Annotated in this window: 55 protein-coding genes (2 of these 55 cut by a window edge); 37 read left to right on the top strand and 18 right to left on the bottom strand. The window is 71.4% G+C overall.

Features of this window, described 5'->3' with window-relative positions:
• The 17 genes from ACPYN5_RS08040 to csrA form a co-directional block, all read left to right on the top strand.
• Window positions 1-822: the 3' portion of a FliI/YscN family ATPase gene (locus ACPYN5_RS08040; protein WP_424448459.1), read on the top strand. The gene continues 483 nt to the left of window position 1, outside the view; only the last 822 of its 1305 coding nucleotides appear in the window; its start codon lies beyond the left edge, outside the window; its stop codon occupies window positions 820-822.
• Entirely contained in the window at window positions 819-1331 is a 513-nt protein-coding gene (locus tag ACPYN5_RS08035) for a flagellar export protein FliJ (protein ID WP_424448458.1), read from the top strand. Before ACPYN5_RS08040 ends, ACPYN5_RS08035 begins: the two co-directional genes overlap by 4 nt.
• Window positions 1328-3211: a flagellar hook-length control protein FliK gene (locus ACPYN5_RS08030; RefSeq protein ID WP_424448457.1), complete on the top strand. Its 1884-nt coding sequence runs from the start codon at window positions 1328-1330 to the stop codon at window positions 3209-3211. The genes ACPYN5_RS08035 and ACPYN5_RS08030 overlap by 4 nt, the downstream gene beginning before the upstream one ends.
• 14 nt (window positions 3212-3225) lie before the next feature.
• A complete protein-coding gene (locus tag ACPYN5_RS08025) occupies window positions 3226-3681 on the top strand; it encodes a flagellar hook assembly protein FlgD (protein ID WP_424448456.1) in 456 nt (151 codons plus the stop codon).
• Window positions 3682-3747: 66 nt separating this feature from the next.
• Window positions 3748-4905, top strand: coding sequence for a flagellar hook protein FlgE (locus ACPYN5_RS08020; protein ID WP_424448455.1), 1158 nt, complete (start codon window positions 3748-3750; stop codon window positions 4903-4905).
• A 209-nt stretch (window positions 4906-5114) separates the two neighbouring features.
• Window positions 5115-5405 carry a flagellar FlbD family protein gene (locus ACPYN5_RS08015; protein WP_424448454.1) on the top strand — a complete coding sequence of 97 codons (291 nt, stop codon included), beginning with the start codon at window positions 5115-5117 and terminating at the stop codon, window positions 5403-5405.
• Window positions 5405-6208 (top strand): motility protein A, encoded by an 804-nt coding sequence (locus ACPYN5_RS08010; protein ID WP_424448453.1) that lies wholly within the window; start codon window positions 5405-5407, stop codon window positions 6206-6208. The genes ACPYN5_RS08015 and ACPYN5_RS08010 overlap by 1 nt, the downstream gene beginning before the upstream one ends.
• A 23-nt stretch (window positions 6209-6231) precedes the next feature.
• The gene (locus ACPYN5_RS08005; RefSeq protein WP_424448452.1) at window positions 6232-7014 is read left to right on the top strand and encodes an OmpA/MotB family protein; all 783 of its coding nucleotides are present in this window, start codon (window positions 6232-6234) and stop codon (window positions 7012-7014) included.
• A gap of 32 nt (window positions 7015-7046) precedes the next feature.
• Complete coding sequence (locus ACPYN5_RS08000; protein ID WP_424448451.1) at window positions 7047-7976, top strand: flagellar motor switch protein FliM; 930 nt, start codon at window positions 7047-7049, stop codon at window positions 7974-7976.
• Window positions 7973-8623: a flagellar motor switch protein FliN gene (gene fliN, locus ACPYN5_RS07995; RefSeq protein ID WP_424448450.1), complete on the top strand. Its 651-nt coding sequence runs from the start codon at window positions 7973-7975 to the stop codon at window positions 8621-8623. The genes ACPYN5_RS08000 and fliN overlap by 4 nt, the downstream gene beginning before the upstream one ends.
• A gap of 49 nt (window positions 8624-8672) precedes the next feature.
• Complete coding sequence (locus ACPYN5_RS07990) at window positions 8673-9140, top strand: flagellar biosynthetic protein FliO (protein ID WP_424448449.1); 468 nt, start codon at window positions 8673-8675, stop codon at window positions 9138-9140.
• Window positions 9137-9871 carry a flagellar type III secretion system pore protein FliP gene (fliP, locus tag ACPYN5_RS07985; RefSeq protein WP_424448448.1) on the top strand — a complete coding sequence of 245 codons (735 nt, stop codon included), beginning with the start codon at window positions 9137-9139 and terminating at the stop codon, window positions 9869-9871. The genes ACPYN5_RS07990 and fliP overlap by 4 nt, the downstream gene beginning before the upstream one ends.
• 13 nt (window positions 9872-9884) lie before the next feature.
• A complete protein-coding gene (gene fliQ, locus ACPYN5_RS07980) occupies window positions 9885-10160 on the top strand; it encodes a flagellar biosynthesis protein FliQ (protein ID WP_424448447.1) in 276 nt (91 codons plus the stop codon).
• Between the two features lies 1 nt (window position 10161).
• On the top strand, window positions 10162-10923 hold the full coding sequence (locus ACPYN5_RS07975; protein ID WP_424448446.1) for a flagellar biosynthetic protein FliR: 762 nt from the start codon (window positions 10162-10164) through the stop codon (window positions 10921-10923).
• Window positions 10924-10936: 13 nt separating this feature from the next.
• Window positions 10937-12028, top strand: a complete 1092-nt coding sequence (locus ACPYN5_RS07970) for an EscU/YscU/HrcU family type III secretion system export apparatus switch protein (protein ID WP_424448445.1) — start codon at window positions 10937-10939, stop codon at window positions 12026-12028.
• Window positions 12025-14076, top strand: coding sequence for a flagellar biosynthesis protein FlhA (locus ACPYN5_RS07965; RefSeq protein WP_424448444.1), 2052 nt, complete (start codon window positions 12025-12027; stop codon window positions 14074-14076). Before ACPYN5_RS07970 ends, ACPYN5_RS07965 begins: the two co-directional genes overlap by 4 nt.
• A 54-nt stretch (window positions 14077-14130) precedes the next feature.
• Window positions 14131-14385 carry a carbon storage regulator CsrA gene (csrA, locus tag ACPYN5_RS07960; RefSeq protein ID WP_424448443.1) on the top strand — a complete coding sequence of 85 codons (255 nt, stop codon included), beginning with the start codon at window positions 14131-14133 and terminating at the stop codon, window positions 14383-14385.
• 19 nt (window positions 14386-14404) lie between these two features.
• Here the strand turns inward: csrA and ACPYN5_RS07955 are convergent, their stop codons facing one another.
• The gene (locus tag ACPYN5_RS07955; protein WP_424448442.1) at window positions 14405-15487 is read right to left on the bottom strand and encodes a metal ABC transporter solute-binding protein, Zn/Mn family; all 1083 of its coding nucleotides are present in this window, start codon (window positions 15485-15487) and stop codon (window positions 14405-14407) included.
• A gap of 232 nt (window positions 15488-15719) precedes the next feature.
• Between ACPYN5_RS07955 and ACPYN5_RS07950 the strand changes: the two genes are divergently transcribed.
• Complete coding sequence (locus ACPYN5_RS07950; RefSeq protein ID WP_424448441.1) at window positions 15720-16283, top strand: manganese efflux pump MntP; 564 nt, start codon at window positions 15720-15722, stop codon at window positions 16281-16283.
• Between the two features lie 159 nt (window positions 16284-16442).
• Here the strand turns inward: ACPYN5_RS07950 and ACPYN5_RS07945 are convergent, their stop codons facing one another.
• The 4 genes from ACPYN5_RS07945 to ACPYN5_RS07930 form a co-directional block, all read right to left on the bottom strand.
• Window positions 16443-16694, bottom strand: coding sequence for a DUF4287 domain-containing protein (locus ACPYN5_RS07945; RefSeq protein ID WP_424448440.1), 252 nt, complete (start codon window positions 16692-16694; stop codon window positions 16443-16445).
• 114 nt (window positions 16695-16808) lie between these two features.
• Window positions 16809-18155: a dihydrolipoamide acetyltransferase family protein gene (locus tag ACPYN5_RS07940; protein WP_424448439.1), complete on the bottom strand. Its 1347-nt coding sequence runs from the start codon at window positions 18153-18155 to the stop codon at window positions 16809-16811.
• A gap of 111 nt (window positions 18156-18266) precedes the next feature.
• Window positions 18267-19247: an alpha-ketoacid dehydrogenase subunit beta gene (locus tag ACPYN5_RS07935; RefSeq protein WP_424448438.1), complete on the bottom strand. Its 981-nt coding sequence runs from the start codon at window positions 19245-19247 to the stop codon at window positions 18267-18269.
• A complete protein-coding gene (locus tag ACPYN5_RS07930) occupies window positions 19244-20380 on the bottom strand; it encodes a thiamine pyrophosphate-dependent dehydrogenase E1 component subunit alpha (protein ID WP_424448437.1) in 1137 nt (378 codons plus the stop codon). Before ACPYN5_RS07930 ends, ACPYN5_RS07935 begins: the two co-directional genes overlap by 4 nt.
• Before the next feature lie 295 nt (window positions 20381-20675).
• Between ACPYN5_RS07930 and ACPYN5_RS07925 the strand changes: the two genes are divergently transcribed.
• From ACPYN5_RS07925 to ACPYN5_RS07910, 4 genes are all read left to right on the top strand, one after another.
• Window positions 20676-21353: a response regulator transcription factor gene (locus ACPYN5_RS07925; protein ID WP_424448436.1), complete on the top strand. Its 678-nt coding sequence runs from the start codon at window positions 20676-20678 to the stop codon at window positions 21351-21353.
• 2 nt (window positions 21354-21355) lie between these two features.
• Window positions 21356-22732 (top strand): sensor histidine kinase, encoded by a 1377-nt coding sequence (locus ACPYN5_RS07920; protein WP_424448435.1) that lies wholly within the window; start codon window positions 21356-21358, stop codon window positions 22730-22732.
• 153 nt (window positions 22733-22885) lie between these two features.
• A complete protein-coding gene (locus ACPYN5_RS07915) occupies window positions 22886-23722 on the top strand; it encodes a hypothetical protein (protein ID WP_424448434.1) in 837 nt (278 codons plus the stop codon).
• Between the two features lie 171 nt (window positions 23723-23893).
• A complete protein-coding gene (locus ACPYN5_RS07910) occupies window positions 23894-24340 on the top strand; it encodes an SRPBCC family protein (protein WP_424448433.1) in 447 nt (148 codons plus the stop codon).
• Window positions 24341-24590: 250 nt separating this feature from the next.
• Here the strand turns inward: ACPYN5_RS07910 and ACPYN5_RS07905 are convergent, their stop codons facing one another.
• Window positions 24591-26186 carry an alpha-amylase family glycosyl hydrolase gene (locus ACPYN5_RS07905; protein ID WP_424448432.1) on the bottom strand — a complete coding sequence of 532 codons (1596 nt, stop codon included), beginning with the start codon at window positions 26184-26186 and terminating at the stop codon, window positions 24591-24593.
• A gap of 178 nt (window positions 26187-26364) precedes the next feature.
• On the opposite strand from ACPYN5_RS07905, the gene ACPYN5_RS07900 reads away from it, so the two are divergent.
• The 7 genes from ACPYN5_RS07900 to ACPYN5_RS07870 all read left to right on the top strand — a co-directional run bounded on the left by ACPYN5_RS07900 (window position 26365) and on the right by ACPYN5_RS07870 (window position 35025).
• Complete coding sequence (locus tag ACPYN5_RS07900) at window positions 26365-27375, top strand: LacI family DNA-binding transcriptional regulator (protein WP_424448431.1); 1011 nt, start codon at window positions 26365-26367, stop codon at window positions 27373-27375.
• Window positions 27376-27426: 51 nt separating this feature from the next.
• Window positions 27427-29118 carry an ABC transporter substrate-binding protein gene (locus ACPYN5_RS07895; RefSeq protein ID WP_424448430.1) on the top strand — a complete coding sequence of 564 codons (1692 nt, stop codon included), beginning with the start codon at window positions 27427-27429 and terminating at the stop codon, window positions 29116-29118.
• 3 nt (window positions 29119-29121) lie between these two features.
• On the top strand, window positions 29122-30108 hold the full coding sequence (locus ACPYN5_RS07890) for an ABC transporter permease (RefSeq protein ID WP_424448429.1): 987 nt from the start codon (window positions 29122-29124) through the stop codon (window positions 30106-30108).
• Between the two features lie 17 nt (window positions 30109-30125).
• Entirely contained in the window at window positions 30126-31154 is a 1029-nt protein-coding gene (locus ACPYN5_RS07885) for an ABC transporter permease (RefSeq protein ID WP_424448428.1), read from the top strand.
• Entirely contained in the window at window positions 31151-32857 is a 1707-nt protein-coding gene (locus ACPYN5_RS07880) for an ABC transporter ATP-binding protein (protein ID WP_424448427.1), read from the top strand. Before ACPYN5_RS07885 ends, ACPYN5_RS07880 begins: the two co-directional genes overlap by 4 nt.
• Complete coding sequence (locus ACPYN5_RS07875) at window positions 32854-34341, top strand: glucoamylase family protein (protein ID WP_424448426.1); 1488 nt, start codon at window positions 32854-32856, stop codon at window positions 34339-34341. The genes ACPYN5_RS07880 and ACPYN5_RS07875 overlap by 4 nt, the downstream gene beginning before the upstream one ends.
• A gap of 189 nt (window positions 34342-34530) precedes the next feature.
• Window positions 34531-35025 (top strand): DUF1990 family protein, encoded by a 495-nt coding sequence (locus ACPYN5_RS07870; RefSeq protein WP_424448425.1) that lies wholly within the window; start codon window positions 34531-34533, stop codon window positions 35023-35025.
• A 139-nt stretch (window positions 35026-35164) separates the two neighbouring features.
• Here the strand turns inward: ACPYN5_RS07870 and ACPYN5_RS07865 are convergent, their stop codons facing one another.
• Window positions 35165-36229, bottom strand: a complete 1065-nt coding sequence (locus ACPYN5_RS07865) for a histidinol-phosphate transaminase (RefSeq protein WP_424448424.1) — start codon at window positions 36227-36229, stop codon at window positions 35165-35167.
• A gap of 73 nt (window positions 36230-36302) precedes the next feature.
• On the opposite strand from ACPYN5_RS07865, the gene ACPYN5_RS07860 reads away from it, so the two are divergent.
• Window positions 36303-36719: a phage holin family protein gene (locus tag ACPYN5_RS07860; protein WP_424448423.1), complete on the top strand. Its 417-nt coding sequence runs from the start codon at window positions 36303-36305 to the stop codon at window positions 36717-36719.
• 91 nt (window positions 36720-36810) lie between these two features.
• Here the strand turns inward: ACPYN5_RS07860 and ACPYN5_RS07855 are convergent, their stop codons facing one another.
• Together ACPYN5_RS07855 and ACPYN5_RS07850 are read right to left on the bottom strand one after the other, a co-directional pair.
• Window positions 36811-38121, bottom strand: a complete 1311-nt coding sequence (locus ACPYN5_RS07855; RefSeq protein WP_424448422.1) for an alpha/beta hydrolase family protein — start codon at window positions 38119-38121, stop codon at window positions 36811-36813.
• Between the two features lie 16 nt (window positions 38122-38137).
• Window positions 38138-38440, bottom strand: a complete 303-nt coding sequence (locus tag ACPYN5_RS07850) for a hypothetical protein (RefSeq protein ID WP_424448421.1) — start codon at window positions 38438-38440, stop codon at window positions 38138-38140.
• A gap of 144 nt (window positions 38441-38584) precedes the next feature.
• Between ACPYN5_RS07850 and ACPYN5_RS07845 the strand changes: the two genes are divergently transcribed.
• Together ACPYN5_RS07845 and purB are read left to right on the top strand one after the other, a co-directional pair.
• Window positions 38585-39061, top strand: coding sequence for a low molecular weight protein-tyrosine-phosphatase (locus tag ACPYN5_RS07845; RefSeq protein WP_424448692.1), 477 nt, complete (start codon window positions 38585-38587; stop codon window positions 39059-39061).
• 27 nt (window positions 39062-39088) lie between these two features.
• The gene (gene purB, locus ACPYN5_RS07840) at window positions 39089-40471 is read left to right on the top strand and encodes an adenylosuccinate lyase (protein WP_424448420.1); all 1383 of its coding nucleotides are present in this window, start codon (window positions 39089-39091) and stop codon (window positions 40469-40471) included.
• Window positions 40472-40612: 141 nt separating this feature from the next.
• On the opposite strand, the gene ACPYN5_RS07835 is transcribed toward purB, so the two are convergent.
• Together ACPYN5_RS07835 and ACPYN5_RS07830 are read right to left on the bottom strand one after the other, a co-directional pair.
• Window positions 40613-40951: an amino acid transporter gene (locus ACPYN5_RS07835; protein WP_424448419.1), complete on the bottom strand. Its 339-nt coding sequence runs from the start codon at window positions 40949-40951 to the stop codon at window positions 40613-40615.
• A complete protein-coding gene (locus ACPYN5_RS07830; RefSeq protein ID WP_424448418.1) occupies window positions 40948-41598 on the bottom strand; it encodes an acyl-CoA synthetase in 651 nt (216 codons plus the stop codon). Before ACPYN5_RS07830 ends, ACPYN5_RS07835 begins: the two co-directional genes overlap by 4 nt.
• 122 nt (window positions 41599-41720) lie before the next feature.
• On the opposite strand from ACPYN5_RS07830, the gene ACPYN5_RS07825 reads away from it, so the two are divergent.
• Complete coding sequence (locus ACPYN5_RS07825; RefSeq protein WP_424448417.1) at window positions 41721-42644, top strand: NADP-dependent oxidoreductase; 924 nt, start codon at window positions 41721-41723, stop codon at window positions 42642-42644.
• A gap of 40 nt (window positions 42645-42684) precedes the next feature.
• Entirely contained in the window at window positions 42685-43149 is a 465-nt protein-coding gene (locus ACPYN5_RS07820; RefSeq protein WP_424448416.1) for a TFIIB-type zinc finger domain-containing protein, read from the top strand.
• A gap of 39 nt (window positions 43150-43188) precedes the next feature.
• On the opposite strand, the gene ACPYN5_RS07815 is transcribed toward ACPYN5_RS07820, so the two are convergent.
• The 3 genes from ACPYN5_RS07815 to ACPYN5_RS07805 are packed head-to-tail and all read right to left on the bottom strand — an operon-like array spanning window position 43189 to window position 46004.
• Window positions 43189-43995, bottom strand: a complete 807-nt coding sequence (locus tag ACPYN5_RS07815) for an alpha/beta fold hydrolase (protein ID WP_424448415.1) — start codon at window positions 43993-43995, stop codon at window positions 43189-43191.
• Between the two features lie 29 nt (window positions 43996-44024).
• The gene (locus ACPYN5_RS07810) at window positions 44025-44357 is read right to left on the bottom strand and encodes a DUF3140 domain-containing protein (protein WP_424448414.1); all 333 of its coding nucleotides are present in this window, start codon (window positions 44355-44357) and stop codon (window positions 44025-44027) included.
• Window positions 44358-44417: 60 nt separating this feature from the next.
• Complete coding sequence (locus ACPYN5_RS07805) at window positions 44418-46004, bottom strand: AMP-binding protein (protein ID WP_424448413.1); 1587 nt, start codon at window positions 46002-46004, stop codon at window positions 44418-44420.
• A 445-nt stretch (window positions 46005-46449) separates the two neighbouring features.
• Between ACPYN5_RS07805 and ACPYN5_RS07800 the strand changes: the two genes are divergently transcribed.
• Together ACPYN5_RS07800 and ACPYN5_RS07795 are read left to right on the top strand one after the other, a co-directional pair.
• Window positions 46450-47628 (top strand): HNH endonuclease signature motif containing protein, encoded by a 1179-nt coding sequence (locus ACPYN5_RS07800; protein WP_424448412.1) that lies wholly within the window; start codon window positions 46450-46452, stop codon window positions 47626-47628.
• A gap of 163 nt (window positions 47629-47791) precedes the next feature.
• The gene (locus ACPYN5_RS07795; protein WP_424448411.1) at window positions 47792-48778 is read left to right on the top strand and encodes an intradiol ring-cleavage dioxygenase; all 987 of its coding nucleotides are present in this window, start codon (window positions 47792-47794) and stop codon (window positions 48776-48778) included.
• On the opposite strand, the gene ACPYN5_RS07790 is transcribed toward ACPYN5_RS07795, so the two are convergent.
• Window positions 48761-49783 carry a bile acid:sodium symporter gene (locus ACPYN5_RS07790; RefSeq protein WP_424448410.1) on the bottom strand — a complete coding sequence of 341 codons (1023 nt, stop codon included), beginning with the start codon at window positions 49781-49783 and terminating at the stop codon, window positions 48761-48763. The two genes, ACPYN5_RS07795 and ACPYN5_RS07790, sit on opposite strands and share 18 nt — an antisense overlap.
• An 84-nt stretch (window positions 49784-49867) precedes the next feature.
• On the opposite strand from ACPYN5_RS07790, the gene ACPYN5_RS07785 reads away from it, so the two are divergent.
• Window positions 49868-50890 carry a zinc-dependent alcohol dehydrogenase family protein gene (locus ACPYN5_RS07785; RefSeq protein ID WP_424448409.1) on the top strand — a complete coding sequence of 341 codons (1023 nt, stop codon included), beginning with the start codon at window positions 49868-49870 and terminating at the stop codon, window positions 50888-50890.
• Between the two features lie 151 nt (window positions 50891-51041).
• On the opposite strand, the gene ACPYN5_RS07780 is transcribed toward ACPYN5_RS07785, so the two are convergent.
• The 3 genes from ACPYN5_RS07780 to ACPYN5_RS07770 form a co-directional block, all read right to left on the bottom strand.
• Window positions 51042-53093: an alginate lyase family protein gene (locus ACPYN5_RS07780; protein WP_424448408.1), complete on the bottom strand. Its 2052-nt coding sequence runs from the start codon at window positions 53091-53093 to the stop codon at window positions 51042-51044.
• Window positions 53094-53114: 21 nt separating this feature from the next.
• The gene (locus ACPYN5_RS07775; RefSeq protein WP_424448407.1) at window positions 53115-55370 is read right to left on the bottom strand and encodes an FAD-dependent oxidoreductase; all 2256 of its coding nucleotides are present in this window, start codon (window positions 55368-55370) and stop codon (window positions 53115-53117) included.
• A gap of 118 nt (window positions 55371-55488) precedes the next feature.
• Window positions 55489-55986: the final stretch of a sugar ABC transporter substrate-binding protein gene (locus ACPYN5_RS07770; RefSeq protein WP_424448406.1), read on the bottom strand. Its footprint extends 792 nt past the window's final position; only the last 498 of its 1290 coding nucleotides appear in the window; its start codon lies off the right edge, out of view; its stop codon occupies window positions 55489-55491.

The raw sequence follows: 55986 nt of genomic DNA, 5'->3' as shown, positions 1-55986 counted from the left end.
GTCGGCAAGTCGTCGCTGCTGTCGATGATCGCCCGGGGCTCGTCGGCGACGGCCAACGTCATCGCCCTCGTCGGGGAGCGCGGACGCGAGGTGCGCGAGTTCCTCGAAGACGACCTCGGCCCCGAGGGCCTCGCCCGCTCGGTGGTGGTCGTCTCGACCTCCGACCAGCCCGCGATGGCCCGCCTCCGCGCGGCATCGACGGCCACGCGCATCGCGGAGTCGTTCCGCGACGACGGCCAGCACGTCGTGCTGATGATGGACTCCCTGACGCGCGTCGCGATGGCGCAGCGCGAGATCGGCCTCGCCGCCGGCGAGCCGCCGGCCACGCGCGGATACCCGCCCTCGACGTTCCCCGTGCTGGCGCGGCTCCTCGAACGAGCCGGCACCGACCGGCAGGGCTCGATCACCGGCATCTACACGGTGCTCGTCGAGGGCGACGACCACAACGAGCCCGTCGCCGACACGGTGCGTTCGATCCTCGACGGGCACCTCGTGCTCGACCGGACCCTCGCGGTGACCGGCCACCACCCCGCGATCGACGTGCTCGGGTCGGTGTCACGGCTGGCCGGCAAGGTTGCGACCGCCGAGCAGCGGAGGCTCGCCACGACGCTGCGATCCGTGCTCGCCGCCCGTCAGGATGCTCAGGACCTCATCGGCGTCGGCGCCTACCAGTCCGGGGCGAACCCGCGCGTGGATGCCGCCGTCGCCTCGGAACGCGCGATCGACGCCTTCCTCCGACAGGACCTCGACGACCGCTCCCCGGCTGCCGAGTCGTGGCGTCGTCTCGGCGAGCTCGTCGCCTCGTTCGGGAACGTCTCGTGAAGCGCGGCTTTCCCCTCGCGGGGCTGCTGCGCATCCGCGGCATCCAGCAGCGGACCGCCGCAGCGCACCTCTCGCGCGCGGCCATGGAGCAGCAGCGCACGGAGACACGGGACCGGCAGGTGCGGGCGGCGCTGACAGCCTCCGCCGACACCCCGGGAGACGTCCGCACCCTCGCCGCGCTCGCCGCCAGCCGCGTCGCCGCCCGGAGCCTGCTGACCGACCTCGACTCATTGCGGCGGGCACAGCGCGACGAGGTCGACGCGGCGCGGGCTCGCCTGACCGAGGCCCGACGGGCGGAGCAGGGGATCGAGCGCCTCGGCGAGGCGTTCCACGAGCGGGAGCGGGCACGGCGGGATGCCGCTGAGCAGGCGGTCCTCGATGAGATCGCGCTGCGCTCCGCGTCGCCGGACCCTCTCGCTGCGCCGAAGGCTCCTCTCCCTGCGCCGAGCCCCCCTCTCGCTGCGCCGAGCCCCCCGAGCGGACCCCGTTCCCCCGAGGGTGCGTCATGAGCCTGTGGGGTGTGCAACCCGCGCCGGGGAACGTGATCATCCGCCGGGGACTCGACGTCGCGACGAGTGACGCCGGCGGCGGTTCGACGACCGCGTCGGAGGTCTTCGCGCTCGTGTACTCGGGACAGTCCGCGGCCGACGCGCGGGCGACCCGCGGGACGACGGCGGATGCGGCGGGGCAGGACGCGGCGGGGACAGGCGCGGTGGGGACAGGAGATTCTGCCCCGCGGACCACGGAGCCCGCGTTCGACGCCGAATCCCGCGGCGGCGTGCCGGACGCGGCGGACGGCGACTCCGGTCCGCTCACGTCGGGCGACCTCGCGTCCGTGGCCGGCAGCGACGCCGGGTCCGTCGATCCGGCCATCGCGGCATCGCGTGTTCCAGCCCCGATCGCTTCCGCCGCCCCGACCGCACCGGTCGGCTGGGCGCCGGGCGTCGCCTCGCCGACGGAGGCCCGCGCGGCGTTCCGGACGCCCACGACCGATGCGAGCGCCGGGCTCGGGCGAGAGGTCGACGTCACGCCCCTCGCGGCATCCGCGGCGACCGGGACCGATGAGGCCGCCGGGTTTGGGCGAACGGTGAACGTCTCGCCCCTCGCGGAATCCGCGTATCGCCCCATGGCTCTCGGCGACCCGGACGCGGCCACCGGCACGGGCGCTTCGGCGGTCGGAGCGCGCCCGGAGAGCGCCGCGGCATCGGCGGCCGGAGCCGCCGCGGCCCTCGCACGAGCAGCGACACCGGCGCCGACTCCGACTCCGACTCCGGCTCCGGCTCCGACTCCGACCGCAGCCCCGGCCTCCGCACCGATGGCGGCACCCGCATCTGCCGGGCCATCGGTACCCGCGGCGGCGTTCGCGACGGCGATTGCGACGGCGACGGCGACGGCGACGGCGACGGCGACGGCAGCATCCATTCACGAGGCGGCTCCGGCGCCGTATGCAACCCGGCCGCACTCGTCCGCGACATCCGGGCCGTCGCCCGCCAGCGCGCCGACGGCACCGGCACCGGCACCGGCACCGCCAGCAGCCGCGGCAGCTGCGCCATCTCCCCCAGCGACGCCGGCCGCGTCAGCCGCGCCATCCGCGGACCCCGCGCCGCTGCCGACCGGAACGCAGGCACAGCACGAGGCACTGCCGACGCGGCAGGATGCGGCGCCGACGGCACAGGCGGCATCCGCAGCTCAGGCGGCATCCGCAGCTCACGCGGCTTCGGCGGCACAGGCGGCATCGGCGGCCCAGGCCGTCGCGGGCTCCGCCGCGTCCGTGACCGCGACTCCGCCCGCTGCTGCCTCGGCCCCGGCCTCATCCCCACCCGCGCCCACACCCACGCCACCGCCGGCGCACCCCGCGCTCGCACCGCAGCTGCGGTCCCCGGTCCTCTCGCTCGCGGGCGCCGACCCCGGCCGCCACACGATGGTCCTCCGGGTATCGCCCGAGTCCCTCGGCCCGATCACCGTCACCGCGCACATCTCCGGGTCGGCCATCACCGTCGAACTCGCCTCCGGCAGTGCTGCAGGCCACGATGCGATCCGGGCCGTGCTCGGCGACCTGCGGCGTGAGCTGGCGGTGCTCGCGCCGTTCTCCTCCGTCAGCCTGGCCTCCAGCGGAGACCCGGCGGTCCCGGCATCCCCCGCGCACGGACCGGGTGCCGGGGGCCAGCATGCCGGGGGCCAGCACGCCGCCGCGGGCGGGCCCGGCGGGTCGGGCGGTCAGGCATCCGGAGGGATGCCGCAGACGCCTGACGACTCGCGCGGCAGCGGGCACCCCCGCGGCGTGACGCCAGAAGCCGACGCGGCGACGCGCGCCGACGGCGACATCCCCCTCACCGAACCGCGCCGCGCCGCCCTCCCGGGCACCGGACGCATCGACCTCTACGCCTGAACCGGAGAATCGCCATGAGCAGCATCGCCCCCGTCGGCCTCGTGGGTGCCACGCCCCCCGCGTCCGCCCCGCCCGCCGCGCCGAAGCAGACGCTCGACGCCGAGGTGTTCCTACAGCTGCTCGTCGCGCAGATGAAGAACCAGGACCCGAGCTCGCCCCTCGACACGAACGAGATGATGGCGCAGACGACGCAGCTGGCGATGATGGAGCAGCTCGTCGCGCTCACGACGACCTCGTCCGAGCACTTCGCGCTCACGATGCGCCAGACCGCGGCCTCCCTCGTCGGCCAGCAGGCTTCGTACGTCGATGCCGACGGCACGACCCGCAGCGGTCGCGTGACGCAGGTGTCGTTCGAGAAGGGCGTGCCACTCGTCACGATCGGCGGCACGGCCGTTCCCCTCGACGTCGTCTCGGGCATCTCGGTGTCGGACGCCGCCACGGTGCCGCCGCCCCCGGCATCCGCATCCTGACCCCGTCACCGCCCCGCATAACGCTCCGCACCCCCGCATCCCAGACCCCACACCGAAGGACACCCCATGCTCCGCTCGCTCTACGCCGGAATCTCCGGCCTCCGCTCGCACCAGACCATGCTCGATGTCACGGGCAACAACATCGCCAACGTCAACACCGTCGGATTCAAGGCCGGCTCGGTGCAGTTCCAGGACACCCTGTCGCAGATCGTGCAGAACTCACGCGCCGCCCAGGCGGATGCCGGGGGCACGAACGCGGCCCAGGTCGGTCTCGGCACGCAGGTCGCCGCCGTCCGCACGAACTTCACGCAGGGGTCGCAGCAGGCGACCGGCGTGCCCACCGACCTCATGATCGCCGGAGAGGGCTTCTTCGTCGTGCGAAACGGCGCCGAGACGCTCTACACGCGCAACGGCTCGTTCGGGTTCGACGCGGCGGGACGCCTCACCACCAAGGACGGCGCCCTCGTCCAGGGCTGGAGCGCCGTCGACGGCGTCGCGCAGACCGGCGGGCCGGTCGGGAACATCGCACTCCCGGTGGGTGCGACCTCGCCCGGACGCGCGACGACGACCGCGAGCGTGACCGGAAACCTGCCCTCGGGCACTCCCGCGGGAGAGAGGCTCGTCCGCGACGTCACCGTCTACGACGCTCAGGGCGAGGCGCGCCAGCTCGCGCTGACCTTCACCCGTACCGCGGGCGGCTGGGACGTCACCGACGGCACCGCGACGACCGCGCTCGCCTTCACCGACGGACGCCTGACCGCGCCCGCCGGCATCACCTCGGGCGGCGTCGCCGTCGACCTCTCGGCGATCACCGGCTACGCCGATCTCAGCACCGTCAAGATCGGCGGCCAGGACGGCCGCGCGCCGGGCAGCCTCGTCTCCTACACCCTCTCGGCCGACGGCAGCCTCGTCGGCGCCTTCAGCAACGGCGCGACCTCGGTGCTCGCCCAGATCGCCCTGGCGTCGTTCGACAACCCCGAAGGACTCGAGAAGGCCGGCTCGTCGCAGTACCGCGCGGGGGCGAACTCGGGTGCGGCCGCCGTCGGCGTCGCAGGAACCGACGAACGCGGCGGGCTCGTCAGCGGCGCCCTCGAGATGTCGAACGTCGACCTCTCGCAGGAGTTCACCAACCTCATCGTCGCCCAGCGCGGCTTCCAGGCCAACGCCCGCATCATCACCACGAGCGACGAGGTGCTGCAGGAGCTGACCAACCTCAAGCGCTGACCGCGGCACGGCACAACTCCTCCAGACCGCGGCGAAGTCGGCCGGAAAGGCCGGATCCCCCGCCGGCCACGACCGTTCTGGAGGAGTTGTGCGCGCGACCGCGCCCGTCGCCCGCTAACCGACGGCCTTCGGCTGCCGACAGTCCCCGGGGAGCCGCCGCACCCGCGACGACCCGCTCCCGCATCCTGCGGACCGACGAGAAGGGCGACATGATCGTTCTGACACGACTGAACCGCCACCGGTTCGCCGTGAACCCCGACCTCGTCGAACGCATCCAGGCGAGCCCCGACACGACGCTCACCCTCGTCGACGGGGCGACATTCGTCGTGGCCGAGACGATGGATGCCGTCATCCAGAGCATCGTCGAGTTCCGCGCCCGCGTGCTGGCGACGGCACTCGATCACGTCGGGTCATCCGGGCCCGCGTCGGCGACCGGGACCGCAACCGCGTCCGCCGCTACGACCGCCGCTACGACCGCCACGATGGAAGGCGAGCGCTGATGGATCCCTCCCTGCTCATCGGCATCCTGCTCGCCTTCGGCGGCCTGTGGGCGATGATCCAGCTCGAGGGCGCGAGCATCAACGCCCTGCTGCTGCCCGCGCCGATGGTGCTCGTCTTCGGCGCGACGATCGCGATCGGGATCGCGGGCGGCACCCTGCGCGACGCGGCGGGCGCCGTGCGCGCGCTGCCCCGGGCCTTCATCGGCATCAAAGGATCGACCGAGGCCCTCATCGACACCGTGGTCGGCTACGCCGAGAAGGCCCGCGCCGAAGGACTGCTGGCGCTCGAGAGCGCCGTCGCCGACGAGAAGGACCCGCTGCTGCGCCACGCCCTGCAGAGCATCGCCGACGGCACGGATGCGGAAGACCTCCGCGTCGTGCTCGAGGACCGCGTCGCGACGGTCGCGGCCGAGCGGCGCACGGCCTCGCGCTTCTACTCGGCGCTGGGCGGGTACGCGCCGACGGTCGGCATCGTCGGAACGGTCGTCTCGCTCACCCACGTGCTCGAGTACCTCGACAAGCCCGACCAGCTCGGCCCCCTCATCGCCGCTGCCTTCGTCGCGACCCTCTGGGGCCTGCTGTCGGCGAACTTCATCTGGCTGCCGATCGGCACGCGGCTGCAGCGCCTCGCCGAGATCGAGATCGACCGCATGACGCTCGTGACCGAGGGCATGCTCGCCGTCCAGGCGGGCAACCCCCCGATGCTGGTCGCCGAGCGGCTTCGCGCCCTCGCCCCCGAGACCAAGCCCGGTCGCGGTCGCGCGAAGGCGTCGGCCGGCGAGCCCGCGGACGCGGGAGTATGAGCGCCCCGCGGCGCAGGCGCGTCATGGAGTCCTCGCACGAGGGCCCCGATGAGCGCTGGATGGCGTCGTACCTCGACATGATCACCGTGATGATGTGCATGTTCATCGTCATGTTCGCGATGTCCAACGTCGACCAGGAGAAGTTCGAGCAGCTCCGCGCCTCGCTCGCGACCGGGTTCGGGTCGGAGATCTCCGAGACGCGCGACGTGTCGGAAGGGGTGGTCGTGCCGCCCGAGCTCGTCGAGGAGGAGGGCGAGGGCTTCGTCGCGACCCCTGTCGGTCCGACTCCGGCCGAGGCGGAGTACAGCTCGCTCGACGACCTGCGTGCACGTCTCGAGGGCGCTCTCGCCGAACAGGGCCTGGGCGACGCCGCGACCTTCACGATCGACGACCGGGGTCTCACGATCGGGCTCGTCAGCGCCGAGACGTTCTTCGACACCAACAGCACCGACCTGAGCGATCGCGCCCGCGCCGTGCTGGACGCCGCCGGAGGGGTGCTCGCCGCAGACACGCACCTCATCTCGGTCGAGGGTCACGCCGACGCCCGACCCGCCGTCGCGCCGTTCGCCGACAACTGGGAGCTCTCGACCGCGCGGGCCAACGGCGTGCTCGGCTACCTCGTCGACGCGCGCGGCGTGGCCCGTGAGCGCATCAGCTCCGTGGGATTCGGTTCGTCGCGCCCTCTCGCCGAGGGATCGAGCGCCGAAGCCCTCGCGCAGAACCGGCGCGTCGACCTCGTCGTGCTTTCGGATGCCGACGCCGAGGTGCGCGGCGAACTCCCCGCGCTCGCCGCCGCCGACGGCTAACCAGGAGCGATCCGCGGCCGATAGTCCGTGGCGTGCAGACCGTGCCGACCGCCCCGAGCGCGCGATCCGAGGATGCCGCGACCGCGGCCCCGGAACGCTACGACTTCGGCCGACCCGCGGCGCTGTCCCGTGAGCACACGCGCGCACTGGCGGGGGCCTTCGACGCCTTCGCGCGCCAGTGGGCGATGCAGCTCGCCGCGAAGGCCCGCGTACGCGCGCACATCGCCCTCGAACGGGTGAGCCTCGAGACCTACGACGAGTACGTCGCGACGATCCCCCCGACGACGACCCTCGTGCTGTGCTCCGACGCGAGCTCGGACGACCGCGCGGTCATCGAGTTCCCGCTGCCGTCGGCGCTGTCGTGGATCGTGAAGATGCTCGGCGGCGGCGGCTCGCAGCGCCCGGAGCCCCGCGCCCTCACTGCGATCGAGCAGGCCCTCATCCGCTCCCTCATGGACGAGACGCTCGCGCACCTGCGCACCGCGCTCGGCGCCCTCCTCCCGCGCGAGCTCAGCGTCGGGGCGGTGCAGTACAACGCCGCCTTCGCGCAGGTAGTCGGCGGTCAGGACCTGGTGGTCGTCGCGCGTTTCTCGCTGCGCCTGGCCGACCGCACCGAAAGCGCCACGATCGCCCTCCCCGCCACGACGCTTCTCGAGCGCCTGTCCGACAGCGCCTCGGCGCCGCGCGCCACGAACGACCCGGGCCTCGTCCGGCAGCACGTCGAGCAGACGCCCGTCGAGGTCACGCTGCGGCTCGCCCCCCGGGCCGTCCTTCCCGCCGAGGTCCTCGACCTCGCCGTCGGCGACGTCATCACCCTCGCCCACGGCGCCGACCGTCCGCTCGACCTCACGGTCGACGAGCACGTCATCGCCTCGGCGACCGTGGGCTCGCACGGGGCGCGTCTCGCGTGCGTCGTGACGGCATCCGATCTCTCCCCCGCTCTGTCCGAGGAGTCGACATGACCAGCACCACCACCCATGAGGCAGCGGCCGCGGCTGCGTTCGCCGACCGCCTGCCCACCGCCTCGCGCATCACGGCGCGGCCCGGGACCAGCGCGGGCGAGACCGGCGACGCGGTCGTCGTCTCGTCGGTCGGCGACACGAGTGCCGCGCTCGCGGTCGTCGTCCTCGACGAGTCGGCCCTCCTCGGCGCGGACGCGGACCTCCCCCTGACGGAACGGCTGCGCGATGCCCTGGATGCCGCCGCCACGGCGTTCGGACCGAGCGTTCTGGGCGAGGCGTCGATCGGCGACGCCTCGGCGCTGTTCGCTCACCCGGCCGCGCAGGTGTTCGACCTCGTCGATGAGGACGCGCGCGTGATCGGACGCCTCGCGGTGCGCGTCTCGCATCCGGCGGCGGTCTCGCCACGTCGCCTCCAGCGCATCGCCGGCGTCGAGATGGAGCTGACGGTCGAAGTGGGCCGCACCCGGATGGCCGTCCGCGACGTCCTCGACCTCGAACCGGGCCGGATCATCGAGCTCGACCGTTCGGCGGGCGCTCCCGCCGACGTCAAGCTCAACGGCCGCCTCATCGCCCACGGCGAGATCGTCGTCGTCGACCAGGACTACGCGGTGCGCATCACGCGCATCATCGAGAACGCGGAGGCCTGACATCGACGATCTGCTGCTCGCGCTGCGCGTCGTCGTCTCCCTCGGCGTCGTGCTCGCGATCGTGTGGCTGCTCCAGCGGCGTCTCGCCCGCGGCGGCACCTCGGTGGCGGGCGCGGGGCGCGGCCGCGCGCGGCGGTCGGCGCGAGCGGATGCCGCTGCCGCCATCACCGTCGTCGCCAAGCGCGGCATCGGACCCAAGGCGCAGGTCGCCGTGGTCGAGATCGATGGCGCCCGTTACGTGCTGGGCATCACCGAGGGCGGGGTGTCGATGCTCGATCGCATCGACCCCGACGTCTCGGCGACGGATGACGCCGTGGCCCGGCCCGGGCTCCGGGACGTCGTCGGCGACGCTCCTCTCACGCCGCCCGTGCCCCTCCTCCGGTCGCAGGCGCGAGCCGAGCGCACGGCACGCACCGAGCGCACGGCACGCACCGAGCGCACGGCACGCACCGAGCGCACCACGACGATGACCGCGCGCGACGCGGCGCACGTGCTGCGCCGGGCCCTCGGCGCGTGATCTCGAGCGGCGCGGTCGGCGCGCTCGCGCTCGTCGCCGCGTCGACGCCCCCGCCGAACGGCGGCATCTCCGTCGACATCAACGGGATCGACGGCACCCCGTCGTCGTCGGTCCTGACCCTCATCGGCATCACGCTGCTGTCGGTCGCCCCGGCCCTGCTGCTGATGATGTCGTCGTTCACGAAGATCTTCGTGGTGCTGGCGATGACCCGCAACGCCCTGTCGCTGCCGACGATCCCACCCAACCAGGTGCTCGCAGGACTCGCGCTTTTCCTGACGCTGTTCATCATGTGGCCGGTGCTCACCGAGATCAACACGGTCGCGGTGCAGCCCTACGTCGACGGGTCGCTGACCTTCACCGACGCGGTCGCGGTCGGCGCCGATCCCCTCCGCACCTGGATGCTGACGTTCACGCGCGAGGAGGACCTGGCGCTCATGACGCGGTTCGCGGGCGCCGAGAATCCCGAGGACGCCGCGAGCGTCCCGATGATCACCCTCATCCCGGCATTCATGATCTCGGAGTTGCGCGCGGCCTTCATCATCGGCTTCGTCATCTTCGTGCCCTTCCTCGTCATCGATCTGGTCGTGGCCGCGGCGCTCATGTCGATGGGCATGATGATGCTCCCGCCCGTGATGATCTCGCTGCCGTTCAAGATCCTCCTGTTCGTCCTCGTCGACGGGTGGGGACTCATCCTCCGCACCCTCATGGAGAGCTACGGAGCGGGCGGATGAGCGGGGACGGCGCATGAACCCCGAAGCCGTCCTCGACATCGGCATGGAGGGCGTGATGCTCGCGGCCAAGCTCGCCGCCCCGCTGCTGATCACGGCCCTCGTGGTGGGGTTCGCCATCTCGCTTCTGCAGTCGATCACCCAGATCCAGGAGGTCACGCTCTCGTTCGTGCCGAAGGCCGTCGCCGTAGCGATCGCGCTCGTCGTGTGCGGGCACTGGATGATCGCCGAGGCGATCGCCTTCACCCACACCATGTTCGACCGCATCCCGCACCTGCTCTCGGGCGGCTGAGATGCAGGTGCTGCTCGACTTCGCCTGGATCGAGGCCACCGGACTCGCCGCCGTCCGCACGACCGCGTTCGTGTTCACCGCCCCGCCCTTCTCCTACGGCGCCTTCCCCGCCCGCATCAAGGCGATGGTCGCGCTCGGGGTGGCGCTGGCCCTCAGCGGCACGGTGACCCCGGGTTACGAGAGCCTCGACACCGGCGGCTTCCTCCTCGCCCTCACGCTGCAGGTCGTCACCGGTGCGCTCCTCGGCTTCCTCGTGATGGCCTGCTTCGCGGTCGTGCAGTCGGCCGGCGGGCTCATCGACGTGTTCGGCGGCTTCCAGCTGGCGCAGGCGTTCGACCCGCAGATGAACGTCAACGGCGCGCAGTTCACGCGCCTGTTCCAGATGATCGCTCTCGCGCTCCTGTTCGCCAGCAACGGCTACCAGCTGATCCTCGCGGGGCTCGCCCGGAGCTTCTCGGCGATCCCCGTCGACGGCGCGCTCGACCTCGCCCGCCCCGTCGAGCTGCTCGTCGACACCGCGTCGCAGCTGCTCGTCGCCGCGCTCCAGATCGCGGGCCCCCTGCTGCTCGTGCTGTTCCTCGCCGACATCGCACTGGGACTCGTCAGCCGCGTCGCCCCCGCCCTGAACGCCTTCGCGCTCGGCTTCCCGCTGAAGATCATCCTGACGTTCCTGCTCGCCGGCAGCGTCATCCTCGCCCTCCCCGCCGTCGTCGGCGCCCTCACCGACGACGCGACCGGGCTGCTGATCGGCGGCACGCGATGAGCGGCGGCGTCTCATGAGCAGCGACAGCGGCGAGCGCACCGAGCACGCGAGCCGTCGCCAGCTGCGCGAGGCGTATCGCAAGGGCAAGCTCTCGCGCAGCCAGGACCTGTCGGCCTGGCTCGCGATCGGCACCGTCGCACTCGTGCTGCCGGCCATGATCGGAGCGGGCGCGGATGCCGGGGCCGCACAGTTCGTCGAGGTCGCCGCCGCCATCCGCGACCCCGACCCCCAGCACGCCGTCGCCGTACTGGCGTCCGCGCTCGGCAGCATCCCGGCCATCCTCGGCACGGCGCTCGTGGCCGTCGCGCTCGTCGCGATCGTCGGATCCGTCGCCCAGGGCGGTATCCACCTGCGCGGTGTGCCCGCCCGATTCGAGCAGTTCAACGTGCTGAACGGCGTCAAGCGGCTCTTCGGCGTGCAGGCCCTGTGGGAAGGCGCGAAGGCCCTGCTCAAGACGGCCGCGATCGGGCTCGCCCTGTGGTTCGTCATCGCCGGGCTCATGCCCGTGATCACGATGAGCGGCGCCCACCCGATCACGCGCCTGCTCGAGATCGCCTCGACGGTCGTGACCTCGCTGCTGATCACCGCCGTCGCCGTCGGCGTGCTGCTGGCAGCCATCGACGTGCTCGTCGTGATGCGCCGCAACCGCAAGCACACCCGCGTGACGAAGAAGGAGGCGCGCGACGAGCACAAGAACTCCGAGGGCGACCCCCTCATCCGCAGCCAGCGGCGCGCGCGGCAGATGGCCATGAGCCGCAACCGGATGATCGCCGCCGTCGGCGACGCGGATGTCGTCCTCGTGAACCCCACGCACATCGCCGTGGCCCTGCGCTACGAGCCCGGCAAGTCGGCGCCCCGCGTGGTCGCGAAGGGCCAGGGTCTCATCGCCGAACGCATCCGTGAGCGGGCGCACGAGGCCGGCGTCCCGCTCGTGCGCGACATCCCGCTCGCGCGAGCCCTGCACGGGGCGTGCGAGCTCGGCCAGGAGATCCCGGGCGATCTGTACACCGCCGTCGCCCGCGTGCTCGTCTTCGTCGACGGGCTCAGGCGCCGCGGCGCCGCCCGTGGCGTCCACACCGTTCCCGAGAGGAGGACACCCCGATGAACATCCTGAGAAGGTCGCTGGTGCCGATGGGGGTCGTCGGCATCATCATGCTGCTGATCGTGCCGGTGCCGCCGCCGATCCTCGACGTGCTCATCATCACGAACATCCTGTTCGCGCTGCTGATCCTGCTGACGGCGATGTTCGTGAAGAAGCCGCTCGATTTCGCCGTCTTCCCCTCGCTGCTGCTGGTGGCCACCCTGTTCCGTCTCGGCCTGAACGTCGCCTCGACGAAGCTCATCCTCGGGGAGGCGCACGCGGGTCAGGTCATCGACGCCTTCGCCGCGATCGCCGTCGGCGGATCGCTCGTCATCGGCATCGTCGTGTTCCTGATCCTCATCGTCATCCAGTTCGTCGTCGTCACCAAGGGCGCCGAACGTGTCGCCGAGGTGGGCGCCCGGTTCACCCTCGACGCGATGCCCGGCAAGCAGATGGCCATCGACGCCGACCTCAACGCCGGACTCATCACCGATGCCGAGGCCCGGCGCCGGCGCGCCGAGATCGCCGCCGAGGCCGACTTCTACGGCGCGATGGACGGCGCGTCGAAGTTCGTCAAGGGCGACGCGATCGCCGGTCTGGTGATCATCATCATCAACCTCGTCGGCGGCGTCGCCATCGGCATGCTCTCGCGCGGTATGGAGCCGGGCGAGGCCCTCAACACGTACGCCCTGCTGACGATCGGCGATGGGCTCGTCACGCAGATCCCGGCTCTGCTCATGGCCGTCGCCACCGGCATGATCGTCACGCGCTCGGGCGCGGAGTCCGACATGGGATCGGCCGCCGCGGCGCAGTTGACGCAGTCGCGCAACGCCCTGTCGATCGCGGGCGGAGCGGCGATCGTGATGTCGTTCATCCCCGGGATGCCGATGCTGCCCTTCCTCGTCATCGGCGCGACGCTCCTCCTGATCGCCCAGCGCGTCGGGCGCCGTGACCAGGTGCGGGCCGCCGAGGACGCCCCGGCCGCCGACCCCCGCGGCACCGCCGACACCCCGGAGGACCTGGCCGAACGGATGCGGGTGCACGCTCTGGAGATCCTGCTCGCGCCCGACATCGTCGACCTCGTCACCGGCGGCCCCGACGACCTGCTCGGACGCGTGCGGTCGCTGCGACGCAAGACCGCGCTCGAGCTGGGCCTCATCGTGCCGCCGGTGCGCACCCGCGACAGCATCGAGCTGCCGCCCGCAACCTACGTCATCCGGGTCGCCGGCATCGAGGCCGGCCGGGGGGTCGCCCCGCGCGGCTCGCTCCTCGCGCTCGGCTCGGGCCTGGAGACACTCCCCGGCTCGGCGTCGCCCGACCCCGTCTTCGGCATCGAGGGCAAGTGGGTGCCGCTGGAGATGCGCCACAGCGCCGAGCTGGCGGGCGCGACCGTCGTCGATCGGGCGAGCGTCATCATCACCCACCTCTCCTCCGTCATCCAGTCCCACGCCGCGCGGCTCCTCAGCCGTGAGGACGTGCGTCAGCTCACCGAGGCGCTCCGTCAGGCGAGTCCGTCCGCCGTCGAAGAGCTCACGCCGGCCCTGCTCTCGCTCGCCGAGGTGCAGCGCGTGCTGCAGGGCCTGCTCGCCGAGCGCATCCCGATCAACGACCTCGCCCGCATCTACGAGGCGCTCGCCCTGCGGGCGAAGACGACGACCGACCCGGATGCCCTCATCGAGGCGGCACGCCTGGCCCTCGGGCCCGCCGTCGCGACCCGCTTCGCCGAGCAGGGGCGACTGCGCATCGTCATGATCGACCCGCTGCTCGAGCAGTCGATGCTCGAAGCCATGCGGCCCAGCGAGGACGGCCCGCACATCGCGCTCGATCCGCACCGCCTCGAGGCGGTCGTGGCCTCGACGCGATCGGCGCTCGCGGCCGCGGGGCCCGGGCCCGAGCCGGTGCTGGTGTGTGCGCCGTCGCTGCGCTCCGCGGTTCGGCGCCTCATCTCGTCGCAGACCGACGGGCTGCCCGTGCTCTCGTACACCGAGGCGACGGCGGGCGGGCTCGCCATCGACACGGTGGGGGTCGTGCGCGACACGATCGGCGATGCCCACGCCATCACGCCCGCATGAGACTCGCGCGGTGCGCGAGGCGCGCGCGGCGCGTCCGGAAAGTAGGGTGATCGAGTGCTGGTGTTGACGCGACGGGTCGGTGAGAAGGTGCTCATCGGCGACGACATCGAACTCACGGTGCTCGAGGTCAAGGGCGACAGCATCCGGCTCGGCATCGAGGCTCCGCGTTCGACCCGCATCCAGCGCGCCGAGATCGTCGCGGCCGTGGAGACCGAGAACGTCTCGGCCGTTCGCTCATCCGCAGACGAACAGCAGGCGCTCCTGAACGCACTCGTCCGCCGCCAGGGCGAGGCCCCGACGGCGGACTGAGGACGTTCTCGACGGCGCGTCAGCCGGCGAGAGCGCTAGAGATCTCGTCGATGTTCTGCTGCATCCACTCGACGTAGTCGCTCCCGTCGGGCATGAGCTCGGAGAACTCCAACACCGGGATGTTCAGCTCGCCGGCGAGGTCGGTGACCTCCGTCGTCTCGGCGCCACCGGTCTGCGCGTTGACGATCACGATGCGCACGTCACCGGAGCGCAGGATCTGCTGCGCCTCGAGCAGGGTCGCGGGCGGCACGTCCTGCCCCTCCTCGACGGCCTCGCTGAAGGCGGCCGGGGTCGCATCCTCGAGGCCGGCGGCGGCGGCGAGATAGACCGGCACGGGCTCGGTGACGAAGATCTTGTCGCCGGCGTGATCGGCCGAGATGCCGTCGAGCGAGGTCTCGAGGCCCTCGATGCGCTCGATGAGGGCCTGCGCGTTGGCCTCGAAGGTGTCGGCCTGCGCGGAGTCGAGCTCGCCGAGCTCATGCGCGATGTCCTCGACGAGGTGCGCGATCGTGTGCGGGTCGTACCAGACGTGCTCGTTGAAGCCCTCGATGTGGTCGTGGCCCTCGTGGTCGTGGTCGTGGTCATCGGCGGCGTGCTCGTCGGCGGCGTGGTCGTCGGCGGCCGGCGCGTCGGTCGCGGCGGGCGTCGCGGACTCGTCGGCGTGGTCGCCGTCGGCGTGGTCGCCGTCGGCGTGCTCGTCGTCGCTGTGCCCCTCGGCGCCGGGGAAGTCGTGCGAGAACTCGACGGCCGTGAGCACCGGAGCGGTGCTGCCGCTGGCCTCGACGAGCCCGTCGAGGAACGAGTCGTACCCGCCGCCGTTCTCGATGATCAGGTCGGCCTCCGACACCGTCAGCTGATCGCGCGCGGACGCCTCGTACGAGTGCGGGTCCTGCGCGAGGGACGTGATGATCGACGTGACCTCGACCGCGTCGCCGCCGACCTCGGCCGCGAGCGAGCCGTAGACGTTCGTCGACGCGACGATGCTGAGCTTGCCGCCGCCCTCCGAGCCGCCCGCGGCGGGCGAGGTGGTGCCGGCGCAGCCGGCGAGGGCGAGGGATGCCGCGGCCACGAGCACGGCCGCGGGGAGGAGTCGACGGGTCATGTTCTCGATTGTAGGTTACTGATAATCGTTCTCCCAAACTGGCGCGGACAGCTCCCGTCGGCGGCGGGAGGTTTCGGCGAGCCGAACGATTCGCTCGGCCGAAATGCTGTCAATCAGGGCTTTCCGTCATTTTCGACGGCCCGCGACTGGCAAGCTCGATGACGGCCGATCTCCGTTCGACGGTGCCGGGACGATCGCCCGCATCCCGTCATCCCCGCTTCGAGGAGGAGCCATGTCGCCCTGGGCGCTCTTCATCCTCGCGGTCGGCGTCTCCGCCGACGCGTTCGCCGTGGCCCTCGGCAAAGGCCTGCAACTGCGCGCCCATGTCGTGCGGGGCGCCCTCCTCATCGCCGGCGCCTTCGGTGTCGCCCAGGCCGTGATGCCGCTGATCGGCTGGCTGCTCGGCAGCACGTTCGCCGAGGCGATCGCTCCGTTCGACCACTGGATCGCCTTCGCCCTCCTCGCCGCGATCGGCGCGAAGATGCTCTGGGAGGCCTTCCGCCCCGACGACGGCGCGGATGCGGCATCCGGTCTGTCGGCGCGCGAGATCGTGCTGCTCGCCCTCGCGACGAGCATCGACGCCCTCGCCGTGGGGCTGTCGTTCGCGTTCCTCGACGTCCCTCTCTGGATCGCGGTCGTCTCGATCGGCGTCGTCACCTTCGCGCTGTCGTTCGCCGCGGTCCTCGTCGGTCACCGCGTCGGCACGCGCTGGCGCAAGCCCGCCGAGATCATCGGCGGCATCGTGCTCATCGGCATCGGCACTCAGATCCTCATCGAGCACCTCGTCGCGGGCTGAGGCCCAGCGCGCTGTTCGCCGGCGCGCGTCGGCTGCGCGAACCTCGGAAGATCGCATGAACCTCGGACGCATGTGCGCGAACGGTCCGAGTTTCGCGACATCATCCGACGGGCGGATGCCGCGGGGAGCGGATGCCGCAGGGAGCGGATGCTGCGGGGGTCAGCCGGCGAGCTTCGCCTTCACGTACGCGACGACGGCGTTCGCGTGGCCGTGGCCCAGGCCGTGCTCGGTCTTGAGCGACTCGACGACCTGCATGTGCGGCGCGCCCTCGGTCAGCTGATCGGCGGCGATGTCGAGCCAATGCTGGATCGGCAGTCCGTAGGTCTTCTCGATGCTCGGGAAGTACGACGCCGGGCCCTTCGGCTTGTTCGCGGGGTCGATGTCCGGAGCAGGAACGCGCGGCGCAGTCATGCGCCCGAGAGTACTCCCGCCCGTTCGTTGCCGAGGACGCACCCGCCCGGCGAGCACGCACCGCCCGTCGTGCGCGTTCGCGACGACGGTATGTCCTCGCGAGAGAGCGACGTGTCAGTCGAGCAGCAGGGCCGGCTCCTCGAGCACGGATGCCACGTCGGCGATGAACCGGCTCATGCCGTCGCCGTCCACGACGCGGTGGTCGAACGAGCCCGACACCGTCGTGACGTAGCGCGGGCGCACCTCGCCGTCGACGACCCACGGCTTCTGCCGGATCGTGCCCATCGCGACGATGCCCGACTCTCCCGGGTTGATGATCGGGGTGCCGGCATCCATCCCGAACACGCCGATGTTGGTGATCGTGATCGTGCCGCCCTGCTGGTCGGCGGGCGCGGTCTTGCCATCGCGGGCGGTGAGCGTCAGCTTCTCGAGCGCTCGGGCGAGGCCCCGCATGTTGAGGTCCTGCGCGTCCTTGATGTTCGGCACGAGCAGCCCGCGCGGAGTCGCCGCCGCGATGCCGAGGTTGACGTAGTTGCGCACCCGGATCTCGGCGCCGTTCTCGGTCTCGACCCACGCGGCGTTGACCATCGGCGTGCGGCGCACGGCCCATACGACGGCACGCGCGACGATCAGCAGCGGCGACACCTTGATGTCGGCGAAGTCGGGCGAGGCCTTCATCCGCTTGACGAGCTCCATCGTGCGGGTCGCGTCGACGTCGGTCCACACCGACACGTGCGGGGCCGTGTGCGCCGAGTCGACCATGTGCTTGGCCGTGACCTTGCGAACGCCCTTGACGGGGATGGTCTCCTCGCGGTCGTCGGCGGCCGCAGAAGCGACGACGGCCGGCGGCACCGGGATCGTCTGCTCGCGGACCTCGGGACGCTCCGGGGTCTGCAGATTCCGGAAGACGGATGCCTGCGACGCGTGGTTGACGACGTCCTCGCGGGTGACCTCGCCCGCGGCGCCTGTCGGCGTGACCGAGGCGAGGTCGACGCCGAGGTCGCGCGCGAGCTTGCGGATCGGCGGCTTCGCGACGGACCCCACTGCGGCACGGACCGGCGGCTCCGCGGGCTTGCGGCGACGCGACTGCACCTGGCCCGCTCCGCCGTACCCGACGAGGACCGATCCGTTCTCATCCGAGGCACCGCCCGCGGCCGCCGGCTTCTCGGCCGGGCTCTCCTCGGTCGCGGCCGGGCCGCTCGCGGCATCCGTACCGCCGGTCGAGTCGGCGATGGTGATGATCGCCGCCCCGACCTCGACGGTCGTCCCCTCGGGGACGAGCAGCTCGCCCACCGTGCCCGAGAACGGCGACGGCAGCTCGACGAGCGACTTGGCGGTCTCGATCTCGACGAGGACGTCGTTGACCGCCACTTCGTCGCCGGCGGCGACGTGCCACTGCACGATCTCGGCCTCGGTGAGGCCTTCGCCGACATCCGGCAGATGGAAGGTCTGGTTGCTCATGTCAACTCACGGTAGTCGTGAGACCCCACTTCCGCGCCGAGACGGTGGGGTGAACCCAGGGTCTCGGCGCGAACATGACGTCTCGCGGGTAGGGGGTGGGGGGTGGGGGGGTCAGTAGGCGAGGGCGCGGTCGACGGCCTCGAGGATGCGGTCGGCGTCGGGCAGGTAGGTGCCCTCGAGCTTCGCGGGAGGGAAGGGCACATCGAACCCGGACACCCGCAGCACGGGCGCCTCGAGCGAGAAGAAGGCCTGCTCGGTCACGGTCGCCGTGATCTCGGAGCCGAGCGACGTGAAGCCGGGCGCCTCCTGACCGTAGACCATGCGCCCGGTGCGGCGCACCGAGTCGACGATCGGGCCGTAGTCGACCGGCGACAGCGATCTCAGGTCGACGACCTCGCACGAGATGCCCTCGCTCTCGGCGAGCGCAGCCGCCTGCAGCAGCACCGACACCATGGCGCCGTGTCCGACCAGGGTGACGTCGGTGCCCCGACGGACGATGCGCGATGCGTGCAGCGGCAGCGCCCGCGCGGCGAGGTCGACCTCGCCCTTGGTCCAATAGCGCGCCTTCGGCTCGAGGAAGATGATCGGGTCGTCCGAGGCGATGGCGTCCTGCATCATCCAGTACGCGTCGTTCGGCGTCGACGGCGAGACGACCCGCAGGCCGGGGGTGTGCGCGAAGTACGCCTCGGGGCTCTCCTGGTGGTGCTCGACGGCGCCGATGTGTCCGCCGTAGGGGATGCGGATGACGACGGGGAAGGGCACCCGACCGTCGTGCCGGTTCGTCAGCTTCGCGAGCTGCGTCGTGATCTGGTCGAAGGCGGGGAAGACGAACCCGTCGAACTGGATCTCGCACACGGGACGGAAGCCCGCCATCGCGAGTCCGATCGCGGTTCCGACGATGCCCGACTCGGCCAGGGGTGTGTCGAGCACGCGGCGGGTGCCGAACTCGGCCTGCAGCCCCTCGGTCACCCGGAAGACACCGCCGAGACGGCCGATGTCCTCGCCCATCATCAGGACGTGGTCGTCTCGCTCCATCGCGGCGCGCATGCCCGCGTTGAGCGCCTTGCTGAACGGCAGCGTCTCGACGCTCATGCGCGTCCCTCCTCGAAGGATGCCTCGTAGTCGGCGAGCCACTTCCGCTGCTGGTCGACGAGCGGATGCTGCTCGCTGTAGACGTGCGCGAACATGCTGTCGGCCTCCGGTGCGATCAGCTGATTCGTGCGGACGCGGACGTCATCGGCGTAGGCCGCGGCCGCGGCATCCACGTCGGCGAAGAAGGATGCGGCGGCGCCGCGACCCTCCAGATAGGTGCGCATCCGGGCGATCGGGTCGCGCTGCGCCCAGAACGCCTCCTCGTCACTCGTGCGGTACTTCGTGGGGTCATCGCTCGTCGTGTGCGCGCCCATCCGGTAGGTCAGCGCCTCGATCGCGCGCGGGCCCTCGCCGGAGCGCGCCTCGTCGAGCGCGAGCTTGGTGACGGCGTAGCTGGCGAGCACGTCGTTGCCGTCGACGCGGATCGACGGCATCCCGTACCCGGCCCCGCGGCGCACGAGGGGAACGCGCGACTGGGTCGAGACGGGCACGGAGATCGCCCAGTGGTTGTTCTGCAGGAAGAAGACCTGCGGGGTGTTGTAGCTCGTCGCGAAGACCATCGCCTCGTGCACGTCGCCCTGGCTCGACGCGCCGTCGCCGTAGTAGACGACGACCGCTTCGTCGCGCTCGGGGTCGCCCGTGCCGGTGCGGCCGTCGAAGACCATGCCCATGCCGTAGCCCGTCGCGTGCAGGGTCTGCGACCCGAGGACGAGCGTGTAGATGTGGGCGTTGCCGTTCTTGGGGTCGGTCGGATCCCACCCGCCATGGGTGAGCCCGCGCATGAGCCGGATGATGTCGATCGGATCGACCCCGCGGATCGTGCACACGACGTGCTCGCGGTACGACGGGAACAGGTGATCCTGCGGGCGGGCGGCGCGAGCCGATCCGACCTGCGCGGCCTCCTGCCCGAAGGACGGCGGCCACAGGGCCAGCTGTCCCTGACGCTGCAGGTTCGTCGCCTGGCGATCGAAGGCGCGCACCGTGACCATGTCGCGGTAGAACGTCTCGAGCTCGGAGTCGGCGAGCGCCTCGATCACCGGCAGATAGCGCTCGGCTTCGGGCGACGGGTCGAGTGAGCCGTCGGCCGCGAGGACGCGGACGAGAGCGGGATCGTGTTCTGCTTCGTCGGTCACCCTCCCACGCTAACGCTCCCGGTATGGCCCGATCTGCATGCGGTCGACAACGGATGCCGCGATTCGCGGTGCGGACGGCACAAGCCCACGGCCCACGGGCCGGTGCTGCGGGCGGGTGCGGGTGCGAAGTGCGGGGTGCGGGGGCGGGGTGCGGCGATGCAAGGGATCGTGGCCGACACCCCGAGCCGGCAGCATCCGAGGCCGGGTGTCCCTTCCGCTTCATTGCATCGCGGCACGGCGCGGCCCGCGCGGCGCTTCAGGCGGGCTTCAGCACAGACGCGCCACACTGAGGAGGATGCGCATACTGGTGGTCGACGACGAGGTGCGCCTCGCCGACGGGATTCGGCGGGGCCTCGAGGCCGAGGGCTTCGCGGTCGACGTCGCGCACAACGGCGTCGACGGACTGTGGCGCGCCCGCGAGACGCGTTACGACGCGATCGTGCTCGACCTCATGATGCCCGGCATGAGCGGGTGGAAGGTCTGCGAGGCTCTGCGGGCCGAGGAGAACTGGACGCCGGTCCTCATGCTCACCGCCAAGGACGGCGAGTGGGATCAGGTCGAGGCGCTCGAGTCGGGCGCCGACGACTACGTCACGAAGCCCTTCTCGTACCCGGTCCTGGTCGCGCGGCTGCGCGCCCTGATCCGCCGCGGCGGCATCGCGCGACCGGTCGTGCTCGAGGCGGGCGACCTGCGACTCGACCCCGGAGCGCGCCGCGTCCGGCGGGGTGAGGTCGAGATCGAGCTGACCTCACGGGAGTTCGCGGTGCTGGAGCACCTGATGCGGCACCGCGGTCACGTGATCTCCAAGCGCGACCTCATCGCGGGGGTATGGGACGACGACTTCGAGGGCGACCCCAACATCGTCGAGGTCTACGTCGGGCACCTCCGGCGGAAGGTCGACCGCCCCTTCGGGCGAGAGGCGATCGAGACGGTTCGCGGTGCCGGCTACCGGCTCGCGGCGGACGGCGGATGACGATGACGATGAAGACCACGACGGCGATGAAGACGACGACCGAGGTCTTGCACCGTCGACCACGCGGCCTGCGGGCACGCATCACGCTGCTCGCCACGGCGACCGTCGCCGTCGTCATGATCGTCGGGTCGGTCGCCTTCCACGCGGTGCTGAGTGCCAGCATCACCGCCGCTGCCGAGCGCACCGTCGAGACCCGCGCCGAGGAGATCGCCGCACGCGTCGAGAGCGAGGGACCGGCGGCCGTCCGCGCGCTCGACGATGAACTCGTGCAGCTGCTGGATGCCGGCGGCGCCGTCATCGCAGCGTCGAACGACGCGGACGACGGGATGCTGCCCGCGGCGGGAGACGCGAGCGGCGCCGCGACGTACGACGGCGATCGCGTGCGCGTCGTGAGCGAAGAGCTCGACGGCGGCCGGCGGCTCGTGCTGGCCGTTCCGATGGACGACGACGCGGAGACGCTCGGCACGGTCGCCGCGCTGCTGGCCGTCTCCACCCTCCTCGTCGTCGCTCTGGTCGCCGCCATCACGTGGTGGGTCGTCGGCCGGGCGCTCCGCCCGGTGGCGCGCATCCGCGCCGAGGTCGACGAGATCACCGCCGACCGGCTCGACCGGCGCGTGGCCGAGCCGCCGTCGGGCGACGAGATCGCGGCGCTGGCCGCCACGATGAACCGGATGCTGGGGCGGCTCGACGATGCGGCGGCGGCTCAGCGCCGCTTCGTCTCCGACGCATCGCACGAGCTGCGGTCGCCGCTGGCCACCATCCGTCAGCACGCCGAGCTCGCGCGGGCGCACCCCGGTGCGACGTCGCTCGACGATCTCGCCGAGGTCGTCGAGGCGGAAGGCATCCGCATGCAGGACCTGGTCGACGGGCTGCTGCTGCTGGCCCGGCTGGACGAGCACGCGCCGAGCCGCCGTCAGGGCGTCGACCTCGACGACCTCGCCCTAGCCGAGGCCTCTCGCCTGCGCGCAGCATCCGCCGGCCGGCCCGAGCACCCGCTCACGATCGACACGTCGGGCATCGGCGCCGCCCGCGCGACCGGCGACGCGCGGCTGCTGGCGCGCCTGGTGCGCAACCTCGCCGACAACGCTGCGCGTCACGCGCACTCGCGGGTCGGCCTGACCACGGAGACCACAGCAGACGGCGGCATCGCCGTGCTGCACGTCGACGACGACGGGGCGGGCATCCCGCCGGAGGAGCGCGAGCGGGTCTTCGAGCGCTTCGTCCGGCTCGACGAGGCTCGGGCCCGGGATGCCGGGGGCAGCGGCCTCGGGCTCGCGATCGTCCGCGGCATCGCCGAGGCCTCGGGCGGCACCGTCACCGTGACCGCGTCGCCCTCCGGCGGAGCCCGGTTCACGGTGACCCTTCCCGCCGGCGACTGACCCTCCGGGGTCGCGGGCGAGGGCCAGGGCCGCGGGCGACGGGATGGGGCCGGGGCCGCGGGCGACGGGACCAGGGTCCCGAGTTCCGCGTCGCTGAAAGCAGCTTCAGGTGGTTTCAGCGCCGCTTCAGCGGTCGGTCGGCACCATCGAGGCATGAACGACAACAACAGCGCCCCCACCGACCGCACCCCCGACGACCAGCCGACCACGCCACTCGCCCCCACCGGGCAGCCGTCCGCGGAGCACGCCCCCGTGGCGCCCACCCCTGCGGCGCCCACCCCTGCGGCATCGACCCCCACCGACCACGCCGCCGCGGCGCACACCTCCACGGAGCACGCCCCCGTGTCGCCCCGCCGCCGCGGCCGACGCACCGCACTGCTCGCCGGAGGTGCCGTCGTCGCCGCGGCGCTCCTCGTCGGGGGCGGAGCCGCCGTCGGCGCTGCCGTGGCCGACGACGATGATGAGGACGACGACCGGGTCGCGAGCCTCTCGTCGAGCGACGACCGCGCGGATGACGCGACCGGAAGCGACCGCGACTCCGCCGCCGGCGCCGGCGCCGGCGCGACGGACGCGTACGGCGCGGCATCCCTCGACGACCTGACGGCGGTCGCGGACGCGGCCCGTGCCGCGGCGGAAGGCGACATCGTCTCGCTCGACGCCGATCGCGACGGCAGGTGGGACGTGCAGCTGATCGCGGCCGACGGCTCCGAGACCGGGGTGCGCGTCGCAGCCGACGGCACCGCGACGGTCCGCGAGACGGAGGCCGCCGACGCCGATGACGCCGCCGCGCAGAACGTCCTCGACGCTGCGACGCTCCGCACCCTGGTCGAGGCCGCGCTGGCGGAGGCCGACGGCCGGATCCTCGACGTCGACGCGGACGACGACCCCCGCTCGCCCTTCGACGTCTCGGTGCTCACCGCCGACCGGGGTGTCGTCGACGTCACCCTCGACGTCGACGGCACGGTGCTGGGGACCGAGATCGACGACTGATTCCCGGCAGGGCCGCGGGCGGTTCGCCAGCCGGGCCGGTGCGTGGCGGCACGGTATGCAAGGGATCAGGGCCGACACCCCGGGCGGGTGGCATCGGAACCGGGGTGTCGTGACGGATGCCTTGCATCCCGGTCCGCCCCCGGCCTCGGGGCGGGGTGGGATGATCGGCGGATGACGTCGTCGTTCGAGATCGAGACGCGTGCGGCGGTTCCCGCTGCGGCGCTCTTCGACGCATCCCTCGACATCGGCGCCCACGTCGCCTCGATGCGCGGCACCGGCGAGCGTGCGATCGGCGGGGTCACGACGGGCCGCATCGGGCTGGGCGAGACGGTCACGTGGCGGGCCTGGCACTTCGGCATCCCATTCCGGATGACCTCGCGCGTCACAGCGCTCGATCGGCCCCATCGCTTCGTCGACGAGCAGGTCACCGGACCGTTCCGCACGTTCCGACACGAGCACCTCTACCTCGAGCGCGACGGCACGACGATCATGACCGACCGCGTGACCCTCGCGTCACCGATGTTCGGACGGCTCGCCGAGCGCGTCGTGCTCGGGCCCTACCTGCGCCGCCTCCTCACGCGTCGAGCACAGCACCTGGTGGCGACGCTGTCGGGCTGATTCCGCACCCGCGTCCGGCGCACCCCGCCAACACCCCGCCCATGCCCCGATGCAAGGGATCACGACCGACACCCCGATGCAAGGGATCACGCCCGACACCCCGGGGCAACGGCATCCGCACCGGGGTGGCGCCGTCAATCCCTTGCACCCGCGCACCGGCAGGCCGGCAGGCCGGCAGGCCCACCCGTGCACCGGTAGGCCGGCAGGCCCACCCGCGCGCCGGCAGGCCCACCCGCGCACGCGGCGTCGTTCAGGCGCTGAGATCAACCACGGCTGCACCGAAGGCGCCGAGCCGCAGGGTCGTCCCCTCGACATGCGCTCCGAACGACAGGAGAAGGATGCCGCGGCCGCCGAGCGCCACTTCGCAGGGCCGGTCGGCGGGATTGAGCGCGACGAGAAGCGACCCTCCGCGACGGTATACGAAGGGATAGCCGGTCGATTCGACCGTCACGTCGGACCGCGCCGACAGCCGGGGATCGACCCGCCGCAGCGCGATCGCCTCGCGCACGAACTGCAAGAGGGATGCCGGGTCTCCCAGCTGGCGTGCCACGGTCGGGGCGTCCGGAGCGGGGTCGGCGGGCAGGTAGCGCGACTCGTACGCCCGTCGTCCGAGCACCTCGACGGCACCCCACGCCATCGGCGTCCGCGAGCCGGCGCGCTCGTAGGTCGGTCCGAGCGACGAGCCCTCGAAGGGACCGATGCCCGGCACATACCGCATCCCGATCTCGTCGCCGTAATAGATCGAGGGCATCGCCGGCCAGGTCAACACGAGCAGGAGCGCAGCGCGGGCCTGCTGGGCGTCGCGGCCGCCGCTGACCAAGCGTGTGAAGTCGTGGTTCGCCGTCGGCAGCCCGACGATCCCCTGGCTGCCTGCGGCCCGGATGGCATCGCGCGCCGCGAACCACGCCTCGACGAAGTCGGCGGCGTCGCCCCGCCCGGCGGCATCCGCCCAGGCATCGCGCTGCGGCCAGTCCGCGTGCACGGTACCCGAGCCGTTCTCGAACAGCGACTTCAGCGGCATCCCGTCGAAGTCGCCCCCGAACTGGAGGAAGAAGTCGACGTCGAATCCGGCCGGAACGGCGCGCGCCGGATCGCCCCATTCCGAGATGAGGATGCGGCCGGGGTGGGTGCGGTCGAGCCTGCGGTGCACGTCGTGCCAGAGCTTCGAGGTCTCGACGTGTCCGGGATCGTCCTTGACGAGCGATGCGGCCATGTCGACGCGGAAGCCGGCGACGCCGCGGTCGTACCACCGCCGGATGATGTCGACGAGGGCATCCCGGTTGCGCTTCGGGCCGGGCGCGTCGACGGCCTGGCGCCAGGGCTCGTCGGGGCGAGGACGCGCGTAACCGAAGTTCAGCGCAGGCTGGAAGTCGAAGAAGTTCGGCTTGTAGTACCCGCGGCCTCCCCGCGGTACCGGCACGAACCCCTCCGCCTCGTCGGGGCTGAAGACGTAACGGTCGCCCGCCGGATCGCCCGCGGCGTCGGTCTCGAGCGCCTCGGCGAACCAGGCGTGCTCATCGGAGGTGTGGCCCGCCACGAGGTCGAGCACGATGCCGATGCCCCGCCGCTCAGCCTCTGCAAGCAGCCGATCCATCGCGGCGTCTCCGCCGTACCGTTCTGCCACGCGGTCGAAGTCCGCGACGTCGTACCCGGCGTCACGGAAGGGCGAGGCGAACACGGGATTGAGCCACACCGCGTCGACGCCGAGCCACGCGAGATACTCCAGCCGCGCCGCCACGCCGTCGAGGTCTCCGATGCCGTCGCCGTCGGCATCGGCGAAGCTCTGCGGATAAGCCTGATAGAGCACGATGCGGTCGAGTCGATCGGCCAGGGATACGACGGTCATGGTGCGGCTCCTTCGCGGCATCGTCGGCATGAGGGGTTGATGTAACCGGTTACACGGGGCTACAGTACCCCATGTATCCGGTTACATCGCCGGATCGCCAAGCATCGCCACAGCAGCCGACACGACGCCCGACGCGGCAGCCGACACGGCATCCGACACGAAGAAGTGAGGTGACCCGGTGGTATCCGAGCCCCCCGCCGCGCGCCCGACCATCCGCGACATCGCTCGCGAGGCCGGGGTCTCCGTCGCGACCGTGTCACGGGTCACCCACGACGACCCGCGCGTGGTCGCCGACACGAAGCGACGCGTCCAGGACGCGATCGACCGGCTCGGCTACCGTCCGTCTGCTCTCGGCCGGGCCCTGTCGTATCAACGCACGAACACCCTGGGCATCGTGCTCCCCGGCCTCGGCGGTCCGTACTTCGCGCAGCTCATCGAGGGCGCCGAGTCGGTGGCGGTCGAGCGCGGCGTCGTCATCAACGTCGTCGGAACCCATCTGCGCCCCGACGCCGTGGCCGCCGTGCGTCAACTGGCCGAACGCACGGACGGCCTCATCATCGCGGGAGGCACGCTTCCCCCCGGCGAGGTCGCGGCGCTCGCGCGCTCCGGCCGGGTGATCGTCGTCGCGGGTGAGGCCGACGAAGCCGCGACGATCGTCACAGACGGACGCAGCGCCGCCGCCGAGCTGACCGGACATCTCGCCGACGTCCACGGCTATCGCCGCATGCGGTTCGTCGGCGAGCCCTCGGGTTCCCCCGACACCGCCTGGCGTTACCAGGGCTTCCGCGACGCGCTCGCCGAGCGTGGGCTCACCGAGGCCGGTGAGCCCCTTCGCCTTGGCCTCGACGTTCGCAGCGGCGCCGTCGCCGCTCGCCTGCTGCACGACGCCGCGGACTTGCCCGAGGCGCTCGTCTGCGCCAACGACGAGCTCGCGATCGGCATGCTCGCGACGTTACCGGGCCTCGGCCATCGCATCCCGGCCGACGTCGCGGTCACGGGCTTCGACGACCAGGCTCTCGCCGACCTCGCCTCGCCGCGCCTGACGACCGTGCACCAGCCGGTCGCCGAGCTCGGCGCGCGCGCGGCGGCCGGTGCCCTCGGCGACGACATCCGCTCGCACACCGTCGTCCCGATCCACCTCGTGATCCGGGAGTCGTGCGGCTGCGCCCCGGAGGCGATCGCCGAGTGAGAGAACGGCCGGTCGACGACGACCGGCCCCCAGAGGAACGAGGAGGTTCCGATGAGAAGACACAGGAGACTGACGACGGGCGCTCTCGCCCTCACGGCAGTGCTCGCGACGTCCGCGTGCGCGAATGTGGGCCTCGAGCCTGCGCCCGAGGCGCCCCCCGGGTTCATCGACGAGCTGCGGATGCCGTCCGAGGCCGGCGGCTCGGTGCAGGGGCTGCTGAACTACAACTGGCTCTCGCCCAACGCGACGGTGCAGACCTGGCTGTTCGAACCGCTCATGATCCGCGACCGGTTCACGTGCGAGGCCGTGCCGTGGCTCGCCACCGACTACGAGTGGGAGCGACCCGACCGCCTCGTGCTCACCCTGCGCGAGGGCGTTCAGTGGAGCGACGGCGAACCCTTCACAGCCGACGACGTCGTGTACACCTTCATGGCGGGCAAAGAGTTCCCCGCCGCCGACAAATCGGGACTGTGGGGCGACTTCTTCGGTGCCCCCGCCGAGAGCGTCACGGCCGCCGACGACCACACGGTGGTGTTCGAGTTCGCGGGCGCCGCGGTGCCCAAGACCGACGCCATCCTCCAGAACACCAAGATGCTGCCCGAGCACATCTACGCGGCGCACGGCGACCCCACCCTCTTCGTCGACGAGCAGGGAGTCGGCACCGGACCGTTCACCCCCGAGTCGTACAACGGTCGCCGCCTCGTGCTCGAACGCAACGAGAACTATTGGAACGCCGACCAGGTACGCGTCCAGCGCCTGTCGCTCGAAGGCCAATACGACGCGAACTCCGGGGCGCTGAAGCTCCGCAGCGGCGCGCTCGATCTCTACCGAGGCGACATCCCGAACCCCAACCGCTCGGTCGTGGCCCCCGATCCCGAGAACGCGCACTTCTTCTACCCGCCCGACGCCATCACCGCGCTCGTGCTCAACAACGAGCGCCCCGTGCTGAGCGACCCGAAGTTCCGCGAGGCCTTCGCCTACGCGCTCGACCGCGACGCTCTCAGCCAGCGCGCGAGCTTCGGGATCATGGAGCCCGCGAGCCAGACGATGCTGCTCCTGCCGTTCCAGGAGCAGGCGGTTCCCGAGCAGTGGCGCGGCAAGGAGTTCATCCCCTACGACCCCGACCGCGCGAACGAGATGCTCGATGCCGCCGGCTACGAGCGCGGCCCCGACGGCCGACGCGTCGATCAGAGCGGCGAACCGCTGTCGTTCGTCTTCAGCGTGCAGGCCGGATGGATGGACGTCATCGCGATGGCGGATGTCGTCGCGCGCAACGCCGCCGAGGTGGGTGTCTCGGTGCGCATGGTCACGACCGATCCCAACGCGATCGAGGGGATGCAGAAAGCCGGCGACTTCGACATGACGATCGACTTCATCAGCGGCGGCTGCCAGCGCGCCCGCGACCTCGGAGCGAAGCTGCAGGCCTCGCAGATCTCGACCGAGCAGGAACTGCTGCTCAACCGGGCTCGCTACGTCAACCCGGAGATCGATGCCCTCATCGCCGAGTGGACCAACACCACCGACGAGAGCCGCACCGCCGAGATCGAGGGGCGGATCATCGACATCTTCATGACCGAGTTCCCCTACATCGCGCTCCAGTACGCCCCGAACCGGCTGATCTACCGCACGAACAACGCCGTCGGCTGGCCGAGCGAAGACAACCCCTACCCGGTCGATCAGCTGATCAGGGTGCTGCCGAATCTCCGCCCGCCGGGCGACGCGGATGCCGGCGGGGAGGGCTGAGCCGTGGCCTACTACGCTCGCAAGACCTGCTACTTCCTGCTGACCCTCTGGGCAGCGGTCACGCTGAACTTCATCATCCCGCGGCTGCAGCCCGGCGATCCGGCCGAGATCATGGTCCGCCAGCTCAACGGGCAGGGAGAGATCGACCCGGCACAGGTCGCGGCCGTCAGGGCGATGCTCGGCTATTCCAACGACAACGTGTTCATCGCGTACGTCGACTACCTGCGCCAACTCGCCTCGTTCGACCTGGGCACGTCGTTCACCTATTTCCCGTACCCCGTCGCTCAGGTCATCGGCCAGGCGCTGCCATGGACCCTCGTGCTGGTCGGCATCACGCAGATCCTGTCCTTCGTCCTCGGCACGCTCTTCGGGGCGATCGCGGCGTGGCGACGCAACAGCCGCTTCGACGCGACGATCTCGGTAGGCTCGACCTTCGTCGGCAATCTGCAGTCGGTGTGGATCGGCCTCATCATCCTGTTCGTCTTCGCCTACACGCTCGGCTGGTTCCCCGCATCCGGCGGCTACGGGTACACGACGCCGGGACTCACCCCCATCCACATCGCCGACGTCATCTCGCACGGGTTCCTGCCGGCGCTGACGCTGATGGTCACGGCGCCCATCGGGTTCATCCTGTCGATGCGCAACACGATGGTGCAGGTGCTCGGCGAGGACTACATCCGCCTCGCCGCAGCCGCCGGGCTGAAGGAGCGCACGGTCGCCCTCGGCTACGCGGCCCGCAACGCGCTCCTCCCGGTCATCACCGGATTCGCCCTGTCGCTGGGCGTGCTGATGGGCGGCTCGATCCTCATCGAGACGGTGTTCGACTATCCGGGGATGGGACGGCTCATGGGCGAGGCCACCTCGAACCGCGACTTCCCCCTCATGCAGGCGATCCTCCTGGCGACGATCGTCATCGTGCTGACGGCGAACTTCATCGTCGACCTGCTCTACCCCCTCATCGATCCCCGGGCCCGCCGGGCCAAGGCATGAAAGGCAGGTGACCGACGATGTCCGATGAGACCCCTCTCCCCCAGCCGGCCTCGATGCCGCAACCAGCGCGCACCGATGCCGCCCGCACCGATGCCGTCCGCACCGAGCCCACCCGCACCGAGCCCACGCGCACCTTCCGGCGACGCGTGACCGCCGACGATGCGTCGACGAAGGAGATCGTGGCGGTCGTCCGCCCGGCCCGGTGGTACGCCGTCATCTGGTCGAGCAGGAAGGCGCGCGTGGGCATCGTGATGCTCGCGGTGTTCCTGCTCGTCGCGGTCTTCGCCGACTTCCTTTCGCCGTACCGGCCGAACGACGCGACCTTCGCCCCTTCCGAGGACCCGAGCTGGGCTCACTGGATGGGTACGAACACCCTCGGATACGACATCTGGACGCAGCTCGTTCACGGCACCCGCCTCTCGTTCGCGATCGGCGTCCTCGGCGGACTCGCCACGATCGTCATCGCGATCGTCGTCGGCCTGCTCGCCGGATACCGCGAAGGCGGGCTGCTCGATGACATCCTGTCGTTCCTGACGAACCTGGCGCTCGTGATCCCGGTCCTGCCGCTCATGATGGTGATCGTCGCGTACAGCGAGACGCGCGGGCTCGGACTGCTCGTCTTCGTCATCGCGATCACCAGCTGGGCCGGCGCGTCCCGCGAGATGCGATCCCTCATCATCTCGATGCGCAATCGCGACTACGTCACCGCGGCGCGATTCGGCGGGGACGGGATGCTGCGGATCGTCTTCCGCGAGATCATGCCGAACATGTCGTCCCTCATCGTGTCGGGATTCATCGGCGCGGCGACGGCGGCCATCGCGGCCGAGGCCGGCCTGTCGTTCATGGGCTTCGGTGACCCGAACACCGTCAGCTGGGGACAGATGCTCGCCCAGGCCAACGCCAATGGCGCGCTCGTGCAGGGCCTCTGGGTCTGGTTGGTCGCTCCCGGCGTCATGCTCGCGCTGCTCATGACGTCGCTGACGTTCGTGAACTTCGGCGTCGACATGTTGAGCAACCCGCACCTTCGCGAAGAGGAGAAGTCATGAGCCAGGCATCCGCTGCAGGCACGGCGTCCGTGCTGGAGGTTTCCGACCTGTCCGTGCAGTACCGGCCGAAGCTCGGCGCCACGCTCGACGCGGTCAAACACGTCTCGTTGCGTGTCGCCCCCGGCGAGTTCGTGGGCCTGGCGGGCGAGTCGGGCTCGGGCAAGACCACCTTCGCACAGGCGGTGCTGCGGCTGCTCCGCAGTCCCGGGCACATCACCGGCGGCTCGATCCGGTGGGGCGACCGCGACGTCACGGCGCTCGACGACGACGAGCTGCGCCCGCTGCGCTGGTCGTACGTCTCGACGGTGTTCCAGTCGAGCATGAACTCGCTCAACCCGGTCGTCCGCGTCCGCCGGATGTTCGAGGACATCCTCGCCGAGCACACCGGAGCGAGCACGGCCGCGGCGCGCGAACGGGCGGAGGAGCTGTTCGACCTCGTCAGTGTCGACGCGCGATTCCTCGACATGTTCCCGCACGAGCTGTCGGGCGGCATGAAGCAGCGCGTGAACCTGGCCCTCGCCCTCGCGCTGAAGCCGAAGCTCGTGCTGTTCGACGAGCCCACCACGGGGCTCGATGTCGTCGTGCAGAAGTCGATCCTCGACAAGATCCGCGAGCTGCAGGAGCGCGAGCGGTTCGGCGCCATCCTCATCACTCACGACATGGGCACCCTCCTCGACTTCGCCGACCGCGTCGCGGTCATGTACGAGGGCGAGATCGTCGAGGACATGAGCGCGCAGGATGCCGTGACCACGGGCCCGCGGCATCCGTACTCGATCCACCTGGTCGGGTCGTACGCCGAACTGCTCGGCGAGGACGTCGCCGGTTACACCGGAGCCGAGCTCGAGGCTCCCGTCGAGGTGTCGCAGGAGGCGCCGGTCGAGCACGCCCCGGTCATCGACGTCGAGAGCCTGCACCGCCGGTTCTCCAAGCGGCAGGGGCTGCGGACCGAGCACGTGGATGCCGTGAAGGACGTCTCGTTCACGCTGCGCGAGGGTGAGGTCACCGCGCTGGTCGGCCAGTCGGGCTCGGGCAAGTCGACGATCGCCCGCATCCTGACCCGCATCGACGATCCGACCTCGGGCTCGGTGCGCTACTACGGCAAGGCCGACGGCGAGCCGCACGACGTCACCTCGCTGCGGGGCCGTCTCGCCCGCGAGTACCGCCGCAACGTGCAGTACGTGTTCCAGGATCCGTACGCCGCCCTCAACCCGACGCTCACCGTCGGGTACTCGCTCTCGAGACCGCTGGCGAACTTCCTGCACGTCGGGCGCCGCGAAGCCGTCGAGCGGTCGGCGAGCCTGCTCGAACAAGTCGGTCTGACACCGGCGGGGCGTTACCTCGGGCGCCTCCCGCACGAGCTCTCGGGCGGTCAGCGTCAGCGCGTCGTCATCGCCCGCGCCCTTGCCGCGGAGCCGAGGCTCGTCGTCGCGGACGAGCCGATCGCGAGCCTCGATGTCTCGATCCGCGCCGAGATCCTCGAGGTGCTGCAGTCGCTCGTCGCCGACCACGGCGTCGGGATGCTCTACATCACCCACGACCTGCTCTCGGCGAAGAGCCTCGCCAACCACGCGCTCGTGCTGCGCGGCGGCGAGCTGATCGAGTCGGGTCCCGCCGACCAGGTCATCGACAACCCGCAGGCCGCGTACACGCGGCAGCTGCTGGACGCCATTCCCAATCCCTTCGAGAAGAGGACCGCCGCGTGACCGACCCTGTGCTGCCCGAGCCCGACGCTGCGCTACCCGACGGTGGGCTGCCCGACGCTGCGCTGCCCGACGCTGACGCCGCGCTACCCGACGGTGGGCTGCCCGACACCCCGCTGCCCGGCGCTGACGCTGGGCTGCCCGACGCCGACGCTGCGCTGCGCGACGCTGACGCTGTGCCGCCCGACGCTGCGCTGCCCGACACTGGGCTGCCCGACGCTGCGCTGCCCGACGACATCCGGGAGCTGACCGAGTTCGAGGTCGACGCGTCGATCCGGTGGCTGTGGGCACACGCGACCGGCGACCTCGACAGTCCCGGGTGCGGGCTCGTGCTCGACCGCGACGACCTGCCGGGGGTCGCGACGGTCGCGGCCACCGGCTTCGCCCTCGCGGCGTGGTGCGTCGGCGTCGAGCGGGGCATCCTCGACCGCGGCGAGGTGCGCGACCGGGTCGTCGCGACGCTCCGCACCCTCGAGGAGTCGGTGCCGCAGCGCGGCGGGTTCCTCGCGCACTTCGTCGACGCCGAGACCGGCGAGCGCCAGGGCCGCTCGGAGTACTCCACGATCGATACGACGCTCGCCCTGTGCGGCGCCGCCGTGGCGGCATCCTTCTTCGCCCACGACGGCGACACCGGACGTGAGATCGGCGCGCGCACCGAGCGCCTGCTGCGGCGCATCGACTGGCCGTGGATCATCGACGACTCAGGTGACCGGACGATCGTGCGGATGGCCTGGGTCGCCGGCCGCGAGGACGATTACGCCGACGGCGCAGACGACGCCGGGTTCGTGAGCGCCTGGTCGATGACGGCCGAGCAGTTGCCCATGTACCTGCTGGCCGCGGGTCACGAGTCGGTGTCGCCCGATCTCGCGCGCGCGCTGTGGCGGGGATTCGACAAGCCCGTGGGGTCGTACGGCGGACACGAGTGCGTGCACGAGCCGGCCGGGACCCTGTTCACGTACCACTTTCCCCTCGCGTTCTATCCGTTCCAACGGGTCCGCGACCTCGACGGACGCGACTGGTGGGCGAACGCGCGCGAGGCCTCGCTGGCCTCTCGGGCCTGGTGCGCCGACCAGGCGGGACGGTGGAAGACCTTCGCGGCCGGTCTCTGGGGTCCGGCGGCCGGCCTGGGACCGGGTGGATACGTCGTCAACGGCGCGCGACCGGCGCTGCGCGAGCCCCACGCCGACGGGACCGTGCCTCCGGTGTCGCTCTTCGGCGCGCTGCCGCTGGCCCCCGGCGCGGTGGCGCCCGCGCTCCGCGTGCTGCGCGATGAGCATCCCGGCGCATGGAACGAGTGGGGCGCGACCGACGGAGTCAACCTCGAGGGCGACGACCCCTGGTATGCCGAGCCGCGCTACGGGCTCAACAAGGGCGCGACGGCGCTGCTCGGAGCCGCCGCCCTCGGCTCGACCCTCGTGTGGGATGCGTTCTCGCGGCACCCCTGGATCTCCCGAGGCGCCGACAAGCTCGGCTTCACGCCCGCCTGAGCAGGTGCGCGCGGGTCCGGCGCTCATGCCGCGATGCAAGGGATCGTGACCGACACCCCGGGGCAACGGCATCCGCACCGGGGTGTCGCCGACGATCCCTTGCACCCGCGCACCGGCAGGCCGACCCGTGCAGCGCGACGCCCACCCGCGCACCGCGCACGCCGGCGAGGCGGGTGGGATGCTGGTCGCATGAGCTTGCCGCACCGCGATGAGTGGAGCACCGACGCGCGAGGCTTCCGCCGGTTCGAGAAGACCGTGCGGGTGGGGTCGGGGGATGCCGTGTGGCGGCGGGCGCGCGCCGATCTGCTGGCATGGCGGGTGAAGACGCGCAGCGGATTCCGCGTGGTGCCCGCCGTTCCGGCCGTCGTCGGCGGGCGGCACTGGCTCGAGGTCGGTCGCGGAGCCCTGACACTCCGCGAGCCAGTCGAGGTCGTCGCGTTCGTCGACGAGCCCGACCGCGTGGGATACGTCTACCTCGCGCTGCCCGGGCATCCGCTCGAGGGCGAGGAGGCGTTCCTCCTCACGCGACGCGGCGACGACGTGCGCTTCACGCTGCGATCGCTCTCGCGGCCGGCGCCGACCCTGTTCTGGCGGATCGCCCACCCGGCTGTCCGCGTCGTGCAGGTGATCGTGCGGACGCGCTACCTCACCGCCCTCCGGCGGGGCGATCGCGGCTCGGGCTAGACGCTCACGTCGCGGCGCGAACCGCGATGCGCGGGATCGAGACCGACACCCCGGTGCGTCCGCATCCCTCCCCGCGTGTCGAGCGCAGAGCATTGCATCGCGGTTCAGGAAGACGTAGCCGTGCCGTGCACGGGCGGGCTCAGCCGACGACGGATGCCGCAGCGGCGACGATCCGTTCGATCGACTCCTCTTCGCCGATCGAGATGCGCACGCCGTCGCCGGCGAACGCGCGGACGATGAGGCCGGCCGCATCGAACGCCTCGGCGATCTCGAGCGCCCGCTCACCGGCGGGGAGCCAGACGAAGTTGCCCTGCGCGACGGGGATGTCCCAGCCCGCTTCGCGCAGCCGATCGGCGAGCGCATCGCGGCGCGCGGCGATGTGGCGCACGCGCTCGAGCAGCTCGTCCTCGGCGTCGAGGCTCGCGAGTGCCGCCTCTTCGGCCTGAGCGGTCACCGACAGCGGGATGCCGGTGCTGCGGGCCGCGTCGAGGATGCGGTGGTCTCCGATTGCGTAGCCGACGCGGAGGCCGGCGAGACCGTACGCCTTCGAGAAGGTACGAAGGATCACGACGTTGGCGTGACCTGCCGCGAGGACGGCGGCGCCGGTGACGGCATCCGGGTCGGTGACGAACTCGGCGTACGCCTCGTCCAAGACGATGAGGACGTCCGAGCGGACGCGCGCGACGAAGGCGTCGAACGCCGCCTGACTCACCACCGGACCGGTCGGGTTGTTCGGGCTGCAGACGATGATCATCCGCGTGCGCTCGCTGACGGCATCCGCCATCGCATCGAGGTCGTGCCCCGCATCAGCGGTCAGCGGCACCTGCACGGCGGTGGCGCCGGCGACGGTGGCGAGGCCGGGGTACGCCTCGAACGAGCGCCACGCGAACATGATCTCGTCGCCGGGGCCGCTCGTCGCCGAGGCCAGCTGGTAGAGGATCGACACCGAGCCGGCAGCGACGTGCACGCCGTCGGGGGCGACGGCGTACCGATCGGCGAGCCGCGCGCGCAGGCGCCCCGCCGACGCGTCGGGATAGCGATTGAACGTCGTCGCGGCGCGCACGGCCTCGACAACTCCCGGCAGCGGGTCGAACGGGTTCTCGTTGCTCGACAGCTTGAACGCGTCGGCCGAGGCCTGGCGGCCCTGGCGGTAGGCGGGCAGCGCCGCGATCTCGGGTCGGATGCGCACGGGCAGGTCGGTCACCCTGCGAGTCTACGGATGCCGCGGTTACGGCCGGATGACGCGTCGAGGGGGCCCGTGGGAGACTGACGGCACTATGAACCTTGTCATCCGCCTGATCGTCAACGCGTTCGCGATCTGGATCGTGACGCTGATCCCGGCGCTGCAGGTGTCGGTCGCGGCGTTCCCCCCGGGCGGCGACCTGCAGCTCGTGCTCACACTGCTGCTGATCGCCGTCATCTTCGGTCTCGTCAACGCGATCGTCGGCACGGTGCTGAAGGTCCTGGCGTTGCCGCTGTACATCCTGACCCTCGGGCTCATCTCGTTCGTCATCAACGGCTTCCTCCTGTGGCTCACCGGCTGGGTGACCTCGGGCTGGGACTGGGGGCTGCGCATCGGCGACTTCTGGCTCGCAGTGCTCGCGGCCATCGTCATCACGCTGATCAACGGGGTGGCCGGCATCCTCTTCCGTCCTCGCCGCGACCGCGACCGCGTCGGGCGCGACCGCCGCTGACGGCTCCCCGCGGCCCACTCCCCGCACGGCCCACTCCGCACGGCCCACTCCCCACGGCTCTTCCCACACCTCCCGCTCCGCGCGGCTCGCATCAATCGGCGTCCGACCGTTCGACACGGAAGGTCGTGACGACGGCGGGCCGATCGCCGGCGAACTCCGACAGCCGCTCGTGGATCTCGTGCACGCGCGGATCGCCCGACTCGTCGGCGAGCGCCGCCGTCTCGCCGTAAGCATCCATCGAATGAGCACCGAGCGTGACGTCGGCGACGGCGGGGGCCGGGTCGGCCACGCGTTCGACGACGATGCTCCCCGGCGCCCCCGCGCCGCCGGGGTGCCCGCCCGATTGCAGCGCCGGAACGGGGTCATCGGTGTGGCGCACCGTCACCTCGAGCACCGCGCCCCCCGGGTCGGCATGGACGGGCGAGCCGAAGGTCACGTTCCCGAAGACGCGGAACGGGCCGTCGAGGGCGAGGCGGGAGGTGACGGCGCCGCCCTGCGAGTAGCCGACCGCGAGCACGGCGTCGCCCGGCCGGGCCCCCGCCTTGCGCAGCGCCGCCACGACGGCGTCGTACGACGCCGAGCTCCGACCGGCGTAGAGCTGCACGTTGGAAGCCATGTCGAACGGTTCACGGCCACCGGACCCCAGCGCCGAACGCGTTCCCGCGACGTACACGGCGAACCGGCTCTCGCCCCGAGGCAGGTCGTAGCGCTCGACGCGCAGCTGATCGCCCCCACCCGGAATGCGCCCGGCGAGCGCCGCGATCGTCGTCGGAGGCGCCGCCGGCGATGACGCGGATCGCGTGAGACCTACCGGCACCGCCGGGCCGTCCCTTCCGCGCACCGGGGGCGTCCGCCCGAGCCCCAGCGCCCCGAGCGCGGTCAGGGCGAGGCCGCTCGCGGCGACAGCGGCTCCCCCCACGAGCCCGAGCGGCGCGGCGGCGCCCCCGATCTGCCGTTGCAGCTCGGCGTGCCGGAGCAACGGCCAGGTCGCGAGCAGAAGGTCGGCGCGGGCGGCGGCCTCCGGCGCCCGGTCGTGAGCAGCCGCGATCCGACGATCGAGCAGCGCCACCAGCCGCCGGTCGCGCCCGCCCGCGGCACGTCGCGCGGCTTCGAGCTCGACGATGTCGTAGACGTCGGCGACCTCTCGCAGCGAACCGGCGAGGGATGCCGCGTCGGCGGCGAGATCGTCCACGAGACGGGCGAGGTCGGAAGCCAGGCCGGCAGAGGGCCATGCGGTCGCCTCGTGCTGCGCGAGCTCGCGCGACGCGGCTGCGAACTCGGCCCGCAGCGCGTCGCACCGCGCCGACAGCCCGCCCAGCACGGATGCCGCGTCACGCAGCTGCTCGGTGTCGACCGCGATGACTCCCCCGCCTCGGATGTCGAGAGTGCCCTCGCCGCTCATCGCGCGCCCCGGCCCATCACGAGGCACCCATCACGAGGCGGGCCTGGGCCCAGTGCAGCTCGTCGTCGAGGACGTCGACACGCGCGGTGGCGTCATCCCCTCGCTCCCGCCACGCTGCGAGCCCGGCACGATACTCGCGTGCCGCGCGAGCCCGCCAGGCGGTGTCGTGCTCGAGATCGGCGACCCGGCGCCGGATCGCGTCGAGTTCGTCGCGCGCGGCGCGCAGCCGCGTACGCAGCGAGGTGAGCATCTCGAGCGCGCGGGCAGCGGCAGGATCCGCCGCGAGCGAGGCCTCGAGGATGGCGGGAGGCGCGGTCATCCGGCCACGATGCACCGAGGAGCGCGACCCGCGTTCCTGCCCGGGCCCGATCGGGCAGAAGAGCCCGCAGGAACACGTCTGTGCAGGAAACGCCGCATCCACCAGAATGGAGCGGTGACCCGACGCGCCGAACCCTTCCGCGTCATGTTCGTCTGCACGGGGAACATCTGCCGCTCCCCCATGGCGGACGTGGTGTTCCGGTGGTTCGTCGACCAGTCGGGTCTCGGTGACCGCATCGTCTCGGCGAGCTCGGGGACCGGCGATTGGCACGTCGGCGAACCCGCCGACGGACGCACCCTCGAAGCTCTCGAGCGCCGCGGGTACGACGGCGGACGGCATCGCGCACGGCGCTTCACCCTGTCGGACTTCGACCGCTCCGACCTCGTGGTCGCACTCGACCGGTCGCACGAGCGCGTGCTGTCCAACTGGGCGCGCACCACCGCCGACACCGACAAGCTCGGCCTGCTGATGTCGTACGACCCGCAGTCCGGCGGCAATCTGGACGTGCCCGACCCGTACTACGGCGACGCCGGGATGTTCGACGAGGTGCTCGCTATGATCGAGAGCGCGAGCCGGGCGCTCTTCCGGCAGCTCGAGCCCGCGATCCGCACCACGTCCTGAGCGCCCGTTTTCACCGAATGGAGCCTCGTGACCTCTCTGCCCCCGCAGCCCCTGAGCCCCCTCGACGGCCGATACGCCGCCGCGGTCGGATCACTCGCCGACTACCTCTCGGAGGCGGGCCTGAACCGCGCCCGCGTCGAGGTGGAGGTCGAGTGGATCATCGCCCTGACTGACCGCGGCCTGTTCGGCAGCTCGGCCCTCTCGGATGAGCAGAAGTCGCAGCTCCGGAGCCTGTACCGCGACTTCGGCCAGGACGAGATCGACTGGCTCGCCGCGAAGGAGGCGGTGACCCGCCACGACGTCAAGGCCGTCGAGTATCTCGTCCGCGACCGGCTGTCGACCCTCGGGCTCGACGCGATCGCCGAGCTGACGCACTTCGCCTGCACGAGCGAGGACATCAACTCGGCCTCCTACGCCCTGACCGTCAAGCGCGCGGTCGAGAACGTGTGGCTCCCGAAGCTGCACGCCGTCATCGGCGCGCTCGGCGACCTGGCTCGCGAGCACCGCGACGCCCCGATGCTGTCGCGCACGCACGGGCAGCCCGCGACGCCGTCGACGATGGGCAAGGAGATCGCCGTGTTCGCCTGGCGTCTCGCCCGCGTCGCGAAGCAGATCGAGGGCGGCGAGTACCTCGCGAAGTTCTCGGGCGCCACCGGCACCTGGTCGGCGCACCTCGCGGCGGAGCCCGACGTCGACTGGCCCGAGCTCTCCCGCGCGTTCATCGAGGGCCTCGGCATCGACTTCAACGTGCTGACCACCCAGATCGAGTCGCACGACTGGCAGGTGGAGCTTTACGACCGCGTGCGTCACGCCGGCGGCATCCTCCACAACCTCGCCACGGATGTCTGGACCTACATCTCGCTCGGCTTCTTCGCCCAGATCCCCGTGGCCGGTGCGACCGGGTCGTCGACGATGCCGCACAAGATCAACCCCATCCGCTTCGAGAACGCGGAGGCGAACCTCGAGATCTCGGGTGGTCTCTTCTCGACGCTCGCTCAGACCCTCGTCACGAGCCGGATGCAGCGCGACCTGACCGATTCGACGACGCAGCGCAACATCGGGGTGGCCTTCGGCCACTCGCTGCTCGCGCTCGACAACCTGCAGCGCGGCCTGACCGAGATCTCGCTCTCTCGCGAGGTGCTGCTCGCCGACCTCGACGCCAACTGGGAGGTCCTGGCCGAGGCGATCCAGACCGTCGTGCGCGCCGAGATCGCGGCCGGGCGCTCGCAGATCACCGACCCCTACGCGCTGCTGAAGGACCTCACGCGCGGCCGGCGCGTCGGCGGACCCGAGCTCGCCGAGTTCGTGCGCGGCCTCGACATCGGCGACGCCGCGAAAGAGCGCCTGCTCGCGCTCACGCCCGCGACCTACGCGGGCCTGGCCGACGACCTGGTCTCGCGCCTGGCCTGAGGCCAGGAGGCCTGGTCGGGCTCATCCGGCTGGCGCCGAAAACGCACCGCCCCGCCGAGAACGCTCGGGGTGCGGTGCGTTTTGGCGTGAGCGGTGCGCGCTCGGCGCGGCGCGGCGCGGCGCGGCGAGCGCGCCTGCGGCTCAGCGCTGCGGAGACGACGGTGACGAGCCGGATGCGGAGTCGTCGGGGGTCTCGGACTCGTCGGGGTAGAGAACCGGGCGGTCGACGCGCTTGCTCACCTGCGCGGGGTCGACGGCCAGCATCAGCAGCGCGATGATCACGAGCGTCGCGATGAAGGCGATGCCGGCGACGACCAGCGCCACGACGACGGCGCGCTCGACGGCTTCGCGCGGGATCGCCTGGAACGCGCCCATCGACACGAGGGTGATGACACCCGAGAAGACCGCGGCGACGAAAGCGAGGCCCAGCAACTGGACCGGACGCATGATCTCGCGGCGGGTGGGGTGTTCGCCGCTCACGATGCGACCTCCGGATCGGACGAGGGGGATGACGGGACGGATGCCGCGGGCGCGAGCTCCTCGCGCCGCGGCGAGAACCCGGCGATCCCCAGGAAGACGGCGACGACCGCGGCGTACCCGCCGAAGAGGCCGACGCCGATGGTGATGCCGGTGAGCGTGAAGGCTCCGGCCTCCTCGATGACGTAGTCGAGGCGGTACGCCGGGTTCACCAGCAGCAGGCCGACCACGAGCAGGAGCGTCACCGCCCCGATGAGCACCTCGTCGCGCGCGACCGAAGACCCGCCGCGGCGCCCGCGGACGCCCGCGATGAGCTCGATCAGACCCGTGATCGCCGCCCACGAGATGACGACGACGAAGAAGCCGACCGTCGTCCGCAGCGGCGGGATGCCGCCCAGGATCGCGGCGATGAGAGTGACGGCGCCGAGCAGGATCGGCACCCCGCGGCGGCCCGCCGGGCTCGTGAGCCACGCGCTGACGAAGAAGACGATCGCGGTCGCGGTCGCGAAGCCGCTGAAGACCGACATGCCCACGAGTGCGGAGTGGTCGGGCGAGAACGTGATCATGACCGCGGCGACGGCGGCGAAAAGGGCGCGCGCCAGCTGGACATGCCGCACCTCGAAGGTGCGGGCGGCGGATGCTGCAGACACGGCGGGACCCTCGCGGTTCAGAACTGGATTCTCTTGATTCTACGCGTCCGGCTCGGCGCGCCGCCCGCCGCCGAGACATCCGGAGGGGAATCCCCGGGCCGCCGCCGACGTTGCGCCTCGGCATGAAGGCACTGACGTACACCGAGTTCGGCGGCAACGACCGCTTCGAGATCACCGAGCGCGAGATGCCCCACATCGGGCCCGACACCCTTGTGGTGCGCGTGGTGGCGGCGGGCTTGAACCCCGTCGACTACAAGCTGCGCGAGGGATACCTGCAGGGCGTGATCGATGTCCTGCTGCCCGCCGTGCCGGGGTGGGACATCGCGGGGGTCGTGGAGAAGGTCGGACTTGACACCCCCGAGTTCCAGGTCGGAGACCCCGTGCTCGCCTACGCCCGTGCCGACGTCGTGAGCGGCGGCTCGGTCGCCGAGTACATGGCCGTGCCCGTGCGGACCGCCACCCGCAAGCCCGAGGGGCTCGACTTCGCCGCGGCGGCTGCGATTCCGCTGACCGGCCTGACCGCGCTGCAGGCGATCGAGCGATCGGATGTCGCCGAGGGCGCGACGGTGCTCATCCACGGCGCTGCCGGCGGCGTGGGCTCGTTCGGCGTCCAGCTGGCGCGACTGCGCGGCGCACGGGTGATCGGCACCGCATCCGAGGGCAACCACGCCTACCTCCGCGAGCTCGGCGCCGAGCCTGTGGTCTACGGCGAGGGCCTCGCGCAGCGTGTCCGCGAGATCGCCCCCGACGGCGTCGACGTCGTACTCGACTTCGCCGGCGGGAGCTCGCTCGACTCGACCGCCGAGCTGCTGCGCGAGGGCGGGGTCGTCACCTCGATCGCCGACCCGCGGGCGGCATCCGAGTTCGGCGGCAACTACATCTGGGTGCGCCCGAATGCCGCCCAGCTGGCCGAGCTCGCCCGCCTCGCGGCCGACGGCTCGCTGCGCGTCGAAGTCGCCGAGACCTTCACCCTCGATGACGCCGCGGCAGCCTACGCGCGACTCGAAGAGGGGCACACCCGAGGGAAGATCGTCGTCACGGTCTGACCCGCGCCGGGATGTCGCAGGCGCGCGCCATGCTGGTGGCGTGCGCCTGCCGACCGATGCCGCATCCGAGATGCCCTTCCCCTGTCGTGTCTGCGGCGGTCGGGCGGGCGATCTCGCCGACGGGTCGGAGCATTGGGTCTGCCGCCGCTGCGGGTGGCGCCTCGGCGACGCGTTCGACGCCGACCTGCCGCGCCCCGTCGTCGCCGTCGTGTACTACCTGCGTTTCGGCGGGCGCGTGAAGATCGGAACGAGCGAGCGGCCGCGGCAGCGCCTGGCCGCCATCCGGCACGAGGAGCTCCTCGCCCTCGAGCGCGGCGGTCGGCCCGTCGAGCAGCAGCGACACCGCGAGTTCGCCGCACTGCGCGAGGGCGGCGAGTGGTTCACGCTCAGCGCCCCGCTGACGCAGCACATCGAGGCGTTGCGCGCATCGTCGGCATCCGCTTCGGACCCCTGGCTGGGGTACGACCGCTGGCTCGGCGACGCGTACCGGCGCGCGTCGTCCTGACGCCTCGACAGCGGGAACGCCGCAGGCAGCGGCCGACGGTCAGGCCTCGGTGAGGAACTCGATCGCGGTCTGCCGGAAGACACGTGAGCCGGGCGCGTTGAAGTGGTGCCGGTCGGGGATCTCCACGAAGCGTCCCTGCGGCGTCGCGGCGGCGAGCGCCTTCGACCCCTCGATGATCGCGTCGCTCGAGCCCGTTGCGAACAGCACGGGCTGTCCGGGGGCCTTCGCGGGGTCGGGATCCACCGTGCCCGATGCCCGCATGCCGCCGGCGATCGCGAGCAGAGCCCGCAGGTCGTTGCCGGGAACCCGCTCGGTGAGACGGACGTAGTTCTGCGTGACCGGATCGGTCACCTCCGTGCCGTGCTCGACGAGCGCGCGCACCTGGTCGATGTCGAGCCGGGCGAGCGGGATGCCGTCGGGCACGCCGCCCAGCACGCCGCGGGTGATGCGCGACGAGAAGTCTTGCAGCACCTCCCAGCCGACGCGCGCACCCAGCGAGTACCCGACGTACATCGCGGTGTCGACGAGGTAGGTGTCGAGCACCGCTTCGACGTCCGACGCGAGCTGGTGCAGGTCGTAATCGGAGGGACGGTGCGGCTTGTCGCTCGCGCCGTGGCCGCGCTGGTCGAGGCCGAGAACGCGGAACCCGGCACGCTGCAGGTCGCGCACCCACCCGGTCGAGACCCAGTTGTCCTTCGTGTTCGAGGCGAAGCCGTGGACGACGACCACCGTCGGCAGGTCGTCCTCCCCCCACGAGTAGGTGGCGATGCGGTGGCCGTCCTCACCGACGAGGACGAAACGCGGGTCGGGAAGCTCGGTCAGACCGGAGGATGCGGGGAGGCTCACCGTCCCATTCTCGCGCCCCGCGGCATCCGTCACTTCTTCTCGGGGTCGTGGCCCCAGTTCATGAGCGAGTACCGCCACGCCGTATCGGTGACGTCGCCGGAGGGGCGCTGCGCGAGGTGCCGCTTCACGTAGCCGACGACCTTGCGCATGTGCTGCAGGTCCGAGTCGGTCAGGTCGTCCTTCTTCGTCCGCAGCAGGTCCACGATGCGCCGGCCGGACGCGTGACCGGTCGACTCGCCGCCGCCGTCCTTCTGACCGACCTCCTGCGACTCGTCGGTGTCGAGCCACTTCTCGAGCTCGGCAGGGCTCATGTTCACGGCATCGCGGAAATCGCGTCGGGTCTGGTCGTCGTCATCGCTCATGCTGCGATCGTGGTCGCTGGGCTTCTGCGCCCGCATCCCCTTGACAGGCCCCCGGCTCGCTCAGGAGCTCTCTCGAGCACGCAGGTCTTTGCGCAGGATCTTGCCGGCGGTGGACTTCGGCACCGCCTCGATGAACTCGACCCGTCGCACCTTCTTGTGCGGTGCGACGTTGTCGGCGACGAAGGCCATGACCTCCTCGGCGCTCAGCGCGCTGCCCGGCGCGGCCACGACGAACGCCTTCGGGATCTCCTGGCGATCGTCATCGAGAACGCCGATGACGGCGGCATCCATGATCTTCGGATGAGACAGCAGCAGCGCTTCGAGCTCGGCCGGGGCGATCTGGTAGCCCTTGTATTTGATCAGCTCCTTGAGGCGGTCGACGATCGCGAACCAGCCGTCGGCGTGGTGCACCGCGATGTCCCCGGTGTGCAGGAACCCGTCGCCGTCGAGCGTCTCGGCGGTGGCATCGGGTCGGCCGAGGTATCCGAGCATCACGTTCGGTCCGCGCACCCACAGCTCACCCGGTGCCGTCAGGCCGTCGGCGCCGTGCTCCTCGATCTCCGCGCCCGTCTCGATGTCGACGATCTTGGCCTCGACGTTCGGCAGCAGCACGCCGACCGAGCTCACCGGCATGTCGGCGCCTTCTGGCGGTATCGCGTGCGAGACCGGGCTCAGTTCGCTCATCCCGTATCCCTGGAAGATGCGTGCGTGGATGCGACGGCCCGCGGCCTCCGCCGTGTCGCCGTCGAGCGGCGCGGCGCCCGAGAAGACGCTGTGCACGCTCGAGATGTCGAATTCGTCGACGATCGGGTGCTTCGCGAGCGCGACGGCGATCGGCGGCGCGATGAAGAGGAAGGTGCATTCGTGCGTCTGGATGAGGCGCAGGAATTCGACGAGATCGAACCGGGGCATCGTGACGAGGCTCGCGCGTTGCCGGAGGGCGAGATTGAGCAGCACCGTCATTCCGTAGATGTGGAAGAACGGCAACACGGCGAGCACGCGGTCGTCGCGTTCGAGGCGGATGCTGACGCGGCACTGATGGACGTTCGCGACCAGATTGCGGTGCGAGAGCATGACCCCTTTCGGAATGCCCGTCGTGCCCGACGAGTAAGGCAGCACGGCCACGTGGGTCGCGGGGTCGAAGGAGACCGCGGGTGGCACGCGCTGCTCCGAGAGCAGTTCGCGGAGGTCGGGGTGTCCCGCCGCTCCGTCGAGCACGATGATGCTCTCATCGCTGATGCCGACGGCATGCGCCGCCGTGACCGCCTGTTCGAGAAGCGGTGACACGGTGACCAGCAGACGCGCGCCGGAGTCCTCGAGCTGCTTCTGGATCTCGTCTGCCGTGTACAGCGAGTTGACGGTAGTCGCGATGGCGCCGAGCCGCAGGATGCCGTGGAAGACCGTCGCGAAAGCCGGGATGTTGGGGCAGAGCACGGCGACGACCGTGCCGACCTCGACTCCGCGGGCCGAGAGCGCGCCCGCGAACGCGTCGACCTGCGCGCGGAGCTGACCGTAGGTCGTCTCGGCCCCGGAAGCGGGGTCGATGAGCGCGACACGTTCGAGGTCGCCGTCGTCGAGCGAACCGAAGAGGTAGTCGTAGACGCTCAGCTCGGGGATCTCGATGCTCGGGTGGGGACTGTGGAACACGGGCGTCTCCTTCAGGACCGGCGACGGCACTGTCGCGTGCGCTCATCCTCGCACCGGCACGGGGTGCTGTCACGGGGTGGATTCGCGGCGGTCGCATAGGGGCGCCTCGGGTGATTCCTGCTGTCTCAGGTGAGTTCGCGGCGGCGTGCAGGGGGGCGCCTTCGGCGATTCCTGGACAATTCGGGGCGGTCGCGACTTATCCCCTGCTGTACGGATATTCGACGGGAATGTCGGAGGCTGTTGCGACAATGGGAACATGCAATCGAGAGCGGGTGAAAACGGGACGGGATTCGGCGACTCGTCTGTGTCGCCGCACGCGCCCGCCTTTTCCGGATTCGCGGACGCTCTGACCCTGTTCCATGTCGGTGAGATCGCTCGCACTCGCGCGCTCGCGGAATTGGGCAGGTCGGCGCTGCGTGAAGCACACCGCGACGGAGTGCGCGGGATGGCCTCCGATATGGAACTGCGGTCGGTCGCAGCCGAAGCCGCCGGCATGGCGCGTTCGACGGACCGGCGCCTGCAGAGTGAGATCGATCATGCGATGACCGTCGTGGACGACTACCCGGCGGTGTTCGCGGCGTGGGCGGAGCGGCGGATCGAACGCGGGCACGTCGACGTCGTCGTACGCGTCGGGGCGGACGTACCCGCGGCGGTACGGGCGGAGTACGCGCAGGCCGCGATCGGAGTGTGCGAACGGGACGTGCCCACGCGGGTGCGGCCGGCGCTGCAGGCCCTGGCCGCGCGGTTGCACCCGCAGACCTTCACCGAACGGCACCAGGCGGCGACCGCCGGGCGGTGCGTGCGGATGCTGCACGGCGGCGACGGGATGTCGGATGTGATCGCGACGGTCCCGACAGTGATCGCGGTGGGAATGCTCGACCGGCTCACGCAGATGGGCCAGACGGTCACAGACGCCCGCGTTGGCGTGGGGGCTGGCGAAGTGGGCACGGGCGAGGCGCCGGACACGCGGACGATGGATCAGCTGCGCGCTGACATCCTCAGCGACCTCGTCCTCGGCGGGGCGCCCGTGGTCGACCCGACCTATGGGACCGACCGTACCGGCGGGCTCGGCGCGATCCGCGGACGGGTGCAGGTCGCTGTCACGGCCGAGACGTTGATGGGCAAGGACGAGCACCCCGCCGAGGTGGTGGGTGCCGCGCTGATCGACGCCGACACGGCGCGTCAGCTCGCGGGGCAGGTGTCCGAGTGGGACCGGCTCTTCATCGACCCCGTCACCCGCACCCCGGTCGAGGTCGACACATACCGGCCGACCGCGTCGATGAAGAAGCTCCTCACCGCCCGAGACCAGCACTGCCGGTTCCCCGGATGCCGGCGGGCGGCGATCCGGTGCGAACTGGACCACACCATCGACTACGCCACAGGCGGCCACACCCACATCTTCAACCTTGCCCACCTCTGCCAACGACACCACTCCATGAAGCAATTCACCAAATGGGGAGTCCGGCAGGCCGGGGGCGGGGTTCTGGAATGGACCTCACCCCTCGGGCGCATCTACCGCGAGGACGTGCCGATACCGGCGGTGTGCTTCACGACCGACACCCCGAACCCACCACCACCGGGCGCGGGAACGGGCGGGCCAGCCGACGACCCACCACCCTTCTGAGGGATAGCGGCACCCGAACGCTCCGCGGCGGCGAGTCGACGACGCGTGATGCTCGGCCCACCATCCGCGACGCTACGAGTCATAGATCGCGCATAGCCCTGTCCGACGAAACGGATGGGTGCACGAGCGATGCTCGGCGAACCACGAACCCGAGGAGCCCGCCATGCCCCGCATCCCCGAACCGGATCAGACACCCGACGGACCCGCCTACGAGGGTCGCCTGCTCGACCGCGCCGACGACGAAGTCGTCGACCAGGGCGCACCATTCGACGTCAGGACGCTGCTGACCCGGCGTTCCGTGCTCAGCCTCGCCGGGATCGGGCTGGGCGCTGCCGCCCTCGCTGCGTGCACGCCCCGGGCGACGGCGTCCCCGGCATCCACCGCTGCCTCGACGCCCACCCCGGGTTCGACCGGCACCTCCCCCGCCGTCCCGGCGCCGACCGGCTCGTCGGCAGCCGACGTGCCCGCTGGCGAGATCCCGGACGAGACCGCCGGCCCCTACCCCGGCGACGGGTCGAACGGACCCGACGTCCTCGAGCAGTCCGGCATCGTCCGCAGCGACATCCGGTCGTCGCTCTCGGGCGGCGCGACCGCCGACGGCGTGCCGATGACGCTGCGGCTCACCATCCTCGACACTGCCAACGGCGACACCCCGTTCGCCGGTGCCGCCGTATACGTGTGGCACTGCGACGCCGCGGGCCGATACTCGATGTACTCCAGCGGCGTCGAGAACGAGAACTACCTCCGCGGGGTGCAGGTGGCTGACGCATCCGGCGCCGTCACCTTCACCTCGATCATCCCCGCCTGCTACTCCGGCCGCTGGCCGCACATCCACTTCGAGGTCTACCCCGACACCGCCGCGATGACCGACGCGACGAAAGCCATCGCGACGTCGCAGGTCGCCCTGCCCGAGGACGTCTGCTCCGCCGTGTACGCCCTCCCCGCGTACAGCGGCTCCAGCCGCAACCTGGCGCAGGTGTCCCTCGGAGCCGACAACGTGTTCGGCGACGACGGCGGCGCACTCCAGCTCGCGACGGTCTCGGGCGACACGGCATCCGGATACGCCGTCTCGCTCACCGCCCGCGTCGACACCGCGACGACACCGACCGCCGGCGCAGCTCCCGGTGGCGGGTCACCCGGACGACCCTGACCCCGCGGGCCTGACGCGACCCGTTCCGGCACGGCGGGCGCCGCCTCGCTCCACGACGATCCGGGGCACCACCGCCACCAGCACGAGCATCGCGACGAGCTCGACGAGCGTCTGGGTCACCACCACCAGCGGCGTCAGTGCGAACGAGGCCGGCAACGCGAGCGCGAGCGGAAGCACGACGAGCGAGTTGCGTGTGACCGTGCTGAAGACCACCGCCCGTCGACGTGCGACATCGAGGGCCGCAATCCGGCCGACCGCGAGCCCCACGGCGAGGGCGCACAGAACGAACGCCGCGAAGACCGGCACCACCGGAGCGAGCGAGGCGATGGAGCCGCCGACCGCCGCGGTCTGCGACGAGACGGCGACGAACAGCGTGAGCATCATGACCGGGATCATGGCGTTCGTGAGTCCGGCCGACACCCGCCGCACGCGAGACGAGCGGCGGCTCGATGCCTGCATCGCGGCGGCGAGGACGAGGGGAAGCGCGATCAGCAGCAGGAACGCCTCCACGAACGGACCCGGATCCATCGCCGCGACCGCCTGCTCGCCGGCCATAACCCACAGGTAGCCGGGCAACAGCAGCAGCTGCAGGACCATGAGCAGCGGCGTCGCTGCCAGCAACCGGTCGCGCGAGCCGCCGGCGAGACCCGCGAAGACGATGACGTAGTCCACGCACGGCGTCAGCAACACGAGGAGCACCCCGAGCAGCAGCGCCTCATCGCTCGCCACGACCCGCGACAGCAACCACACGACCAGCGGAACCACGACGAAGTTCGCGATCAGCACCGCCGCGAGGAACCTCCCGTCACGTCCGGCATCCCGCAGTCGGCCGAGCGGGACGGTGAGGAACGTCAGGAACAGCAGCAGCCCCAGCACCGGAGTCAGCGACGCCTCGACAGCGGCGCCGAAACCGGGAAGCGCGAGCCCCACCACGGCGCCGAGGACGAGCGCCCCCAGGAACAGCCACGCCTGATGCCGTTCACCCGCCGCGAGCGCCCGCATCATGCCAGCATGCCGCACGGCTGACCAGAGGTGTCCCAGCGACCCCCGATCGAGGTGCAATGAGGACTCCGCTACGGAAGGACCATCATGCGCGGAGTCATCATGCACGCCCCCGGAGACGTCCGCGTCGAAGACCGCGACGACCCGACGATCGAGAAGCCGACGGATGCCGTGATCCGGGTGGCGGCGGCCTGCATCTGCGGCTCCGACCTCTGGCCCTACCGCGGCGACGATCCCGTGCGGCGACCGACACCGATGGGACACGAGTACGTCGGCGTCGTCGAGGAGATCGGCGACGCCGTGCGCGGCCTCGCGGTCGGCGACTTCGTCGTCGGCTCGTTCATCGCGTCGGACAACACCTGCGAGATCTGCCGCGCCGGCTATCAGTCCCACTGCGTCGACCGCGTGCCCATGGGCCGGCTCGGCTCGCAGGCCGAACGCCTGCGCGTTCCCCTCGCCGACGGCACCCTCGTCGTCGTCCCCGGCCAGCCCACCGAAGCCCAGATCCGCGGCCTGCTGGCGGCATCCGACGTCCTCGGCACCGGCTGGTTCGCTGCCGTCGCCGCCCAAGCCGGCCCCGGCAAGACCGTTGCCGTCGTCGGCGACGGAGCTGTGGGTCTGCTCGGCGTCCGCGCCGCCGCGCAGCTGGGCGCCGAGCGCATCATCGCGATGTCGCGACACACCGACCGCCAGGCACTGGCTCGCCGCTTCGGCGCGACCGACATCGTCGAGGAGCGCGGTGCCGACGGCGTCGCCCGCATCACGGAGCTCACCGACGGGCTCGGCGCGCACTCGGTCATCGAGGCCGTGGGGACGCAGGAATCGATGATGCAGGCGATCCGCTCCACCCGGGCGGGAGGCCACGTCGGATATGTCGGTGTCTCGCACGACGTCGAGCTCCCGGGCGCCGAGCTGTTCGGCTCGGGCGTGCACCTGCACGGCGGGCCCGCTCCCGTGCGCCAGTACCTGCCCGAACTGATCGACCTCATCATGTCGGGCACGATCGATCCCGGTGCCGTGTTCGACCTGACCCTGCCGCTCGAAGACGCCGCCGAGGGCTACCGCGCGATGGACGAGCGCCGCGCCACGAAGGTGCTGCTCACCCTCTGACCGGTGCCACCCACCCTCTGACCGGTGCCGCGCACCCTCTGACCGGTGCCGCGACGCAAGGCATCCGATCCGACACCCCGTTCAGGATGCCGCCGGCCCGGCGCGTCGGCCGCGATCCCTTGCATGCGGGATCGCGGCAGACGCTCAGGCCTCAGTCCCGGATACTGATCGACCGTCGGCGTGCCCGGGTCGCGACGAGGACGAACCCGAGCAACGTCATCGCGACGGCGAGCACGATCGGCGCAGACGAGACCTCGCCACCGGATGCCACGAGCATCCTGGCCGCCCCGGCAGCCGAGCCGGGGGCCGGCGCGCCCACCGAACCGCCTCCCGACGCCGACGGGTCCGTGCCCGCGGGGGTTCCCGCCCCGGGCCCGCCCGCGCCGGGCTCTCCCGCGCCGGGCCCCTCCCCCGGCTCGCTCTCGCCGGGCGACACGGCGACGTCGGCGAGGCCGCCGTGGGTCAGGCTCAGGTATGGCGCCGAGTGGATCGTCGTCATCGGCCCCTCTTCAGCCAACAGCGCCGCACGGGCATCTGTCGGAAAGTGGTTCTGCGCCAGCTCGAAATAGCTCATGCTGTGCGCCGTGACGCCCGCGTCGCGCAGATAGTCGATCGTGCGGACGTTCGCGAGCTTCGTCAGGTCGCCCGAGTAGTACGGGAAGGATGCCGGATCGGCGACCCAGCCCGTCGCGGCATCCGCGGCATCCGCCAGTCCGCGTCCGTTCGCGTTGACGTAGTCGTGCACCTCGTAGCCGTGCGCCGACAGCGTCTCGGCGACGAGGAACAGCGGCAGCAGCGAGAAGTGCGTGTACCAGATGCCGTAGTCGCCGACGCCGTTGTTCCGGCCGACCTCCTCGGGAAGATGTCCACTCGCGTCGATCTGGTGCTCGAGCAGCTCGACAGCCCGTGCGTGTGCAGCAGCGAGTCCCTCCTCGTCGCCGAGATACGCCGCGGCGGCCGTGGTCGTCTCGAGCGCCCAGCTTCCCCAGTTGTTCGTTCGGTGCAGGATCGACCCGGCAACCGGCATCGCCGTCTCGCGCAGGAAGCCGGCGAACACGGACTCTGATGCCGGGCTCCACACCGAGGTGCCGCGCAGCAGCTCTGCGGCATGGACGAAGGCGGGGAAGTGGTAGCTGAACGCGAGCGCGGAGTCCTCACGGGTGCGTACGCACTCGACCGTGGTGGTCCAGGCGTCGATGAACTGCGCAGCGTGGTCGCCGTAGCGGACGTCGCCCGACAGACGATAGGCCAGGGCGAGCTCGTAGGCGGTGTTCGCATCGTTCTGCAGCCCGTCACGGGCGGCGCGGTGCGCGGTCGGATCGTTGTAGAAAAACGGCACGAAGAACGTCTCCGGCGGAGCGGGCGCCCGCTCGAGACCCGCATCGGCGGCCGTCAGCAGGCGCGTGTACGCAGATGCCTGCGGCTGTTCGCCCGCCGCGATGCGCGTCGCTATCGCCGCGACGCGCGCGTCGCTCACGAGAACCTCGCCGCGGTCGGCGTCGAGCGCGGGCGCTCCCGACCAGCCGACGCAATCTGTCGGCACCGGCTCGTCACGGTCGACGATGCCCGACAGTCGCACGGAGTCGACGGACATCCGGACGTCGCGATGCGCCGCGAGCGCGAAACCGCTGCCCGAGAAGGCGGCGTCCTCGACTTCGATCAGCGGCGTCCCCGCTTCGTCCGCGCCGCCCAGACCCACCCGCATCCGCTCGCCGTCGAGCGACGCCGTGACCGTGATCGGGGCAGAACCCGGGCGCGCGTCGGTCTGCGCGGTGCCGAGCACCGTGACCCGCCCGTCGCCGGCTGCGCGGATGACCGCCAGCTCTCCGCTGTTGCGCACGAACACGGTGTAGCCGGACTGCGTGTAATCGTCGGCCGTGCCGGTGCGACGCACGGTGAAACCGGCCCACGCACTGCCTTCCCCTCCCGTCGAGGCGAAGGTCACCGTCGCGGTCGCCGCCTCGGCGAGACCCCGACCGGTCAGCGCGAGGATCGACCCGCGGGACGACCCGGGCTGCACGACGCGTGCGACGCCGTCCGCCGCCTCCCACGTGCCCGCGGCCGGCAACCAGTCGGCAGACAGGTCATCGAATGCCTCCTCGTACGTCGCTGGCGCCGCCGGGGCGGCCAGCGCGGGCGCAGCGGGCGTCGCGAGCGCGACGACGCTGAACAGAGCGAGCGAGAATCTCCATCGATTCTTCATTTCGTACCTTTCGTCCGGTGTTCACATCACGCGCAGCGAGACGATCCGCGCCTGCGCAGCGCCGTTCGTGGCCGTGACCCGCACGCGCAGGCCGGTCACTCCGTCGACCTCGACCTCATGCACGCGCTGGCGTCGGCGGTTCGCGGTCACGCTGACCCGTTCGATCCAGACACCGTCGGTGCCGCAGGTCTCAACGACGTAGTCGCGGACCAGCTCGGGGAACACGCGGTCGGGCGTGCGGTGATGGTGCAGCGTGTTCAGCTCGACGTCGGTGTCGTCGTCGAACACCAGGCGCACGGCGCTGATCGACTGTTCCTGATTCCACGCGAGGGCGAGGTGCGGCGCCGTGTCGTCGGGACGCGCCATCCACAGGTTCGGCCCACCGAAGAACCGCTGGTAACCGCCGACCGCCTGCTGCGCCGCGAACGCCGAGGTCTCGGGGTGCAGGCGCACACGCGCAGTGCGGCCGCGCAGCGGGATCGCGGGCCACGCGATGACGCGCTCCGACTCGTCGATGGCGACGTTCTGGTCACCGTCGGCCTGCGGGCGGTGCGGCAGAGTCAGCACCCCCGGCACCTGCGCGTCGGCGAGTAAGACGCTCACGTCGGGGTCGGCGCCCAGGACCACGACCACGTTCTCGGGCTCGTCCGGAGCCCAGGTCAGCGGGAACCGCACCCACTGGGGCTCGGGAGCGGCGGCGACCTCGACCTCGACCCGGGCCCGTTCATCGAGGGGAACCGCGTTCTGCCGGCGGCCCGTGCTCCACAAGGCAGCGGTGAGGGTCGTGGGCCGGGCCACCTTCAGCAGGACGTCGACGCCGTCGAGCCGTGGGTCGACCGGAAGGAGCACGCCGACGTCGGAGTCCAGCGGATGCTCGGCTACCGCCGCATCCGGCTCGAGCTCGACCGGGTCGATCGTCGTCGCGACCGACGACGCTGTCACGCGGGCGCGCCTGGCCAGGTCGGCCGGGTCGGTGTTGCGCACCCCGAACACCGAGGCGTCCTGGCGCAGGAGCACCTGGCGCAGCTCCTCGGCATGATCGGTCGAGAGAGTGCGCGGGCGCACCCCGAGGTCGAGCGCGAGGGCGGCGCCGGTTCCCGCCGCCTCACCGCCCGCGCCGCACGTGGCCATCACACGGGTCGACCCGAAAGCGACGTGGCTCGCCGAGATGTCGCGTCCCGCCACGAGCAGGTTCGCGACGTTGCGCGAGTAGTAGCTGCGGAACGGGATGCCGTAGATGCCGTCGGAGTACCGCTGGTGCGCTCCCGCCTCGATGGCGTACATGCCCTCGACCGGATGCAGATCGATCGACCACCCGCCGAACGCGACCGCGTCGTGGTGGTCGACCTGATCGAGGATGTCGTTCTGGGTCAGCACGTGGTCACCCAGGAACCGGCGGTACTCGCGCTTCCCGGGGATCGTGCCGACCCATTCCAAGTCGAGCGTCTCGGCGTCGAAGCGCCCCGAGTTCTTGATGTAGTCCCAGATGCCGAAGATGACCGAGCGCAGCTCGTCGCGGATCGCCTCGTTGTCATGGACGGTGTCGAGGTGACCACCCCATTCGATCCACCAGTAGTGCGCGCCCGAGTCGCCGGAGCGCAGGATGCGCGACGTCGGGATCGGGGTGGTCGAGATGTCCTTCGCCGAGTCCGGCGCGACGAAGTCGACCGGTCGCCCCAGGTCCTTCGTATAGAAGAGGATCGTCGAGCCGAGGAGCTCGTCATCGGCCGTCTCAGGCGCCCATGCCTCGCCGAACTCGTCGCGCGCCTCCCGCCCGATGCGGAAGTCCGCACCCGCGAGGTAGCCGATGAGGCCGTCGCCGGTACAGTCCAGCACGTAGGGACTGCGGAACGTCGTGGCGGTCTCCGACCCCATCGTCCACCCGTGCACGGCCGTCACGACCCGCTCGCCGTCGATGTCGTCGGTGTCGATCTCCCGCACGTCCGTGTTGAGGAACAACCGGATGTTGGGCTCGGCCCGCACCGCGTCGAGCACGACCTCGTCCCAGATGATCGGGTTGCCCTCGGGGTTGCGGTACTGGTTCTCGACGTAGAGCTCGCCGATGACGCCGCTCTCACGGGCGAACCGCTGAATGCCGTGCGACGTCGCGCCGACGACCCAGACACGCACCTCCGACGACGAATTGCCGCCGAGCACCGGCCGGTTGCCGATGAGCGCCACCTGCTTCCCCAGCCGCGCGGCGCTGATCGCCGCGCAGACTCCGGCGAGGCCGCCGCCGACCACGGTGATGTCGGATTCGATGTTCTGAGTGCGCATGGTTCCTTCAGGGCAGGGGGATCACCGGCGAAAGCGAGACGGCTTCCGCCGGTGAGACGGCGGTCTGTTCGAGCGGTGAGACGGGCGGGCGAATCCCGACGGGCGACCCCGGACGGGCTCAGAGCAGGCGGGAGATCGCCTCCCCCGCGGTCTTCATCGCGGCGGCGGGCTTGGCCTGACCGATGAGGACCGCCTGCACCTGCTCGGCGATCGCGGTCTCCATCTGTCCGTAAGCGGGGTACTTCCACAGCGGGCTGGGCTTGGCCGTCGCGGTGACCGAGGAGGTGAACGCCTCGACGAAGGCGTTCGAGGTGACGGCGGACGACGAGAGGGCGGCATCCGTCGTCGGCGGCAGCCCCAGCGCGGTGAAGTACGTCTCGCTCTGCGCCGTGTCGCTCGTGAGCCACGAGGCGAAGTCGGCCGCCGTCTGCGCTCCGTCGCCGTCGACGACGACGACGAGGTGCCCCCAGAGAACGTGCTGCGGAGTCTGACCCGCCTTCAGCACCGGACGGGCGATCGGGGTCATCTTGTCGCCGAGCGAGGCGTCGGGCGACTGCGACAGCACCGCCGACTTGCCCACCGGCGCGTCGTCGTAGAGCGCGGTCGATCCCTGCGC

It is taken from the genome of Microbacterium arborescens (genome assembly GCF_049707515.1).
Lineage (GTDB): Bacteria > Actinomycetota > Actinomycetes > Actinomycetales > Microbacteriaceae > Microbacterium > Microbacterium arborescens_B.
This window is presented reverse-complemented; position numbering and strand designations above follow the sequence as displayed.

Excerpts from the sequence above, each read along its gene's own strand:
- ACPYN5_RS08030 (WP_424448457.1), top strand. The coding sequence starts at position 1,328 with ATGAGCCTGTGGGGTGTGCAACCCGCGCCGGGGAACGTGATCATCCGC.
- ACPYN5_RS08025 (WP_424448456.1), top strand. The coding sequence starts at position 3,226 with ATGAGCAGCATCGCCCCCGTCGGCCTCGTGGGTGCCACGCCCCCCGCG.
- ACPYN5_RS08020 (WP_424448455.1), top strand. The coding sequence starts at position 3,748 with ATGCTCCGCTCGCTCTACGCCGGAATCTCCGGCCTCCGCTCGCACCAG.
- ACPYN5_RS08015 (WP_424448454.1), top strand. The coding sequence starts at position 5,115 with ATGATCGTTCTGACACGACTGAACCGCCACCGGTTCGCCGTGAACCCC.
- ACPYN5_RS08010 (WP_424448453.1), top strand. The coding sequence starts at position 5,405 with ATGGATCCCTCCCTGCTCATCGGCATCCTGCTCGCCTTCGGCGGCCTG.
- ACPYN5_RS08005 (WP_424448452.1), top strand. The coding sequence starts at position 6,232 with ATGGAGTCCTCGCACGAGGGCCCCGATGAGCGCTGGATGGCGTCGTAC.
- fliN (WP_424448450.1), top strand. The coding sequence starts at position 7,973 with ATGACCAGCACCACCACCCATGAGGCAGCGGCCGCGGCTGCGTTCGCC.
- fliQ (WP_424448447.1), top strand. The coding sequence starts at position 9,885 with ATGAACCCCGAAGCCGTCCTCGACATCGGCATGGAGGGCGTGATGCTC.
- ACPYN5_RS07975 (WP_424448446.1), top strand. The coding sequence starts at position 10,162 with ATGCAGGTGCTGCTCGACTTCGCCTGGATCGAGGCCACCGGACTCGCC.
- ACPYN5_RS07970 (WP_424448445.1), top strand. The coding sequence starts at position 10,937 with ATGAGCAGCGACAGCGGCGAGCGCACCGAGCACGCGAGCCGTCGCCAG.
- ACPYN5_RS07965 (WP_424448444.1), top strand. The coding sequence starts at position 12,025 with ATGAACATCCTGAGAAGGTCGCTGGTGCCGATGGGGGTCGTCGGCATC.
- ACPYN5_RS07955 (WP_424448442.1), bottom strand. The coding sequence starts at position 15,487 with ATGACCCGTCGACTCCTCCCCGCGGCCGTGCTCGTGGCCGCGGCATCC.
- ACPYN5_RS07950 (WP_424448441.1), top strand. The coding sequence starts at position 15,720 with ATGTCGCCCTGGGCGCTCTTCATCCTCGCGGTCGGCGTCTCCGCCGAC.
- ACPYN5_RS07945 (WP_424448440.1), bottom strand. The coding sequence starts at position 16,694 with ATGACTGCGCCGCGCGTTCCTGCTCCGGACATCGACCCCGCGAACAAG.
- ACPYN5_RS07940 (WP_424448439.1), bottom strand. The coding sequence starts at position 18,155 with ATGAGCAACCAGACCTTCCATCTGCCGGATGTCGGCGAAGGCCTCACC.
- ACPYN5_RS07935 (WP_424448438.1), bottom strand. The coding sequence starts at position 19,247 with ATGAGCGTCGAGACGCTGCCGTTCAGCAAGGCGCTCAACGCGGGCATG.
- ACPYN5_RS07925 (WP_424448436.1), top strand. The coding sequence starts at position 20,676 with ATGCGCATACTGGTGGTCGACGACGAGGTGCGCCTCGCCGACGGGATT.
- ACPYN5_RS07920 (WP_424448435.1), top strand. The coding sequence starts at position 21,356 with ATGACGATGAAGACCACGACGGCGATGAAGACGACGACCGAGGTCTTG.
- ACPYN5_RS07915 (WP_424448434.1), top strand. The coding sequence starts at position 22,886 with ATGAACGACAACAACAGCGCCCCCACCGACCGCACCCCCGACGACCAG.
- ACPYN5_RS07910 (WP_424448433.1), top strand. The coding sequence starts at position 23,894 with ATGACGTCGTCGTTCGAGATCGAGACGCGTGCGGCGGTTCCCGCTGCG.
- ACPYN5_RS07905 (WP_424448432.1), bottom strand. The coding sequence starts at position 26,186 with ATGACCGTCGTATCCCTGGCCGATCGACTCGACCGCATCGTGCTCTAT.
- ACPYN5_RS07895 (WP_424448430.1), top strand. The coding sequence starts at position 27,427 with ATGAGAAGACACAGGAGACTGACGACGGGCGCTCTCGCCCTCACGGCA.
- ACPYN5_RS07885 (WP_424448428.1), top strand. The coding sequence starts at position 30,126 with ATGTCCGATGAGACCCCTCTCCCCCAGCCGGCCTCGATGCCGCAACCA.
- ACPYN5_RS07880 (WP_424448427.1), top strand. The coding sequence starts at position 31,151 with ATGAGCCAGGCATCCGCTGCAGGCACGGCGTCCGTGCTGGAGGTTTCC.
- ACPYN5_RS07870 (WP_424448425.1), top strand. The coding sequence starts at position 34,531 with ATGAGCTTGCCGCACCGCGATGAGTGGAGCACCGACGCGCGAGGCTTC.
- ACPYN5_RS07860 (WP_424448423.1), top strand. The coding sequence starts at position 36,303 with ATGAACCTTGTCATCCGCCTGATCGTCAACGCGTTCGCGATCTGGATC.
- ACPYN5_RS07855 (WP_424448422.1), bottom strand. The coding sequence starts at position 38,121 with ATGAGCGGCGAGGGCACTCTCGACATCCGAGGCGGGGGAGTCATCGCG.
- ACPYN5_RS07850 (WP_424448421.1), bottom strand. The coding sequence starts at position 38,440 with ATGACCGCGCCTCCCGCCATCCTCGAGGCCTCGCTCGCGGCGGATCCT.
- ACPYN5_RS07845 (WP_424448692.1), top strand. The coding sequence starts at position 38,585 with ATGTTCGTCTGCACGGGGAACATCTGCCGCTCCCCCATGGCGGACGTG.
- ACPYN5_RS07825 (WP_424448417.1), top strand. The coding sequence starts at position 41,721 with ATGAAGGCACTGACGTACACCGAGTTCGGCGGCAACGACCGCTTCGAG.
- ACPYN5_RS07810 (WP_424448414.1), bottom strand. The coding sequence starts at position 44,357 with ATGAGCGATGACGACGACCAGACCCGACGCGATTTCCGCGATGCCGTG.
- ACPYN5_RS07800 (WP_424448412.1), top strand. The coding sequence starts at position 46,450 with ATGGCCTCCGATATGGAACTGCGGTCGGTCGCAGCCGAAGCCGCCGGC.
- ACPYN5_RS07795 (WP_424448411.1), top strand. The coding sequence starts at position 47,792 with ATGCCCCGCATCCCCGAACCGGATCAGACACCCGACGGACCCGCCTAC.
- ACPYN5_RS07790 (WP_424448410.1), bottom strand. The coding sequence starts at position 49,783 with ATGATGCGGGCGCTCGCGGCGGGTGAACGGCATCAGGCGTGGCTGTTC.
- ACPYN5_RS07785 (WP_424448409.1), top strand. The coding sequence starts at position 49,868 with ATGCGCGGAGTCATCATGCACGCCCCCGGAGACGTCCGCGTCGAAGAC.
- ACPYN5_RS07780 (WP_424448408.1), bottom strand. The coding sequence starts at position 53,093 with ATGAAGAATCGATGGAGATTCTCGCTCGCTCTGTTCAGCGTCGTCGCG.
- ACPYN5_RS07775 (WP_424448407.1), bottom strand. The coding sequence starts at position 55,370 with ATGCGCACTCAGAACATCGAATCCGACATCACCGTGGTCGGCGGCGGC.